The following is a 55,079-nucleotide window of genomic DNA, read 5'->3' on the forward strand; positions in this document are numbered from 1 at the left end:
CCCAACCCCTCCCGGTCCCCGCCTCGCACGACCCCACGCGCCGGAAGCCAGGCCACCCCCTTCGTCCAACAGAGGTGAAGACATGAACATGCTGCTGCAAGAACTCGCGAACGACGAGAAACAGATCACCGGCTGGCGCCATCACATGCATCGCCACCCCGAACTGGCCTTCGAGGAGCGCCACACCGCCGAATACATCACCGGCCTGCTGCGCTCCTGGGGCTACGAGGTCGCCACCGGTGTCGGCAAGACCGGCATCGTCGCCTCGCTCAGCGCCGGCGATGGCAAGAAAGCGATCGGCCTGCGCGCCGACATCGACGCGCTGCCGGTGACCGAAACGGCGGCCGGCGACCACCGCAGCACCGTCGAGGGCCGCTCGCACACCTGCGGCCACGACGGTCACAGCGCCATGCTGCTCGGCGCAGCGCAGCACCTGGCGCGCACGCGGAACTTCAACGGCACCGTGCGGCTGATCTTCCAGCCCGCCGAGGAAGTGATGGGCGGCGCGCTGGCGATGATCAACGACGGCCTGTTCGAGCGCTTCCCGATGGACGCCGTGTTCGGCATGCACAACATGCCCGGGCTCGAGCAGGGCAAGATCCACTTCACGACCGGCCCGGTGATGGCGGCGGTCGACAACTGGGAAATCGAGCTCGGCGGCAAGGGCAGCCACGGCTCGATGCCCGAGCGCAGCATCGATCCGGTCGTTGCCGGCGCCTCGCTGGTGATGGCCTTGCAGACGATCACGTCGCGCAACGTCGCGCCGCTCGATTCCGCCGTGGTGTCGGTCGGCGCGTTCCTCGCCGGCGACGCCGGCAACGTCATCCCGCAGTCGGCCCTGTTGCGCCTGAGCATCCGCACGAGCCGGCCCGAGACGCGCGACCTCGTGCTCGGCAAGGTGCGCTCGATCACCGCCGCGCAGGCCGAATGCTACGGCGTGACGTGGGAAATCCGCGAAGGCACGCCCGGCGCCGTGCTGGTGAACGATGCCGAACAGACCGCGTTCGCGGCCAAGGTCGCGAAGGACCTGCTCGGTGCCGACAACGTGGTCACCGACGGCCCCCGCTTCATGGGCAGCGAGGATTTCGCCTTCTTCGCGCAGCGCAGGCCGGGCACCTACTGCTTCATCGGCAACGGCGACACACCGATGGTGCACCATCCGCAGTACGACTTCGACGACCGCAACCTGCCGGTCGGCGCGGCATACTGGGTCGCACTCGCGGAATCCTTCCTGCGCTGAGCGCGCCAATTATCAGCTTTCGCTGTTGCGCGGGGGGCAACTCCGTCATAATCGGGGCGCCCCCTTTCACGCGCCGACGGAGTTTTCCGGACGACATGGTCGCCGGCAACGCATTCTGATGAACGACACCAACGCGCCCTACCTCACCTACAAGCTCGACCTGATCAAGACCATTTCGATCAAGGCGGGCAACGCGTATTACAAGAAGGCCTTCGGACTGGGCGTGCGCGAGCTGCGCGTGCTGCGCCTCGTGCATGACCACCCCGGCATCACGGCGAAGGATCTCGGTAACATGCTGGTCCTCGACAAGACGCTGCTATCGAAGAACATCGCGTTTCTCGAGGATCGCGGCTTGATCACGCGCAGCCCGAACGCCAACGACAACCGTCAGCAGTTCCTCGCCCTCACCGAGGTCGGCATGCGGGTGTGGCGCGAAGGCGAAGAGATCGGCCGCGGGCTGGAACGCGAGATGTTCGCGGACCTGAGCAGCGAGGACTGGAACCAGCTGCACACCCTGCTGGACAGGGTGCTGGTTTCGCTCGACAAATGGCAGGAGTCGCACCGCAAGTAATGCGCGGCGCTCAATACGCTGCGGTCGCGCCGGCTGCCCAGAGGTGGGCGGCCACCAGCGCACGCCACGGCGCGTAGCGGGCGAGCCACGCCTTCGCCTCGGCTTCGCCCACCCTGCCCTCCGTCCCGAGCAGCGCCTGCAGCCCCCTGCGCACGGCGACGTCGCCGTGCAGCGAGCCGTCGAGCCAGCCAAAGCCCCGCAGCAGCACGTAGTCGACGGTCCACGGCCCCACCCCGCGCACGGCGAGCAGGCTCGTGCGAATCTGCTCGACCGGGGCCGCCGCCGCCCACGCATCGAGCGGCAAATCCCCGTCGGCCACCAGCCGGGCGAGCGCCCGCAGCGTACGCGCCTTCGCCGACGAAAAACCGGCTGCGCGCAGGTCCTCCTCCGCCAGCAAGGCGAGCCGCGCCGCATCCGGGTAGCACAACAGCCCCGATGCATGACGCACGCCGGCGGCAATTATCAGCCGCCGCCGCAGCGACACGGCGGCCTTGAGGCTGATCTGCTGCCCGGTCACCGCCCAGGTGAGCGCCTCGAACGGCGTCGCGGTCAGCGGCACACGCAGGCCCGCGCGGACCGCGATCATCCGGCCGATGGCCGGATCGCCGCGGAAACGCTCCTCGAAGGCCTCGACCGCCTGCTCGAGCCCCAGCATGCGCCGCACCATCGGTTCGAATCGGGCGTCGAGATCGCGCCCCGCTTCCGCGTCGAGCGCGATTTCCGCAGTCGCCACCTCCGTATCGAAACGCACGCTCAGGCACGCGGGCGTTCCGTCCCACAGCATGCCCTTGCGCAGCGAATCGTCGGTCACGCGCTCGGCGACCTCTTCCGCATCACGACGATGGAAGGCGAGGATGTCGGCGGGGCGGAAACCGGCCGGCAGAGGAATCGAGACCGTGGTCCGCTGCGTCATCGCGCCGCTTCGCGCGCCAGCAGGCGCCGCTTGCGCTCCACGCCCCAGCGGTACCCCGACAGGCCGCCGTCGCTGCGCACCACCCGATGGCAGGGAATCGCCACGGCGAGGCGGTTCGCCGCGCAAGCGCCGGCCACCGCGCGCACCGCCTTCGGCGCGCCGATGCGATTGGCGATATCCGTGTACGTCACCGTCTCGCCGGCCGGAATCGCCTGCAGAGCCTGCCACACGCGCATCTGGAACGCGGTGCCGCGCACGTCGAGCGGCAGGTCCAGCCCGAGTCCGGGCGCCTCGACGAAGCCGACCACCGTCGCCACGACCCGCTCGTAATCGGCATCGCCGCCGATCAGGTCGGCGCGCGGGAAACGATCCTGGAGATCACGCACCAGCACGTCCGGATCGTCGTCGATGAGGATCGCGCACACGCCGCGCTCGGTGCTGGCGACGAGGATCGCGCCGAGCGAACACTCGCCGACGGCGAAGCGGATCTGCTGCCGCGCGCCGCCGGCGCGGTAGCTGCCGGCGCTCATCCCCAGGGTCCGGCCGGCCTCCTCGTAGAAGCGCCCGCTCGATCCATAGCCCGCCGCGTAGATCGCCCCGGTCACGGTTTCCTCTTCATTCAGTGTCGCCTTCATCCGCGCCGCACGGCACGCCCTGGCGTAGGCACGCGGCGTGGTGCCGGTCACGGCCTTGAACACCCGATGCACATGGAAGGGGCTCAGGTTCGCCGCGCGCGCGAGCTCCTCCAGCGTCGGCGGACGCTCCGCCAGCGCGATCTGTCGGCACAGGCCCGCCACCATCTCCGCCTGCTGTTGCGACGGCGCCTGCCCCGAAGGCGAGCACCGCCGGCACGGCCGGTACCCGGCCCCGGCCGCTTCCGCGGCAGTGGCGAAGAATTCGACGTTCTCGGGCCGCGGCAGGCGTGCCGCACAGGAAGGCCGGCAATACACGCCGGTCGTCCTCACCGCGTAGCAGAACTGGCCGTCCGCCCGCGCATCACGCGCCTGCACCGCCGCCCAGCGCGGATCGGCCGTCGTTGTCGCCGCGCGCATCTCGATCTGCCTCGACATCTTCATCGCCTTGTCCGATTCCGATGCATCACACTCTAGGCGTGCGTCGCGCCGGGCGCACTCCGCTCCTTGCTTTCGAATTCGACCGCGCGGCGGTCACTTTCTCAGCGGCTTCAGCAGGTCGGACAAGCCGTTGTGGTCGAGTTCGTGCATCAGCGCGAGCAACTGCCCCAGCCTGCCCGGCGGAAAACCTTCGCGCGCGAACCAGTTCAGATAATTCCCGGGCAGGTCGGCGATCAGGCGCCCCTTGTACTTGCCGAAGGGCATCGCGGTCGTCACGAGAGCTTCGAGGTGCTCGGAATTCATGCCGCGCTCTTCCCGGCAGTCGCGGCGAGGATCGCGCCCAGCAGATGCCACACGCGCCCCACCGAGGCGATCTCGACACGCTCGCCCGGCGCATGCGCGCCGCGTATCGTCGGACCGAAAGACACGATCTGCATGTCGGGGTACTTCGCCGCGATCAGGCCGCATTCGAGCCCGGCGTGGATCACCTGGACCTGCGACTCGGCCCCGAACTCGCGCCGATACACGTCCCGGCACAGTGCGAGCAGCGGCGAATCGGCCCGCGGCGCCCAGCCGGGGTAGTGGCCTGACGCCACCGCGGACGTCCCCGAGAGCCCGAACAGGCTCACGATTTCCTCGCCGAGCGCAACCGCGGCGCCGTCCAGCAGCGAGCGCACCATGAAACTGCACGAGCCGCCATCGGGTCGCAGCGCAACGATCCCGAGGTTGTTCGAGGTCTCGACCACGCCCGGCACGCTCAGGCTGCGGCGCCTTACCCCGTGCGGCGCCGCGTGCAGCGATCCGAGCCACGCCGCCTGTTCCGGCGCGGCCATCACCGGCCCCGCCTCCGCCACGGGGACCGCGCGCAGGCTCACGCCCTCGTCCACACCGCGCAACTCCTCGCGCAGCCGCGCCTGCCACGCCGCCAGCACGGCTTCCAGTTCGCCCCGGTATCCGCCCGGCAGCACCACCCTCGCCCACGCGTCGCGCGGCAAGGCATTGCGTGCGGAGCCCCCTTCGAGCGCCGCGAGGCGCATGCCGAATCGTCGCTCCAGGTCACGCAGCACGCGCACGAGCAGCTTGATCGCATTGCCCCGTTCCTCATGGATATCGACGCCCGAATGCCCGCCACGCAGGCCATGCACCGCCACCCGCCACTGCTCCATCCCGGTCGGGCACGCCTCCGCCCGCCCCGCGCGCTGCACATTCACGTCCAGCCCGCCGGCGCAGCCGATGAAGAACTCGCCCCACTCCTCCGTGTCTAGATTCAGCATCACCCGCCCCTGCAGCATGCCCGCCGCAAGCCCCTGCGCGCCGCCCATGCCGGCCTCCTCGTCCACGGTCAGCAAGGCCTCGAGCGGCCCGTGCACGAGCGCATCGTCTTCCAGCACCGCGAGGATCAGCGCCACGCCGATCCCGTTGTCGGCACCGAGCGTCGTCTCGGCGGCGGTGAGCCAGTCGCCGTCCCGCAGCACCCGGATCGGATCGCGCGAGAAGTCGTGCGGCGAATCCGCCGTCTTCTGGCACACCATGTCCAGATGCGCCTGCAGCACGACGCCCGGCGCGCCCTCGCAGCCACGGCTCGCGGGTTTGCGGATCAGCAGGTTCCCCGCGGCATCGACCGACACCGCCAGCCCCCGCGCACGGGCCCGCTCGCCCAGCAGGTCGCGCAGCGCGCCCTCTCCCTTGGACTGGCGCGGCGTGCCGCACAGCGTGGAAAAATGCGCCCACACGGCGGCAGGCTCGAGGGCGGAAAACACGGACGGGAGAGATTCGGACATGGCAGGGTGATCGGGGACAAGGGGCGGCAACCAGGGTGCCATGGTAAGCCACGCCGGGCGTGCGGTGTCCGCGCCGCACGCAACGTCGGCATCGAATCAACCTGCGTCGAGAATTCCATCGCCATCCACCTTTCCAAAGGCCATACTTGAAACGTGCGGAAAACCGTATCGGCTGCGCCAACAAGGGGACTGTCATGAGCGAAGAGTTCGAAAAGGTTGAACGCGACGTGGAAGCGGCGATCGACGGCGACCCCGCTTCGGTCGCCGAGCGCGTGCGGACGATCACGCTGGGCGCGCTATCGCACGGCAAGCTGGACGCCGACGCGCTGAAACAGGTCACCAACGCCGTCCTGAAAGGTGCGCAGCAAGGCATCGAGCGGCCGGACCGCGAGCGCATGGAAGCGATCCGCGAAGCCGTGCGCGGGCTGGACGAAGCGCTCGCCACGGCGGCCCAGGCGACGCTGCTCGCCGTCAAGGAGGCGGTCGGCCGCGGCAGCGAATACTCGCGCCAGGAGATCCGCGGCACACTCGATCAGCTCGGAGCGATGGAGTCCAACTTCCTGCGCACGCTGGCCGATGCCGGGCGCGGCGCCACGGGCCTCGTGCGCACGACCTTGCATGAGCTCACCGAGCATGCCCGCAACAGCGGCACCGCGATCGGCGGACGCGTGGCGAATGCCGGGGCCGACCTCGCCCGTGCCGTCGCGGATCTCACGCGCGAGCAGGTGCAGAGCGGTGCGCAGACCCTACGCAACGAAGCGGGGCTGCTTGCCGCACTCGCCTCCGGCATGCTCAGGGGAGTCGCCGACCGCTTGCATCCGGCGGGCGCCGACGAGGCCAAGGGCGAACCGCGCGATCCGCAGGCCTGATGCTGTGGAAAGCGCTCGGTGCCGCGCGTGAGCTGACGCGCGCCCACGACATCGCCGCAGTCCTCGTCCGTTACGGCTTCGGCGACCTCGTACGCCGCATAGGCATGGCCGACGCGCTCGAGCGCGCCGGACGGGCCCTGCACTGGCACGAACCGGAAGAGCTCGCGCGGCTGGAGCCGCCCGCCCGGGTGCGCCGGGCGTTCGAGGAACTCGGCCCGACCTTCATCAAGCTCGGCCAGATCCTCGCCACGCGGGTCGACCTGTTCCCGCCCGAATGGATCGTCGAGTTCGGCCGCCTGCAGGATGCCGCCCCGGCGGTCCCGTTCGAACAGGTGCGCGAACAGCTCACCGAGGATCTCGGCGAAGCGCCGGAAAGCGCGTTCGCCGAAATCGACACGCAGCCCGTCGCCGCCGCCTCGCTCGCCCAGGTTTACCGCGCGCGCCTGCACGACGGCCGCGCAGTCATCCTGAAGGTGCGCCGGCCGGGCATTCGCCCGACCGTGGAAGCCGACCTGCAGCTGCTCGCGCGCGTCGCGGAGATCATCGAAGCCGAGGCGCCGGACCTGCGCCGCTATCGGCCCTGCCAGATCGTGCACGAATTCACCCTGTCCTTGCGCCGCGAACTGGACTTCGCCGCCGAATGCCGCTATGCGGAACGCGTCGCGACGAGCTTCGTCGAGCGGCCGGACATCGTCATTCCGCGCGTGCACTGGCAGTGGTGCGGCGAACGCCTGAACGTCCAGGACTACATCGACGGCATCCCCGGACGCGACCTCGCCGCCGTCGATGCCGCGGGGCTGGAACGCAAGCTCCTCGCGCGCCGTGGCGCATCGGCGGTCCTGAAGATGATGCTGGAGGACGGCTTTTTCCATGCCGACCCGCACCCCGGCAATGTTTTCTACCTGCATGGAAACCGCATCGCCTTCATCGATTTCGGCATGGTCGGCCGGCTCTCCGAGGCGCGCCGCTACGAGCTCGCGGTCCTGCTCAACGGCCTCGTCTCGAACGACGCCGCCGCCGTTGCCGACGTGCTGCTCGAGTGGCGCGACGCGGAAGCCCCCGAAACCGAGCCGGAGCGCCTGCGCCACGAGATCGACACCTTCGTCGACCAGTACAAGGGCGTGCCGCTGAAACAGCTCGATATCGGCGCGATGCTGTCCGATCTCGTCATGATCCTGCGCGAACACGGCCTGTCGCTGCCGCCCGACCTGTCCCTGCTCATCAAGGCCTTCATCACCCTGGAAGGCATGGGCCGGCAGCTCGATCCCGATTTCGACATGGGCGCCGAGGCCGCGCCCTTCCTGCGGCGCGTGCTGCTCGCACACCATGCGCCCGGTGCGATCGCCCGCCGCAGCTGGCGCACGCTCGGCGACGCGGTCGACCTCGTCACCGGCCTGCCACGCGACCTCAGCCAGCTCTTCCGCTCGGCGCGGCGCGGGAAACTGCAGGTGCAGGTCGACATCGTCTCGCTCAAGCGTCTCGGCGATCAGCTCGACCGCGCCGCCACGCGCATGACCATCGGCATCGTCACCGCCGCACTGATCATCGGCTCGGCGATCGTCATGACCGTCGTGGGCGATCCGGGCTTCGCCGGCCTGAATACGCTCGGCCTGCTGGGCTTCTTCGGCGCGGTGGCCGGCGGCATCGCCGTGCTCCTGTCCATCTGGCGCGGCGGGCGGCACGATTGATTCTGCCGCGCCGCGGCCTGCCGGACGGAAGACTCACGCAGCGCGGCCCTCGCCCGCCTCCTCGTAGGTCCGCCCGTCGCGGATGCGATAGATCCGTCGGAACGTCGGAATGATCTTCTCGTCGTGCGTGACGACGATGATCGCCGTGCGGTACTGCTCGGCCATCCGGTTCAGGATGCGCACGACGTTCAGCGCACGTTCGCTGTCGAGCGGCGCCGTCGGCTCGTCGGCGAGCACGATCGGCGGGCGGTTGACGAGCGCCCGCGCGATCGCGACCCGCTGCTGCTCGCCGCCGGAGAGCTCCGCGGGCGACGCCTTCGCGCGGTGGCCGACGTCGAGCGCCTCGAGCAGCTCGACCGCCATCCGCCGCGCCTCGCGGTTGGGTTTCCCGGCGAGCATCGGCAGCAGCGCGATGTTGTCGGTGACGTCGAGAAACGGAATCAGGTAAGGCGCCTGGAACACGAAACCGATGCTGTCGCGCCGCAGGCCGCGCAGATCGCGTATCTTCCAGCCGCCATCGAACACCGGCACGCCGCCGAGCGCCATGAACCCCTTCGTCGGCTCGATCACCGCGCCGAGACACTTCAACAGCGTGCTCTTGCCCGAGCCGCTCGGCCCGATCAACCCCACCACCTCGCCCGGCGCGATCGTCATGTCGACGCCCTTCAACGCATCGACCGCGGCATCGCCCTCGCCGTAACGCTTGCCCAGCCCCCTGACCTCGATCGCCGGCGCATCCATCTCAGCCCCCGATCGCGGTCGCGGGATCGACCTTCAGCGCGACCCGGATCGCCACCAGGCTCGCGATCGCGCACACCACCATCGTCGCCGCCAGTCCACGCACCGCGTCGCCCGGCAGCAGCAGGACGTACTTCGGGAAATACGGCGCCCACAGCGTCGCGACGGTCTTGCCGATCACGAACCCGATCAGCCCGAGCCCCAGCGATTGCTGCAGGATCATCGCCGCGATCGTGCGATTGCGCGTGCCGATCAACTTCAGCACCGCGAGTTCGCGCACCTTGCCCAGCGTCATCGTGTAGATGATGAAGGACACGATCGCGGCGCTCACGATCGCGAGAATCACGAGGAAGGTCGCGATCTGCCGCGCCGACGTCTCGATCAGCTTCGACACGAGGATGTCCTCCATCTGCCGCCAGGTGTAGGCCTCCAGATGCTTCCAGCGGCGGATGTTCCCGGCCACACGCTCTGCGTCGTGCCCGCTCGCGACCTTGACCAGCACCGCATTCACGCTGCGGCTCGACGTCTGCGACGCGAGGAGCGCGTCGAGCAGCCCCGGCACGCCCGGCCGGTTCAGCCCCGGATTGGCCACCGTGCGTGCGCGCTCATTGACGATCGCATCGTTGTCCTTCAGGAACTGCGCCTCCTGCGCGTCCTTCAGCGGCAGGAACACCATCGGATCGCCGCTCGACGACACCATCCGCCGCGTCAGGCCCACGACCTCGTACTCCTGCCGCCGGATACGGATGCGCTCGCCGAGGCGGAAGCCGGTCCGCACGTCGGCGACCACTTCGTAATGGCTGCGCTCCACGCCGCGACCGGCCACGAGGAAAGGCGGCTCGCCCGAACGCCCCGGCTCGAAACCCACCGCCATCACGCGCACGTCGCGCTCGCCCTGACGGATCTGCATCGTCAGATACGTCACGTTGGCCGCATCCGCGACACCCGGCATGCCGAGCAGCGCCCGGTACGCGTCGTCGCGCACGCTCGACGGCTCCGCATAGGGCCCGAGCGTCTCCTGCTGCACCACCCAGATGTCCGCGGCGCTGCTGCGCAGGAGCACCTGCGCGTCATCGACCATGCCGCGGTAGATTCCCGCCATCGACAGCGTCACGCCGATCAGCAGTCCCAGGCCCACGCCGGTGAAGACGTATTTCGTCCAGTGGTGGAGGATGTCGCGGCCGGCGAGGCTGATCATCGGCGCATCCCTTCCAGCGACTCGACCACGGCCACCCGCTCGCCAGCGCGCAACTCGCGCTCGCTGTGCACGATGATGCGATCGCCCGCCTGCAGTCCTTCCAGCACCACGGTCCGCCCGTCGAGCGAGGCCTCGCCCGTGCGCACCGGCACGAAGGCCGTGGCCCCGTCCGCGACCGTCCATACGCCGCGCCGGCCGTCCTGCTCATGCACCGCGGCGCCCGGCACGGCGAGCACGTCCGCCCCCCGGCTCGTCGCGATCGTCACCTCGGCCAGCTCCCCGAACGCGAAATCCTTCGGCAGCTCGTCGAACACGACCTGCACGATGCGCTCCTCGGTCACCGCATCGCCATTGAGCTCGACACGCGAGACCTTGCCCGCCACGGCGAACCCCGGCCGCGAGCGCAGCACGATCGAGGCCGCCTGCCCCGCCCGCACGCCCCCCGAACGTCCCTGGTCGATCCGCGTGCGGACCCGCACGCTGGCAAGATCGACCATGCGCAGCACGCTCTGGCCCGCGACCAGCGTCGTTCCCGGCTCCGCGTCGCGCGCGGTCACCACGCCCGCGACCGGCGCCGCCAGCCGCACGTTCGCCCGCTGCCGCTCCACTGCCACGCGCTCCGCGTCCAGCCGCTGCAGATCCATCCGCGCCGCATCGAGCTGCGCGCGGGCTGCCTGCAGCTGCGCGCCCGCGGAATCCGCCTCCTGCCGCTTCGCCTCGACCGCCGCGTCGCTGAAGAAGGCCCGCTCGCCCAGCGACGCATAGCGCCGCGCGTTGCGCGCCGCGAGCTCCTGGCGGACCTCCGCATCACGTACCTGCGCACCGGCCGATGCCAGCGCATGCACGGCGCGCGCCGAAGCCGCCCGTGACGCCGCCAGCCGCGCATCGAGTTCCACCGGATCCATCTCGGCCAGCAACTGCCCCGCACGCACTTCGCTGCCGACATCGACATGCACCGCCAGGATGCGCCCCGGACTCGTCGGGCCGATCGCGTAAGCCCGCTCCGCCTCGACCGTGCCGATGCCGAAGACGGCATTCTCGAACGCCCCGCGCTCCAGCACCGCCGTCGTCACGCGCACCGGCGCCAGCGGGCCGCTTCGCACCATCAGCAGGACGAAGCCCGTCAGCAGGACCAGCCCGAGCACCGCCAGGCCGACCGCACGAACCACTCGCCGATTCATCGCTGCCCCCCCGCGATACCCGACAGGAAGACCCCGAACACGCCTTGCGCGGACTCCTCCACGCCACGCATTCCGCCCGCGAGCATCGACTGCATCACCAGCCCCTGGATCGCGCCGATGAAGAGCGTCGCGGCGTGCTCGACATCGACTTCGTGCGCGACCACCCCACGCTCCCGGGCGCCTTTCAGGATCTGCAGCAAAGTCCCGCGGTAACTCCCGAGCAATCCCCGGATGCGTCGCTTCACCGCGCTGTCGCCCGGTTGCTGCAGCTCATGGAAAATCAGGCGGGGCGCCCCGGGGTAAGCGACGGCGAACCCGACGTGCGCGCGGAACATCGCCTGCAGCTGCTCCAGCGGCGCGCCGCTCGAGAGCGACGCCTCCTCGATCGCGCCGAGCAGCGTCTCCTCGATCCATTCGGCCACCGCCAGCCAGATCGCCTCCTTGGTCGGGAAATGGCGAAAGATCGCGCCCTGGGTCAACGCCATCGCGCCGGCGATGCGCGCCGTCGTGATGTCCGCGGGACTGCATTCGGCCGCCAGCGCGACGACGGCCTGAACGATCTCGGCCTGCCTGAATTCTGACGAGCGCCGGACGCGCGCGGTTTCCATCGCGATGCCTCGCATGTAAGTAATTGCTTACTATCTTATTATAAGCAAAAAACGATGTACACCTGAAAACGCATTCACTACCTCATCGTCCCGCGGCTTGCGGCCTCAGGCTTCCAGCTCGCGCGCCTGCTCGATCGCTTCCTCAATCCGATCCACCGCGATCACCCGCATGCCGGCGATCGCCTGCTTGGGCGCGTTGGCCTTCGGAATGATCGCGACCGTGAAGCCGAGCTTCGCCGCTTCCTTCAGGCGCTCCTGGCCGCGCGGCGCCGGACGGATCTCGCCCGCGAGCCCCACTTCCCCGAACACCACCAGCTCGCGCGGCAGCGGCCGGCAGCGCAGCGAGGACACGATCGCCAGCAGCACCGCGAGGTCCGCCGCCGGCTCGGCGATCTTCACGCCCCCCACCGCATTCACGAACACGTCCTGGTCGAAGCACACCACGCCCGCGTGGCGGTGCAGCACCGCGAGCAGCATCGCCAGCCGGTTCTGCTCCAGACCAACCGACAGGCGGCGCGGATTCGGGCTGTGCGCGCTGTCGACCAGCGCCTGGATCTCCACCAGCAGCGGCCGCGTGCCCTCCTGGGTCACGAGCACGCAGCTGCCGGCCACTTGCTGGCTATGCTGCGACAGGAAGATCGCCGACGGATTGCTCACGCCGCGCAGTCCGCGCTCCGTCATCGCGAACACGCCCAGCTCGTTCACCGCCCCGAAACGGTTCTTGAACGCCCGCACCAGGCGGAAGCTCGAATGCGTATCGCCCTCGAAATACAGCACGGTGTCGACGATGTGCTCCAGCACGCGCGGTCCCGCCAGCGTGCCGTCCTTCGTCACGTGGCCGACCATGATCAGGCTCGTGCCGCTCTGCTTGGCGAAGCGCGTGAGCTGCGCCGCGCACTCGCGCACCTGCGCCACCGAACCGGGCGCGGACTGCAGCGCTTCCGAATACACCGTCTGGATCGAGTCGATCACCGCGATGCGCGGCTTTGCTTCCTTCAGCGTCGCGAGGATGCGCTCGAGGTTGATCTCCGGCAGCAATTTCACCCCCGCGGGGTCCAGCTGCAGGCGCTGCGCCCGCAGGGCCACCTGCTCGCCCGACTCCTCGCCGCTCACGTAGACCGCCGCCTGCCGCGCCGCAAGCGCCGACAGCGCCTGCAACAGCAGCGTCGACTTGCCGATGCCCGGATCGCCACCGATCAGCACGACGCCGCCCGCCACCAGCCCGCCGCCGAGCACCCGGTCGAACTCCTCGATCCCGGTCGGCGTCCTCGGTTCCTCGCGCGGCTCCAGTTCCGCCAGCGACTGCAGCTTGCCGGTCGTGCCGGCCAGCGCCGCGAACCGGCTGCTACCCGGCCCCGGCGCCTCGATCACCGTCTCGACCAGCGTGTTCCAGCCCTTGCACTGCGGGCACTGCCCCTGCCAGCGCGGCGCCTGCCCGCCGCATTCACTGCAGACGAAGCTCGTCTTCGCCTTCGCCATCACGCGGCCGCGTCGGCCGTGGCCATCTGCTTGAGTTCGGAAACCGCGTATTCCGCGAAAGTCGTGATGAGGCGCGAACGGAACTTGTCGCGCGGCACGATCACCTCGAGCGGCGTGAATTGACGCGGTTCGAGCGGAATGCCGACGAGGCGGCCGTCACGCAGGTCGCGCTGGATCGCCGCCCGCGACGCGATCGCAAACCCCATCCCCTGCGCCGCGAGATGCTTCACGGTCGCCAGGCTGCCCAGCTCGGCACACACCGTCAGCTCGTCGATCCCGATGCCATCCGCCGCGAAGAACTCCTCCGCCAGCACGCGGATCGCATTGCCGGGGTCGCGCGTGATCAGCGGGTGATCCTTCAGCACCTTCGCGCTGACGCTCTGGTGCTTCGCCAGTGCGTGCCCGGGGGCGCAGATCACGTAGAGCTCGTCGCGCGTCGCCGTCATGCGTTCGATCGCCGGCTGCTCGGACACGATCTCGATCAGGCCGAGGTCCAGTTCGCGCGACGCGACGCGATCCTCGGTCAGCTGCGAATTGCCCACCACGACGCGCGGCACCACGCGCGGATACTTGCGCTTGAATCCTTCGAGCAGCTGGGGCAGCCAGTACGCCGCGATGGTCGTGCTCGCGCCGATGTTGAGCGCGCCGCCGAGTTCGTCGGTCAGCTCGGACACACGCGATTCCAGCTCGTCCGAAAGGTCGAGGATCCGCTCGGCGTAGGCCAGCACCACCTCGCCCGCCGGCGTCAGGCCGACCCGCCCGTGCCCGCGTTCGAGCAGGCGCGTGTTGAAGTGCTCTTCCAGCTGCTTGATCTGGAAGGTGACGGCGGGTTGAGTCATGAACAGATGTTCCGCGGCCCGTGTGAACGAACCGTACTTGGCCACGGCGCTGAATACCTGAAGTCTGCGATCAGCCACGGCTGCTCCATAAGTCTGGTTTATAACGATAATTAAATCACAGCCGGACCGATACGCGAAATGTCTGACAACTTACTGACAACCCCGCGCAGGCACCCGCAATGAGCCAAATCACAACAAACGCACAGTTGTCGTGATATAAACCGCGCTTCACCCTTTCAGACGGCCGTCTCCCACCGATGCCGCTCGGCTTCTACATCATCATGGCGGCGCAGTTCTTCTCTGCGCTGGCCGACAATGCGCTGTTGATCATTGCCATCGCGCTGCTGCGCGAGATGTCCGCCCCGCCGACGTACGAGCCGCTCCTGAAACTGTTCTTCACCGTGTCCTACGTCGCGCTGGCCGCCTTCGTCGGCGCGTTCGCCGACTCGATGCCCAAGTGGCGCGTGATGTTCATCAGCAACACCATCAAGATCGGCGGCTGCCTCATGCTGCTGCTCGGCGCGCACCCGCTTTTCGCCTACGCCGTCATCGGTCTCGGTGCCGCCGCCTATTCTCCCGCCAAGTACGGCATCCTCACCGAGTACCTGCCCCACCGCCAACTGGTGGTCGCCAACGGCTGGATCGAAGGCCTCACGGTCGGTGCCATCATCCTCGGGACGGTCATCGGCGGCGTCCTGATCCGCCCCGACATCGGCAACTGGATCGTCGACCTCGGCCTGCCCATGGTGCAATCCAGCCCCCTGCACGCCACCATCGCCATCGTCGGACTCCTCTATCTCGCCGCCGCGGCGTTCAATCTGCGCATCCCCGACACCGGCGTCGACCACAAGCCGCTCAAGAACAACCCCGTCTACCTGATCCACGACTTCACGCACTGCATGAAGCTGCTGTGGCGGGACAAGCTCGGCCAGATCTCCCTCGCCGTCACGACGCTCTTCTGGGGCGCCGGCGCCACGCTCCAGTTCATCGTGATCAAGTGGGCGGAACACAACCTGGGCTTCGACCTTTCGAAGGCATCGATGATGCAGGGAGTGGTCGCGCTCGGTGTCGCGCTCGGCGCAGTCCTTGCCGCGCGCATGGTCAGCCTGCGCCGCTCCGTTCAGGTCATTCCGCTGGGCATCGCGATGGGGCTCGTCGTCCTGGTGATGGTCGCCGTCACCCAGCCGCCGCTCGCGATGGTGCTGATGGTGGTGGTCGGCGGACTGGCAGGCTTCTTTGTCGTCCCGATGAACGCCCTGCTGCAGCATCGCGGCCACATCCTCATGGGGGCGGGCCACTCGATCGCCGTGCAGAACTTCAACGAGAACCTGTCGATCCTGATCATGACCGGCGTCTATGCGCTGCTGATCACGTCCAACCTGTCGATCAATGTCGTCATCATCATGTTCGGCCTGTTCGTCGCCGGCACGATGTATCTCGTGCTGCGCCGGCACAACATGAATCAGCGCGAAGTGGACTCCGTCGCACTGCTCGACGAGCACGCGCACTGAACGCCGGCGGCCTCACCGCGCCGGCGCACCCGGGACCCGCTCAAGCCCGGCTCAAGCCTTTTCTCCGGCCTCGCGCATCACGCGGCGCGCGAAGCACAGGTCCTCCCACGCCTTGGCCTTGTCGGCCTGATTCCTGAGCAGATAGGCGGGATGATAAGTCACGACCACCGGCGTTTCGCCGCGATGGAAGACGCGTCCGCGCGACGCCCCGATGCTGATTTCGGCATCCAGCAGTGCAAGCGCGGCCGGGCGGCCGAGCGCGATCAGCACACGCGGCTGCACCAGCTCGATCTGGCGTGCGAGATACGGATGGCAGGTCGCGATCTCGTCCGCCTGCGGCGTGCGGTTGTGCGGCGGCCGGCACTTCACCGCGTTCGCGATATACACGTTCTCGCCCCGCTTCAGGCCGATCGCACCCAGCATCGCGTCGAGCAGCTTGCCGGCGGCGCCGACGAAGGGCTCCCCGCGCTGATCCTCCTCGGAACCCGGCCCCTCCCCCACGAACATCCAGTCCGCGCGCCGATCCCCGACGCCCGGAACGGCCTGCCTGCGCTTCTCGCACAAGCGGCACGCCCCGCACGCGCGGATATCGGCTTCCAGCTCGTCCCAATCCATCCGGGCGATGCGCCCGGCCCGCCCCGCATCGCCCCCCGCTAGGGGGGCAGATACCGCGGGCGGATTCGCCGGCGCCCTGGCAACGGGAAGTCGATCGGCGGCGGGCACGGCGGCGCGCGCAGCACGCGCTTCGGGGGCGGCAGGTGCCGGCAAGGGCGGCGGCGCAACGGTTGCCGCGGCCACATCCACCGCTTCCTCGCCCGGTGTCATGCCGGCGAGGTCGTCGACGGCACCGGCCGTACGCAGGCGCCAGATGGGGGCGAGCCCCATCTCGCGCAGCACGGCATCCCGCCGTACCCGGCTCACAACTCGCGCCTCATCACGATCGCATCCTCGCGCTGCCCTTCCGGCGCAGGATAGTAGTTCTTCCGCCGCCCCACGGCCGCAAAACCGTGCCCTTCATACAAGGCCAGCGCCGGCGCATTCGTCGGCCGTACCTCGAGGAAGAACTGCTTCGCCCCCACTCGCCGGGCCTCGGCGAAGAGGTAATCCAGCAGCACGCTGCCGATGCCGCGGCGCTGCGCCGCACGCGCGACGCTGATGTTGAGCAGGTGGGCCTCGTCGATCACCGTCAGCATCACGGCATAGGCAACGGGTCCCGTGCCGTTCCGCATGACCCAGCAGCTGTAGCCGGCGCGCAGCGAATCGGTGAAGTTTCCCGCGCTCCACGGGAAGGCATGCAGTTCGCGTTCGTTCTCGACGACCCAGGGCAGATCGGCCTCCGACATGGGCGCAAAACTGAATCCCGTCACGCCCGCCCTCCGCGCGCCAGGCGTTCCGCTGTCGTGAGGGCCACCTTGTCGCGCACATACAGCGGGGCGGCCAGTTCGGCCGCCACCAGCCCGCCGTCGCGCGCCAGACGCGCGCCCAGCAGTGCGACGTCCGCCGCGCGCGGCACCGCATCGCGTTCCGCGGCCTCGAGCCCCTCGAGCACGGCAGGCGGGATACGATCCCCATAGGCGGCAAACGCCGAACCGATTCCGAACCACTTGCCTTCCGCGGGCAGCGTCATCAGTTCCGGCGCACAGCATCCCGGCGGCACCACTTCCAACGGAAAGCCGTCCCGCATGCGATACGCAGCGGAATACACTTCCCCCATGCGCGCGTCGGTGGCGACATAGATCGAATCCCCCGCTCCCTGCAGCGCCAGGGCTTCCAGGCTGCACACCGGCGCCACGCCCAGGTCGGCGCCCATCGCCAGCCCCTGGGTCACGCCGCATGCGAGGCGCAGGCCGGTGAATGCCCCGGGGCCCGCACCGAACGCGATCGCGTCCAGCGCAACGAGCGCAAGGCCGGCCTCGGCAAGCAGGGTCTTCAGGGTGGGCAGCAGGCGCTCGGAATGGTTCGAATGCCCTTCAAGGCGACGTTCGACGGTCTCGCCGTCGATCAGCAGGGCGACACTCGCGTGCTCGCACGAGGTCTCGATCGAGAGGATTTTCATAAGCCGCCCATTTTACCGGCAGCGGCCCGCGTGCGCAGCGAATCGAGAATCCGGCCGCGGCTGGCGCGCCCTCAGCGTTCCGTCACGCTGCGGGGTCGTTCCGCGTCGCGCATTGCCTCGCGCAACTCGCGGTGCAGCGTTTCACGCTGCTCGCGCGAAAGCCGCCGGCGCTCCTGCGCTGCCGGACGCGAAACCTCGGAACTGTTCATGAGCGCACGGCGGAGTTCGGCCCGCCGCTGGTCCCTGGCATTCCCGTACGCAGGCGCCGTCACGCTTTCATTGGACGCCGGCACGGACAAGGCGCTCTCGCGCGCGAACCCGCTACCCGCTGCGAGTGTCGACGCACACACAAACAGCATCGCCAGGACGGTCCCCGCGGACCGCCGCCGGGGCGGACAGTCCCGCCGCTCCCCGTCGTGCGGGCAACCTGCCGTGAAGAAGAACGAATCGCGATTTGCCATGATCACTGCGGGCGGAATCAACCCAAGGTTCGGACGATGAGAACATACCTTCATATTGGCAATTTCGACACTGACAGGCGAAGATTTAGATGGCAACGTGTAAGGGCGTGTTGCGTATATCCCAAGCCCTTACGAAACGTTACCCGTTGCGCGCGAATGAACGAATGCGGTGCTGGCAGGCCAAAATGTAACCGGATAGGATTCGCCCCATGAACACAAAAATCCGATATCGAGTATTGCTGGTCGACGACGATGCGCGGCTGCGCGAATTGTTGTCGCGTTACCTGCAGGAGCAGGGGTTCACCGTCAAGGCGGTCGTGGATGCCCCGTCCATGGATCGCGCCCTCCACCGCGAACATTACGACGTGATGGTGCTCGACCTGATGCTGCCGGGCGAAGACGGCCTTGCCATCTGCCGCCGCCTGCGTGCCGACCAGAATGCCATCCCCATCATCATGCTCACCGCCAAGGGCGACGACGTCGACCGCATCATCGGTCTCGAGATGGGTGCCGACGACTACCTCGCCAAACCCTTCAACCCCCGCGAACTGGTTGCCCGCATCCATGCAGTGATGCGCCGCCAGCCGCCCACCCTGCCCGGCGCCCCGACCATCGAGGACGAGGTCGTCAAGTTCGGCAACGTGCAGGTGAATCTCGGCGTGCGTTCGCTCACCCGCGACGGCGAAGAGATCTCGCTCACCACCGGCGAGTTTTCCCTTCTGAAGGTCCTCCTCCAGCATCCGCGCCAACCCCTGTCGCGCGACAAGCTGATGGAGCTGGCACGGGGTCGCGAGTACGGGGTCTTCGATCGCGCCATCGACGTGCAGGTGAGCCGACTGCGCAAGCTGGTCGAAGAGGATCCCGCGAAGCCACGCTACATCCAGACCGTGTGGGGCTTCGGTTACGTGTTCGTCCCGGATGAATCGAAGCCCGCCAGTGAAGGCTGAGTTGTCCGCGGCACTCGCCGAGGAGCCGGCGCCACGCCCCTCGGCGTGGCGCGTAGCAAGCCTGTCGCACTTCCTGCCGCGGACGCTTCTGTGGCAGACCTTCTTCCTCATTGCGCTGCTCCTCACGCTCGCACTCGCGACGTGGTCACAGATCTTCCGCCACTTCGAGGAGCCGGCCCGCGCCCGCAACCTCGCCCAGATGGTCGCAAGCGTCGTGAACCTCACGCGCACCGCCCTCATCAACTCGGAAACGGAACGGCGCACCGAGCTGCTGATCGAGCTGGCGGCGCTGGAGGGCATGCGCATCTATCCGGCCGAGGCCAGCGACGAGCTGGAACCGTTGCCCGACACGCGCGCGATGAAGCTGCTGACCGACGAAGTGCGCCGCCAGCTCGGAACGCATACCCGCTTCGCCTCGCGCTGGAAGACCCTCGACGGTTTCTGGGTGAGCTTCAGGCTCGATCCCGACGACGAGCAGGATTTCTGGCTCATGCTGCCGTCCGAACGCATCGAACAGACGGGCGCGCTGGAATGGCTCGTCTGGGGAGGCGGCGCGCTTCTCGCAGCGCTGATCGGCGCCTACATGATCGTGTCGCGGATCGGCGTGCCGCTGCACAACCTCGCTCGGGCCGCGCGCGTCGTCGGCAGCGGACGAACCCCGCCGCATCTGCCGGAAAAAGGACCACTGGAAATCGCGACCGTTGCCAAGGCCTTCAACCAGATGGCCGGCGATCTTGCACGCACCGACGCCGACCGTGCGCTCATTCTCGCCGGCGTGTCGCACGACCTGCGCACGCCGCTCGCGCGCCTGCGGCTCGGAATCGAGATGTCCGGGGCCCCCGACACGGACGTTCGCGCGATGGTCGCCGACGTGGAGGAGATGGACCGCATCATCGGCCAGTTCCTCGATTTCGGCCGCGGCGAGCCGCAGGAGCCCCTCCAGATGGAAGACCTGCCAGCCCTCCTCGCCGACATCGCGGAACCCTACCGCCTGCGCGGAATCAAGGTGCGCATGGACGCCCCGAAAAATCTCGAGGTACCGGTCCGCACCCTGCCGCTGCGCCGCGCGATCCGCAATCTCATGGACAATGCCGTGCGCTACGCCGGCGAGGACAGCCCGATCAGCCTCATCGTGTCGGCCCGCGAGGGCGAAGCGCTGATCGAAGTCGCGGACCGCGGCCCCGGCATTCCCGAAGCCGACATGGACCGCATGCGCCACCCCTTCACCCGCCTCGAAGAGGCGCGCTCCAACACGAAGGGAGCGGGCCTGGGCCTTGCAATCGTCGAACGCATCGTCGCCTCGCACAAGGGGCGGCTCGAGCTGCGTTCCCGCAACGGCGGCGGCCTGCGCGCAATCATCCACCTGCCGATCCAGGATGCGAGGCGCGGACGCGCGCGCCTGCTGGCGTCGGACGATCCTGCCGGCGAGTAGCGCAGAACCGATCGCTGCGCCGAATGGCTATAATCCCGACGCATGAAGATTCTTTTCGACCTGCTTCCCGTCATCCTTTTCTTCGTCGCCTACAAGTTCGCCGGACACGACCCCTCCGCGGCCCACGAACTTGCCACCCGGATTCTCGGCGGCGGCATCGAAGCCACCCAGGCTCCCATCCTCATCGCCACGGCGGTCGCGATTGTTGCCACCGCGGGCCAGATCGCATGGGTGTGGCTGCGGCACCGCAAGGTCGACACGATGCTGTGGGTCAGCCTCGGGATCATCGTCGTATTCGGAGGCGCGACGCTCTTCTTCCACAATCCCACGTTCATCAAGTGGAAGCCGACCGCGCTGTACTGGCTGTTCGGCATCACCCTCGCCGGCTCGGAGCTGCTCTTCCGCCGCAACCTGATCCGCAAGATGCTCGAAGCCCAGGTTCGGCTCCCCGAACCCGTGTGGACGCGCCTCAACCACGCGTGGGCCGCGTTCTTCCTGGGCATGGGCGCGCTCAACCTGTACGTGGCCTACAACTTTTCCGAAGAAGCCTGGGTCAATTTCAAGCTCTTCGGCGGCATGGGCCTGATGCTGCTGTTCGCGCTGGCACAGGGCCTCTACCTCTCCAAATACATCCAGGAGGAAACCAGCTGATGTTATACGTGCTGATGGGCGAGGACGCCCCCGGCAAGCTCGACGCGCGCATGGCCGTCCGCCCCGCGCACCTCGCACGCCTCGAAGCGCTCCGCGACGAGGGCCGACTGCTGGTGGCGGGACCGATGCCCGCGATCGATTCGCCCGATCCGGGTCCGGCCGGCTTCTTCGGCAGCCTCGTCATCGCCGAATTCGCGTCCCAGGCGGACGCGGAAACCTGGCTCGCGGCCGACCCCTACGTCATCAACGGCGTGTTCGCCCGCACGAGCGTGCGCCCGTACAAGAAGGTCCTGCCGTGACGGTGATCGACGAAATCAGGAACCGCGTCGCGGTTCTCGACCCGCTTTCACTCGAAATCGAGGACGACAGCGCCCTGCACGCCGGCCACGCCGGCGCGAAAGGCGGCGGGCACTACCGCATGACGATGGTGTCGGACGCATTTATCGGCAAGAATACGGTGGCACGCCACCGACTCATATATGGCGCACTGGGCGAGCTGATGCGCACCCGCATCCATGCTCTCGCCATTCTCGCCCTGACGGCCGAAGAGGCCAAAACTCAACCCACCAGGAAGGAACTTTGATGATCCGTTTTCCCAGCCGTCTTGCCCTTTGTCTCATGGCCGGACTGATCGGCCAGGCGGCCCATGCCGCTGGGGCCGCGCCGACCGCCACCGTGAACGGCACCGCAATCCCGGCTGCGCGAGCCGAGGTGATGTTCAACGAGCAGCGCGCCCAGGGTGCGCCCGACAGCCAGCAGCTGCGTGACGCCGTCCGCGAGGAGCTGATCCGCCGCGAGATCCTCGCCCAGGAAGCTTCCAAGAAAGGCCTCGACAAGAAGGGCGAAATCCAGGCACAAATGGATCTCGCCCGCCAGGCGGTGCTGCTGCGCGCCTATATCCAGGACTTCGTGAAGGCAAACCCGATCAGCGAGGCGGATCTCAAGAAGGAATACGACAGCGTCAAGAGCAAGATGGGCGCGAAGGAATACAAGCCCCGTCACGTGCTGGTCGAAACCGAGGATGAAGCCAAGGCGATCATCGCCAAGCTGAAGGCCGGCGAGAAGTTCGACGTGCTGGCCAAGCAGTCCAAGGATCCGGGCTCGAAGGACAATGGCGGCGACCTCGGCTGGAGCAACCCGGGCATGTTCGTGAAGCCGTTCTCCGAAGCGATGGTGAAGCTCGAGAAGGGCAAGTACAGCGACACGCCGGTCAAGAGCGATTTCGGCTACCACGTCATCCAGCTCGACGACGTGCGCGACCTGAAGGCGCCGGACTTCGCCGAAGTGAAACCGCAACTCGAGCAGCGCCTGCAGCAGCAGAAGATCGAGAAGCACATCGCCGACCTGCGCGCGAAAGCGACCGTCAAGTAAGCGTCTCGGACCACGCAAAATGAAAGGGCCGCCCCGCATCGGGGCGGCCCTTTTGCTTTCCAAAGCGCTGGAGAGACGGGGCAGCGAGCCGCCCCGTCGTGGTGGTCAGAACTGCGCTTCGTCGAGCTCCAGCGCGCCGGCGGCACCGTTCACGACTGCGTAGGACAGCCCCGGGGCCTGCGACAGGATGTGGTCGGCATAGAAGCGTGCCGTGACGAGCTTCGTCTTGTAGAACTCGTCATCGGAACCCTCGGCGAGCCGCCTGGCCGACACCAGCGCCGCGCGCGCCATGAGCCAGCCGCCGGAAACGATGCCCAGCAGCTTCAGGAACGGCACCGAGCCGACCGAAGCCGCCTTGATGTCCTTGCCGTAGGTGGCAACGATGTACTCGACCGCCGATTCGAGGGCGGCGATGCCGGACTCGAGGGACTTGCGGATCGCCACGAAGGCGTCGCCCTGCTGCTCCGCCAGCTGCGCCAGGACGCCACGCATCTCGGCAGCCAGCGCCTTCACCGTGACGCCGCCCTCGCGGGCGATCTTGCGTCCGATCAGGTCGTTGGCCTGGATGGCCGTCGTGCCCTCGTAGATCGTCGTGATGCGCGCATCGCGCAGATGCTGGGCCGCGCCGGTTTCCTCGATGAAACCCATGCCACCATGCACCTGCACGCCGGTGGAGGCGACATCGATCGAGTTCTCGGTCGACCAGCCCTTGACCACGGGAATCATGAGGTCGACGAACGCCTGGTTCTCGGCGCGCACCGCGGCGTCCGCGGAGCGGTGGGCAGCGTCGTTCGCGGCCGCCACGACATAGGCCAGCGCACGCATGGCCTCGGTCTGCGACTTCATCGACATCAGCATGCGGCGCACATCCGGGTGACGGATGATCGAGACCTTCGGACCGCCGCGCACGCCCATCTCGGTGCCCTGGATGCGGTCCTTCGCGTAGGCCAGCGCGTGCTGGTAGGCGCGCTCGGCAAGCGCCACGCCTTCCATGCCGACCGCGAAGCGGGCCTCGTTCATCATGATGAACATGTACTCGAGGCCACGGTTGGGTTCGCCGACGAGGGTGCCGATCGCGCCGCCATTGTCACCGAACGCGAGCACGCAGGTCGGGCTCGCGTGGATGCCGAGCTTGTGCTCGATGGACACGCAGTGGACGTCGTTGCGCGCGCCGGGCGTGCCGTCGGCGTTGAGCAGGAACTTGGGCACGACGAAGAGCGAGATGCCCTTCACGCCTTCCGGTGCATCCGGCAGGCGCGCCAGCACGAGGTGGACGATGTTGTCCGTCATGTCGTGCTCGCCGTAGGTGATGAAGATCTTCTGGCCGAAAATCCTGTACGTGCCGTCACCCTGCGGTTCGGCACGCGTGCGCACGGCGGCCAGATCGGAGCCCGCCTGCGGCTCGGTCAGGTTCATGGTGCCGGTCCATTCGCCGCTCACCATCTTGGGCAGGTAGGCCGCTTTCTGTTCGTCGGTGCCGCTAAGGGTGATCGCCTCGATCGCCCCGTTCGTCAGCATCGGGCACAGGGAGAAGGCCATGTTGGCCGCTTTCCACATTTCCATCACTGCGGTCGCGATCAGCTTCGGCAGACCCTGGCCGCCGAATTCGGGTTCGCAGGCGACCGCGGTCCAGCCGGCTTCGGTGAACTGCTTGTAGGCGTCCCTCCAGCCCGGAGCAGTCGTGACCTTGCCGTTGTCCCACTTGGCGCCTTCCTGATCGCCCGTCCGGTTCAGCGGGGCGAGGACCTCGCTCGCGAACTTGTTCGCCTCGTCGAGGATCGCGTCGACCAGATCCGGAGAAACTTCCTCGCATCCGGGCAGCTTCGCGACTTCGTCCAGTCCCGCCAGTTCGCGCATGACGAACTGCATGTCCCGGATCGGCGCAGTGTAATGGCTCATGTGTTCTTCTCCCGATACCTGTTTATATTGTGAAACTGCGCCCGGGTGGGCGCAGTTTTCCGTACAGCTTTTTTATATTTTTATAGCATTCAGCCGACAGCTTTGGCCAACTCCGGCACGACCTCGAACAGGTCGCCGACCAGGCCGTAATCCGCCACCTGGAAGATCGGCGCTTCCGGATCCTTGTTGATCGCGACGATCACCTTGGAGTCCTTCATGCCGGCGAGGTGCTGGATCGCGCCCGAGATACCGACCGCGATGTAGAGCTGCGGCGCGACGATCTTGCCGGTCTGGCCGACCTGGTAGTCGTTCGGCACGTAGCCCGCATCGACCGCGGCACGCGACGCACCCAGCGCCGCACCGAGGGCATCGGCGAGCGGCTCGAGGAGCTTGTGGTAGTTCTCGCTGTTGCCCAGACCACGGCCACCCGAAACGATGATCTTCGCGGCACCGAGTTCCGGACGGGCGCTCTTCGTGAGCTCGCGGCCCTTGACGGAGGTCAGGCCCAGATCGGCGCCGGCGGCGACCGCTTCCACGGCGGCCGCGCCGCCCTGACCGGCCGCCTCGAAGGCGGTCGTGCGCACGGTCAGCACCTTCACGGCGTCGGCCGACTTCACGGTCGCCATCGCGTTGCCGGCGTAGATCGGACGCACGAAGGTGTCGGCCGACTCCACCGCGACGATGTCGGAGATCTGCGCGACGTCGAGCAGCGCGGCGACGCGCGGGGCGACGTTCTTGCCGATGGCGGTGCTCGGCGCGAGGATGTGCGTGTAGCCAGCAGCGTTGGCGACGACCAGCGCCGCGAGGTTCTCGGCGGTCTGCGACTCGTAGTGGGCGGCATCGGCCACGCGCACCTTGGCGACGCCGGCGACTTTGGCCGCTTCCGCGGCCGCGGCGGCGCAGTTGGCGCCGGCGACCAGCACGTGGATCTCGCCGCCGAGCTTGGCGGCGGCCGAGACGGTGTTGAGGGTGGCGGCCTTCAGGCTCGCGTTGTCGTGTTCTGCAATAACCAGGATCGCCATGTTCAGATCACCTTCGCTTCGTTCTTGAGCTTGTCGACGAGTTGCGCGACGTCCGCGACGCGCACGCCGGCGCTGCGCTTGGGCGGCTCGGCGACTTTCAGCGTCGCCAGGCGCGGCGCGACATCGACGCCGAGGTCCGCGGGCTTCACGGTGTCGAGCGGCTTCTTCTTCGCCTTCATGATGTTCGGGAGCGTCGCGTAGCGCGGCTCGTTGAGGCGCAGGTCGGTGGTCACGACCGCCGGCAGCTTCGTCTCGACGGTCTCGAGGCCGCCGTCGATCTCGCGCGTGACGGTCGCAACGCCGTCGCCGAGCTGGACCTTCGACGCGAAGGTGGCCTGCGGCCAGCCCATCAGCGCCGCCAGCATCTGGCCGGTCTGGTTCGAATCGTCGTCGATCGCCTGCTTGCCGCAGATCACGACGGTCGGTTGTTCCTTGTCGCACAGCGCCTTCAGCAGCTTCGCCACGGCGAGCGGCTGCAGCTCGGCATCGCTCTCGACCAGGATGCCGCGGTCGGCACCGATCGCCATCGCGGCGCGGATCGTCTCCTGGCAGGCCGCGACACCGCAGCTCACCGCGACGACTTCGCTCGCCACGCCCGCTTCCTTCAGGCGCACGGCCTCTTCCACTGCAATCTCGTCGAAGGGGTTCATCGACATCTTCACGTTCGCAATATCAACGCCCGTGCCGTCTGCCTTCACTCGCACCTTGACGTTGTAATCGACTACGCGTTTGACGGGTACCAGGATCTTCAATGCCGCGCTCCTTTGCGTGTTTGGGTCGGTCGAATTGTGGGAAGGGAATTATCTCACCGCCGCACCGCGAAAAATACGCTGATACGATGGACACTTGACCGCCGACCAAAAAAATCGTTCCATACGCTCCGGTATGGAGTGCATACGGTACCGTATGGTCACCCTTTAGTCAATACTAGGTCGTATGGAAAACAAGCTCTCAAAACCGCGCGTCCAGCTCGACCGCAATGCCTGGGTGAGTGCCGCCACGGAGGTCCTCGCCGAGGAAGGGATTGCCGGCCTGCGGGTCGAAGTGCTCGCAAAACGCCTGAAAGTCACCAAGGGCAGTTTCTATTGGCATTTTCAGGATCGCCGCGACCTGCTGCTGGCCGTCCTCCAGGTGTGGAAGGACGGGCGCATCCGCGACATCGTCAAGCAGACGCGCGCCCAGCCGGGCCGCGAGCTGGAGCAGATCTATCACGTCATCGACGTCTACAGCACCAGCCGCAGCCGGCGCGGTGCGCTGATCGAACTCGCGGTGCGCGACTGGGCACGGCGCGACCCCGATGCGGCGGCGATCGTCGCCGAAGTGGACGACATCCGCCTGCGTTGCGCGCGTGATCTCTTCCTCGCCTGCGGCGTGCCGATGGAGGAGGCGTCGAGCCGCTGCATGCTGCTCTACGCCTACGTGTTCGGGATCTCGCTGATGATCTACGACAAGTTCGACAGCGACGTCGCGCGCCTGAAGCGGGATATCGCAGACCTCATCGCGCAGTCGGCCAGCATGAAGCTGAAGGCTGCGACAGCCGCCTCCTGAGACGGATCGCGCGACGCGCCGGTCATCCCGGCGGCAGCGCGGGAAAGATCGCGCGGGCGTTGCGGCTGGTCGCGGCGACGATCTCCGGATAAGGCGTGGCACGGAGCTCGGCCAGGACGTGCGCAAAGCGTGCGATGTTCGCCGGCTCGTTGCGCCCGCCCTGTGCCCAGGCCGGCGGGATGTCCGGCGCGTCCGTTTCGAGCACGATCGACTCCAGCGGCAGGGTGGCTGCGAGCGTGCGGATGCGGCGGGAGCCGTCGAACGTCATCGCTCCGCCGAATCCCAGCTTGAACCCCAGCGCGGCGAAGACGTCGGCCTGCTGACGGCTGCCGTTGAAGGCATGCGCGATGCCGCCCGGAACTTCGATGCGGCGCAAGTGCTTGAGGATGTCGTCCACGGCGCGACGGACGTGCAGGATCACGGGCAGTCCGGATCGGCGGGCGAGCTTCAGCTGTTCGACGAAGAACAGTTCCTGCCGGGCCCGGTCGAGATCGGGCACGAAGAAGTCGAGGCCGATCTCTCCCACGGCAATCGCACGCCCGTTTGCGAGGCGCTCTTCGAGGATGCCGAGATCGTCCAGGTCGGCATTGTCGACGTACAGCGGATGGATCCCGAAGGCATGGACGATGTCCGGATTGGCAGCCGACAGCGCGGCCACCCGGTCGAAGCCGGCAGCGTCGACGGCCGGCACGACGAAGCCGCCAACGCCCGCCGTACGCGCGGCCGCCAGGACCGCGGCGCGGTCGCCATCGAACTCGGCGGCATCCAGGTGGATGTGCGTATCGACGAGCATCGTCCGGGCACCGGCTGGTCGGGCAGGGCTCACCGGCCCCGCCCCGATGCGCTCAGCGGCCGCGCCACTCCGGCTTGCGCTTGGCGATGAAGGCGTCGATGCCCTCGGCGGCGTCCTCGCTCATCATGTTGCACGCCATGGTTTCCGCGGCCATCTGGTACGCGGCCTCCATGCCCATCTCGAGTTGGCGGTAGAACATCTGCTTGCCCATGCGGATCGCGAGTGGCGACTTGGCGCAGATCGCGGCGGCGAGCTTCGCGATTTCGGCGTCGAGCTCATCGAGCGGCACGACCCGATTCACGAGCCCGCGGCGCTGCGCTTCCGCGGCGTCGATGAAATCGCCGGTGACGAGCATCTCGAACGCTTCCTTGCGTCCCATGTTGCGCGACAGCCCCACGCTCGGGGTCGCGCAGAAGAGGCCGACGTTGATGCCGGAAACCGCAAAACGCGCAACGTCCGCGGCGACGGCGAGGTCGCACATCGACACCAGCTGGCAGCCGGCCGCGGTCGCGATACCGTGGACACGGGCGATGACGGGCTGCGGCAGCTCGGTGAGCTTGACCATGAACTTGCCACAGAGGCGGAAGAGGTCCTGCTGGAACTGCAGGGTGTGGTTGCCGCGCATTTCCTTCAGGTCGTGCCCGGCGCAGAAGGCCTTGCCCTCGCCCGCCAGCACGACGACGCGCACGCTGCCGTCCCGGGCGATCGCGTCGACCTCGGCGATCAGTGCTTCGAGCATCGCGCGCGAGAGGGAGTTGAACTGTCCGGGACGATTGAGGGTGAGCCAGGCCACGCCCCCTTCATCGCGGCGCAGCAGGAGCGGTGCGTGGTCGGATTGCTGCGGCAATGCGCTCATGGTCATTTCTCCCGAGATCGTTTTGTATGTGCTGAAAATCCGATTTTGCCCCATCCGCGGGGCGAGCGGACTGCCGGAAGCGGCGCGACGGCCTAGCGGCGGCAGGCCGCGTGAACCTCCGCCGTGCTCGAATCGGCGCTTGCGAGCCAGTTCGCGATTTCCCTCGTCAGCCGGTCCCCCGCCTTGCGGAAGGCGACGACACCGCCCCTCGCATCGGGGCTGGGCGCAGGCTCGCGCAGGTCGAACGCCCGCCTCGCCAGCACGTTCTCGCCGCGCGGCGACAGGAGCTCGGCGCGTGCGACGATGACCGCCCTGCTCCCTTCCGCCGAGTCGAACACCTGCGCAAACTCGTCGAGATCCAGGCGCAGGCGACATCCGGCGGCGGCCGACGGCGGCATGGAAAAAGCCTGCAGCAGGCGCCGCTCGAGAAGCTCCGCAGGTGCCGCCGCCCAGCGGCTTTCGGCATAAGCCTGGCGCCGGGCCGGCTGGCGGTAGTCCAGCCGATACTGCATCGCCGAGGTCGCGAGCCAGGACGGCGCGCGCACTTCGAGCTTCGCCGGCACGACGGCCGGACCCGGCGCAACCGCTTCGGCAAGCCCGAGGTCGTACGAGGCGGGAGTTTCCGGTCGCGTCGGAAAATTGCCGCACCCGCCCAGCGCAAAGCCGAGTCCGAGGATGAAAACGGTTCCTGCTGCCCGCGTCCAGGCGCGAAGTTTCATGTGGCTCTCGTGAAGGTTCATTTTGCCCGACGTGCCGTTTCCTCGAACCCGGCTTCGCCAGGGCCGGGGGGTGCAGGCTCACGCCCGAGCAGCAGCATTTGCGGGGAGGCATCGACATCCGCGGCAAGGAGCCCGATGCGCTGCGACGTTCCCCGCAGTTCCTTGAGCAGGGCTTCGAGTTGCGGCAGCGTCTGGTCGGTCAGCCGTTCGCCGGTCGCGCCCGCGGCGGCATCGACACGCTCGGCCAGCCCCTGCAGCCTCGCCATCAGGACCTTGAGCTCGCCGATGGCCGGCCCGGCATCGGCGCTCGCGCGCTCGAGGCTCTGCATCGTGCTCGAAAGCCGCGCGAGGTTTTCGCTGTTCAGTGCCGCCCGGATGGACGCCAGCGTCCTGGGCGCATCGGCGAAGGTCTGGTCGGCGCCTGCTGCCGCCGACTCGATTCTCTGCAGCGCGTTGCCGACCCGCCGGATGTTGTCATCGGTGGCCAGTTCGCCGAGCTTGTCGGCCACCAGCTTGAGCTGGCGCGCAGCGTCGAGCGCCGTATCGGTGAGCCGTTCCATGGTCCCGGGGTCGAGCTTCAGCCGCGGCGGCGCGTTGCCTTCGCCGACCAGCGGCGCCGGATCCTCGCCGCGATCGTTGAGTTGAACGTAAGCCAGTCCGGTGACTCCCTGATAGGCGAGCGTCGCCCGGGTTCCCCGCGTCAGGGGGATGTCGTTTCGCAAGCGGATCACGACGAGGATCTTGCGTGGATCGTCGGGGTCGATCGTGATATCGGACACCTTTCCCGCCGGGATGCCGCGGAAGCGCACCCTGGCCTCGAGGTTGAGGCCGGTGACATTTCCCGTGGATTCCAGGATGTAGGTACGCTGCGAATCACTGTCGTCCGAGAACCACCACAGGGACGCGAACAGCGCGGTGCCGAGGACAATGGCGAAGAGTCCGGCCGCGAGGGCGTGCGCGCGATTTTCCATCAGTGCGCGCCTCCGCTCCGGGCAAGCGGCCGAAGCCCCAGTGGCTTGCGGAAGAAACTCTCGACAAAGGGGTGGTCCAGTTCCATCGTTTCCTCGAGCGAGGCGCAGCTGACGATACGTCGATCGGAAAGTATGGCGATTTTCGTCGCCAGCGCGACGAGCGTGTCGACATCATGACTCACGAGCACCACGGTCAATCCCAGTTGCCGCTGCAGGCTGCGGACAAGCTCCACGAACGCCAGGCTGCGGTCCGGGTCGAGACCCGCCGTGGGTTCGTCGAGCAGGAGCAGTTCGGGCTCCAGCGCGAGGGCGCGCGCCAGGGCGACGCGCTTCACCATGCCGCCGGAGAGTTCCGCCGGCATCAGCAGGGCTGTCGAAGGCTCGAGTTCGACCATGGCAAGCTTGAGGGCGACCAGATTGGCGATTTCGGCGTGGGTTGCGAGGCGCAGTTCCCGCAGCGGAAAGCCGACATTCTCGGCGACATTCAGCGCCGAGAAGAGCGCGCCGTGCTGGAACAGGACCCCAAAGCGGCGGCGGCGCGTGCGCTGTTCCTTGACGCTGCCGGAAAACAGCGGAGCGCCGAAGACCGACACTTCCCCCGCAGCCGGACGCGTGAGGCCGATGATGTGGCGCAAGAGCGTCGTCTTGCCGCTGCCGGAGCCGCCGACCAGCGCGACGACCTCGCCCCGCATCACGGTGAGATCGACGCCCTCGTGCACCAGCTTCGTGCCGAAACGCGTGACGATGCCGCGCAGTTCGATGACCGGCTTGGCGTTCACCGCGGCACCCCGATCGAGCGCGTGGCGATCGCGAACAGGGCATCGACGAGGATCACGACGGTGATCGACGAGACGACCGAAGCGGTCGTATTCGCCGACAGGCTCTCGGTGTTCGGACTGGTGCGCAGTCCGAAATGGCACGCGACGAGCGCGATCATCAGGCCGAACACGGCGCCCTTGCCGAAGCCGATGAAGAGGTTGGCGAGCGGCACCACCTGCGGCAGGCGCTCGATGAAGAAGGCCATGCCGAGATCCAGCTGGAGCCACGCCGACAGCATGCCGCCGAGGAGCGCAACCGCCGACGTCCACAGCACCAGCAGCGGCATCGCCAGGGTCAGCGCAATCACTTTCGGCAGCACGAGCCGGATCGTGCGCGAGATGCCCATCGCGGACAGCGCGTCGATCTCCTCCGTCACCCGCATCACGCCCAGTTGCGCGGTCATGGCCGACCCGGAGCGTCCGGCGACCAATACCGACACGAGCACCGGCCCCAGCTCGCGGATGATGCCCAGCCCGAGGATGTTGACGATGTAGAGATCCGCCCCGAAGGCGCGCAGCTGGAGGGCCGACAGGTAGGACAGCACGACGCCGATGAGGAAGCCCACCAGCGCTGCGACCGGCATCGCCTTGAGGCCGACCTTGTAGACGTTGGCCGAGATCTCGCGCAATGGCCATTCGCGCGGGTGGCGCGCCAGGTAGGCGAGGTCGAGGGAGAGCTGCCCGAACAGGCGGATGAAGCCGAGCGCATGGCTCCGGAACGCCAGCAGGGCACTGCCGAGCGCGATGATCGCACCGAGCGCGCTGAATCCCGGCGATCGCGGCAGGCTTGTCTCCGCGTTTTCGGCGATTCGGGCGATGATCGCGCGCAGTTCGTCGCCGATCTCGACAGACGCGGGCCAGCGCTTTCCCCACGCGTGCCACAGCAGCGCGGCGCCGAAGCTGTCGAGCCGCGAGATGTCCTGCAGCGACCACGCGACTTCGTCGCGCCTGCCCGCCAGTTCCACGCGGAAGGCGTCGAGATGCGGCGTCAGGGCCCGCAGGGTCCAGTCTCCCTGCAGCCGCACCAGCCTCATCGCCGGATCGGCGGCGATCGTGGGGCTGCGCATGGCGTCCTCAGGCCGCGAGCGTACGGCCGGTGTGCATGTGCAGGACGAGGCTGCGGCCGACCGAGAACCACTGCCGCTGCTCTTCGTCGATCGCCGCCGCCGTGAGCGGCAATTGCTTGAGCCAGCCTTCGCGGGCGGTCACGACAAAACCGCGGCCATCGCGCCGGATCTCGACCGGGGGAATACCGCGGCCATCGCGCGCGCGATGGAGGACGGCGGCCAGGCGCAGGCACAGGATCAGCTGCCAGTCGGGGCTGTCCGGATCGAGCGCCGCGACCCGCTCGAGCTTGCCGCGGTGCGCAAGCACGAGGCGTGCGAGACGCCCCTGGTCCATGCGCGAGAAGCCCGGCATGTCGGCATTCGCGAGGATGTAGGCGCTGTGCTTGTGGTAGCTGGAGTGGGCGACGGAAATGCCGATCTCGTGCAGTGAAGCGGCCCAGCGCAGGAAGCGCAGGTCGGGATGCTGGCCGTTGCTGCTCGCGCTTTCGGGAATGAGGCCCGCGAACAGGTGGGCCGCCGTGTTCGCGACTTCGTCGGCCTGCCGGCGATCGACGCTGTAACGCGCGACGAATGCCGATACGGTCGCATCGCGCAGGTCGTGATGGTGGTACCGCCCCAGGAGGTCGTACAGGACGCCGAGCCGCAACGCCCCCTCCGAGAACACCATGCGCTCGATGCCGAATTCCTTGAATACGGCGGACATGATCGCAAATCCGCCCAGGAGCACGGGCAGGCGGTCCGCCCTGAGTCCGGCGAGTTGCAGCCGGTCGAGGCTGCCCGCGCGCAACAGGACGACTTTCAGGCGCTCCAGGCCCTCGCGAGTGATGCCGCCCTCCGACAGGCCGTTCTGCTCCAGGATCTCGATCAGCGCCTTGGCCGAGCCGCTGGAGCCCACAGCCACTTCCCAGCCGGTCTCGCGGTAGGCGTGCGCGATCGTCTGCAGTTCCCGGCTGGCCGCCATCTCGGCGTCCTTGAGGCCACGCTTGTCGATCTTTCCGTCGGGAAAGTACTGGAGGCTGTAGCTGACGCAGCCCATGTACAGCGATTCGAGAAGAATGGGCTCGAAGCTCTTGCCGATGATGAACTCCGTCGAGCCGCCCCCGATGTCGACCACCAGCTGCTGGCGGTGCGGATCCGGCAAGGTATGCGCGACACCGACGTAGATGAGGCGCGCTTCCTCGCGTCCGGCGATGACTTCGATCGGAACGCCGAGCGCGGTCTCGGCCTGCACCAGGAACTCGGGCGCGTTCTTCGCGACCCGCAAGGTGTTCGTCGCCACGGCACGTACCGAATCGTTGTCGAACCCGCTCAGGCGCTCGTTGAAGCGGCGCAGCGCCACGAGTCCGCGCTGTTGCGATGCAACATCAAGCATCTTGTTGGGAGACAAGCCTGCTGCCAGGCGCACCGCCTCCTTCAGCCCGTCGAGCGGATAGATCTGGTCGTTCACGATCCTTCCGACCTGCAGCCGGAAACTGTTGGAACCGAGATCGATCGCAGCGATCAGCTCTTGCATCATGATGTTGGGGGTCGGGACGACAGCCGGGGCGCAATGGGCGGCATTCTATCACCCCGCCGGAGGATGGTTTCGGCGGAGGCCGATTGCGCCCATGTTGCATCGCGCTCGGCCGCCGCAGGCACTCCACGCTGTCATGCTTTCGCAACACAAATGTCACATAATCTTGAGAATAATCCCGTCCCGCGCCCCTTCCAATGCACAGGCCAGTCCGTCAGCAGCAATTCCCGACCGATCACTTCATCAATCGCGAGCTGTCCCTGCTGCAGTTCCAGCGCAGGGTATTGGCGCAGGCTGCCGACAGATCGGTTCCGCTGCTGGAGCGGCTCCGTTTCCTGTGCATCGTGTCCAGCAACCTCGACGAGTTCTTCGAGATCCGTGTTTCCGGCATCAAGGAGCAGATCCGGCTCGGCAGCCGCAGCCCGGGCACCGACGGGCTGACGCCGGGCGATCTCCTTGACCGTGTCAGCCAGGAAGTCCATGCGCTGATCGCCGAGCAGTACGCCCTGCTGAACGAGGATATCCTGCCGGCGCTGGAAGCCGAAGGCATCGTCTTCCTGCGCCGCAGCGTGTGGAACGACGCCCAGCGCGCCTGGGTGCGCGACTATTTCCTGCGCGAGGTAATGCCGGTGCTGACGCCGATCGGGCTGGACCAGGCGCATCCGTTTCCGCGCGTCCTGAACAAGAGCCTGAACTTCGCCGTCGAACTCGAAGGCCTGGACGCCTTCGGGCGCGATTCCGGGGCTGCCATCGTGCAGGCGCCGCGCGCCCTGCCCCGCGTGATCCGCCTGCCGCGGGAAATCTGCGAGCACGAGTACAGCTTCGTGTTCCTGTCCTCGGTCCTGCACTGCCACGTCGGCGAGCTCTTCTCCGGCATGCACGTCCACGGCTGCTACCAGTTCCGCGTGACCCGGAACTCGGATCTGTTCGTGGACGAGGAAGAGGTGAAGGATCTGCGCGCCTCGCTGAAGGGCGAATTGCAGCAGCGCCATTTCGGCGACGCCGTGCGCCTCGAAGTCGCCGACAACTGCTCGGAGGAAATGGCCGGCTTCCTCGTGCAGCACTTCCGCCTGACCCCGAAGGATCTGTACCGCACGCCGGGTATCGTGAACCTGGTTCGCCTGATGCAGGTGACGGATTGGGCGAATCGCCCCGACCTGAACTACCCGCCCTTCCAGCCGCGCCTGCCGAGAACGCTCGAGCAGCGCGTCGAGATCTTCGATGCCATCCGGCGCCAGGACATCCTGCTGCACCACCCGTTCCAGAGCTTCAGCCCGGTGATCGAACTGCTGCGCGCCGCGGCCGACGACCCGCAGGTGCTGGCGATCAAGATGACCGTGTATCGGACGGGTACCGACTCCGTGCTCATGGACCACCTCGTGCGGGCGGCGCAAAAGGGCAAGGAAGTGACCGTCGTGCTCGAACTGCGCGCGCGCTTCGACGAGGAAGCCAACATCACCTGGGCGAACAAGCTCGAGGAGGTCGGCGCCCACGTCGTGTACGGCGTGTTCGGCTACAAGACCCATGCGAAGCTGCTGATGCTGGTGCGGCGCGAGGACGGGGAGTTGCGCCGCTACGTGCATATGGGCACGGGCAACTATCATCCGCGCACGACGCGCTTCTACACCGATTTCGGCCTCCTCACCTGCAACGAGGAAATCGGCCAGGACGTTGCCGAAGTGTTCAAGCAGCTGACCGGCCTCGGGAAGGCATCCACGCTCAAGCACCTCTGGCAGGCGCCCTTCTCGCTCCAGGGCAACGTGGTCGCCGCCATCGAGGCCGAAACGGCGATCGCGCGCAGCGGCGGACGCGCCCAGATCATCGTGAAGATGAACGCGCTCCTCGAACCGGAAACCATCGAAGCCCTCTATGCGGCTTCCCAGGCGGGCGTCGAGGTCGAACTCATCGTGCGCGGACCGTGCGCGCTGCGACCGGGCGTGCCCGGCCTGTCGGAGAACATCCGCGTCCGGTCCATCGTCGGCCGCTTCCTCGAGCACCATCGCATCTTCTATTTCCGCGCGGGCGGCGAGGACAAGGTCTATCTGTCGAGTGCGGACTGGATGGACCGCAACTTCTTCGGCCGGATCGAGATCGCCTTCCCCGTGCTCGACCAGCGGCTGAAGCGGCGCGTGATCAAGGAAGGCCTGCGCGCCTACCTCGGCGACAACTGCCAGGCGTGGGAGATGCTGGAGGACGGCCGCTACCGGCGCAAGGTGCCGCGTGGCGTGCACCGCTCGGCACAGACCGTCCTGCTTGCCGAGCTGGCCCGGGGATGAAAGGCGGCCTGCGCCCTCGGGCGCGCGCAATCGCCTCGACAGCCGGCGGCCCGCCGTCAGGGGCGCGGACTACTTGCGCTGCACATCCAGCACGTCCCGCACCTCGCGAATCAGCGTGATCGCGCGCTGCACCTGCGCGACGCCGCTCACTTCCATCGTGAAGCGCATGAACGCCGTGCCCTTCTTCGTCAGCGTATTCACGGCGACGACGTTGAGCTTCTCGCGCGACAGGACCTCGGAGATGTCGCGCAGCAGGCCCTGGCGGTCCGCCGCCTGGACCGCGATGTCGACCGGAAAGACCGATTCGCGATTGTTGAAGGCCTTCTCGCCCCACTCGGCCTGGATCACCCGCTCGGGGTGACTCTGCACGAGGCGCTGGAAGTCCGGGCAGTCGATGCGGTGGATCGACACGCCACGCCCGCGGGTGACGAAACCTTCGATGGCGTCGGGCGGAGCCGGCTTGCAGCAGCGTCCGAGCGAGGTCATCAGCTTTCCGACACCGACGACGAGCACCTTGTCGTTGGAATCGTCCGCGTGGCGGCGGCCGATGACGATCTCCGGTTCCGCGACCGGGGCCTCCGGGGCCTCGCCTTCGCGCAGGGCCATCTGCATCGCGCGCACGCCGACTTCGCCCCGGCCTGCCGCGAGGAACATCGATTCCGCGTTCTTGAAGCCCAGCTTGCCCGCCAGTTCGTCGATGTTCGCGCGCGACTGGCGCTCGCGCTGCAGTTCGCGCGTGACGAAGCTGCGCCCGCGCGCCAGGAGCTCTTCCTCTTCCCGCTGGCTGAAGTATTGCCTGATCTTGTTGCGCGCACGGCTGGTGGCGACGTAGCTCTGCGCCGGGTTCAGCCAGTCGCGCGACGGACCGCCCTCCTTCACGACGTTGATTTCGACCGTCTGCCCGTTTTCGAGCTGCGTATTGAGCGGCACGAGATGGCCGTCGACCTTGGCGCCGCGGCAGCGGTGGCCGAGATCGGTGTGCAGACGGTAGGCGAAGTCGATCGGCGTCGCGCCGCGCGGCAGATCGACGACCTTGCCCTGCGGCGTCAGCACGTAGATGGCGTCGTCGAGCGAGGCGCGCTTGAACTTCTCGACCCAGTCCGCGGAGTCGGTGACTTCGTCGCGCCACGACAGCAGGCTGCGCAGCAGGGCGATCTTCTCGTCGTAGTCGCTGCCGTGGCCCTTGGCGCCTTCCTTGTAGCGCCAGTGCGCGGCCACGCCGAGTTCCGCGTGGCGGTGCATCTCGTGCGTGCGGATCTGCACTTCGAGGGCGCGCCCGTCCCCCGCCAGCACCGCGGTGTGCAGGGACTGGTAGTTGTTGCCCTTGGGATTCGTGATGTAGTCGTCGAATTCCTGGCCGATCGGCTGCCATAGCTGGTTCACGATGCCCAGCACCGTGTAGCAGTCGCGCACGTTGTCGACGAGCACCCGCAACGCGCGGATGTCGTACACCTGCGAGAAGTCGAGCCGCTTGGCGCGCATCTTGTTGTAGATGCTGTAGATGTGCTTCGGCCGCCCGTAGACCTCGGCCTCGATGCCGACCGCCGCGATCTCCTTCTGCAGCCGCTCGATCGAGGCCTGGATGAACTCCTCGCGCTCGACGCGGCGCTCGTCGAGCATCTTCGCGATGCGCTTGTAGGTGTCCGGCTCGAGGAAGCGGAAGGACAGGTCCTCGAGTTCCCACTTGAGCTGCCACACCCCCAGGCGATTCGCCAGCGGCGCGTAGATGTCCAGGCTCTCGCGCGCGACATCGACGCGCACATCGACTTTCTGCTCGGTGAAATAGCGCAGCGTCTGGGTGCGCGACGCGAGCCGCAGCAGCACGACGCGGATGTCCTCGACCATCGCGAGCAGCATCTTGCGCAGGACTTCGGTCTGGGCACGGATTTCGGGCGCCGTGGCGGTCGCGGTCATGCGCGTGAGCAGGCGCAGGCCGTTGAGGCGGCACAATCCGTCGACGAGCTTCGCCGCGGGATCGCCGAATTTTTCGGCGATCCTGTCCGTGGCTTCCTTGATGTAGTCCCCGACCGCGAACAGGATCGCCGCGACCCGCGTCTCGACGTCCAGGCGCAGCGAAGCGACGATCAGTGCCATGCCGATCGCGTGGGTCCAGACCGATTCGCCGGTGCCGAGGAAGTGCCCTTCATAGACCCCCTCGGCAAGCGCAACGGCTTCGACGATGGCCGCGCGCTCTTCGGCGCTGAGCCCTTCGGCGAGCAGGTCGATGGGAGCCGCGGATTCGGACTGGGAGATGGCGTGGGTGACGGAAACCATGTGCGGATTATCCCATACGGCCAGCCGAACACGGCATGCAGCACGCCACAATCGCGCCTTGTGAGATCATCGGGCCCGACAGCTGCGTCCGTCCGCACCGATGATGAAAGAAACCCACCCCACCCCCTGCTGCCTCCTCGCCCTCGCGGTGCTCTTCGGCATCGGCGGCAACAACACCTTCGCCGCCATCGCGCTTGCGACGCCCCCCGATTCCTTCACCCCGATCGCGACGATCGGGCCGGTGTTCGCAGGCACCGCGTCGGCCCCCCGCGGGCCCCGGCGCTGACGGCATGTTCGGCATACTCGAACGTTTTCGCCGGTGGCGCCGGGAGCGTCGCACCAACGCGGTGTCGATTTCGGACGAGATGTGGGATCGCGCCGAAGCACGCCTGCCCTTTCTGGACTATCTCGAACCCGAGCAGCGCCGGCGCCTGCGCCAACTGGCGCGCGCCTTCATCGCCGAGAAGCAGTTCTACGGCGCCCACGACTTCGCGCTCAGCGACGAGGTCATCGTCACGATCGCCCTGCAGGCCTGCCTGCCGGTGCTGCGCATCGGGCTGCACGCGTATCGCGGCTGGGTCGGCGTGATCGTCTATCCGGGCGATTTCGTCATCCCGCGCAAAGTGATGGACGAGACCGGCGTCGTGCATGAGTACGACGACGAGGTCCTCGGCGAGGCCTGGGAGGGCGGGCCGGTGCTCGTTTCCTGGCATGACGAGGCCGACGCGCCGGAAGGCGTGAACGTCGTGGTCCACGAATTCGCCCACAAGCTGGACATGGAAAACGGCGAGGTCGACGGTCTGCCCCTCCTCCCTCCGGGCATGTCGCGCAAGGCTTGGGCCGAAGCCTTCTCGACCGCCTACGAGCGCTTCTGTGCACAGGTCGATGCGGGCGTGGAAACGGTCCTCGACCCTTACGGGTCCGAAAGCCCGGGCGAGTTCTTCGCCGTGGCGTCCGAGGCGTTCTTCGAGGCGCCCTGCCTGCTCGAGGAGGATTTTCCGGCGATCTACGATCAGCTTCGGGCCTTCTACGGCGCCGATCCGGCCGAAGGCGAGCGGCGCCTCTACGGTGAACCGCCGCGCGGTGCGAACACCGGATCGCCCTGAGCCAACACAAGCGGATTCGCGCGCGGCCCTGTGCCGGCGGAGTTTTCCGAACGGCCGGGCCGTTTCCCAATTTTCCCCAACAGGGAAATTGTTTTGCACGAAAATGCCATTAGGATTAAACGGCGTATGCTGAACAAGCAGAATTCCTTTGAATCCGCGCCAGGCAAGGCTTTCGTCGATCGTTGAAAAACCTGCAGACGAAATCCGATTGCGATTCCCGGGTGGCCGGTCTAAGCTGGAATCGCTGCATCGGAAGGCGCAGCCTGCTGTTCGTTCGACTCAAATCCCGGAGGACGATTCAATGGCGATTACCTGGATTCTGGTTGCCAATGCCAGCCTGGCCAAACTTTACGCGAATCTCGGTCCCAACAAGGGCCTGACGCTGGTTAAGGAGCTGATCCACCCCGAAAGTCGACAGAAAAATTCCGACCTCGTAACCGATCGCGCCGGCGCCTCGCCCTCGGCAGGCAACGGTTCCGGCTCGAAACAGCCCCAGACGGTGCCGAAGACGCACGAGGCCAAGGTATTTGCCCAGGAGATTGCACAAGAGCTGTACAAAGGACGAGCCACGAACGCGTTCGGGCGGGCCATTGTCATTGCGCCGCCCTCATTCATGGGGATGCTCAACGCAGTGCTCGACAGTCCGACCGCACAGTTGATTACGGACCGCTTCGAAAAGGACTACACGAAGGAACCCGAGCCGGTGCTGCGAGAACGTCTCGCGTCGTGCCTGTTCGTCTGATACCGACCGATTCTTCGAGCGTCTCTCTTCAGGAGACGATGGGGCCGCGATAAGCGGCCCCGAAGAGCAGCGGGGCGCTTGGCGCCCCGCTTTTTTTGCCTGCACTGCCGCGCAGAACCGGTTCAGTGATGCCACTGACCTCCACTGAAATGCATCCGCTGGGCGTTCTCCATTTCCATCATGGTCATGAAGTCGCTGCGGCTCATCTGGAAGATCTTCTCGTGGTCGCCTGACTCGAAATAGATTTCTTCCTGATCGGCAAGATTCTCCTCGACGATCATGCGCATGCCATAGGCAGCGCCCAGCGGCGGAACAGCGCCGGCTTCGCAATCGATGAACAGTCTGGACAGTTCCGGCTCGCTCGCGAGACGCAACTCGCGATGCATCGCCTTGCTCAGGATGCCCAGCTGCACGTGCTGGGTCGACGGCAACACCGCCATCAGGTAGCCGTGGTCGTCTTCGAGCACGACCGACTTGGCGAGGCTGCCCGCCGGGATGCGCGCGAGGTGCGCGGTATCCAGGCTATTCCGGGAGTGGGGATGCGTGAGCACGTCGTAGCGCAAGCCGTGCTCCATCATGAATTCGTGGACCTTCGACGGGATTGCCATGGCAGCTTCTCCTGATGTGACGTGCGGGCAATTCTTCTTGCGATCGCCCTTCAGCGGAATAACGGAATCCGGAAATCCTCCCCGCGGCGCCCCTTCGCATTCGCCGACATTTCATTTTAGGCCGTGGCCCTCGACCTTGCAGGCTCTGGGGTCTGCCGCCCCCATGCGGCGCTTTCCGTGCGCCGCCTCAGTGTCCGGTCGTTCCGGCAGCGGGCCAGAATTTCAGCACCGTGTAGTGCGCGCCATCCTGCGCGAGGTCGGACTCGATGAGGGCGAACGTCCGCACGGACCATTCGATGGGGGGATCGATGTCCGACGCGGGCAGTTCGCCGCGCGCGTTGCGCAGCAGGGTGACGTGCGCGGAAAACTTGCGCCGCTCGACCGGAAAACCGGCATCGGCCAGGGCGGCGTTGAGCTGTGACACCAGCGACTCCAGTTCGGGTGGCTGCACGCTCGCGCCGGCCCACACGATATGGTTGTGCCGCCAGGCCGCAATACGATCGACCACCAGCGCAAACGGAGCGAAGTCGACCTTGTCCGCACACGCGAGCAAGTCTTCGAGCCGCTCGCGCGGCATGTCGCCGATGAAGGCGAGTGTCAGGTGCAGGGTGTCGCGGCGCATGCGGCGGCCGCCCGTCGTGGCGTGGGCGCGCTCGCCTTCCCGGTGCAGCCGGCGCGCGATCGCGGGCGCGGGCCACAGGGCGAAGAACACCCGCGTGCGCCGGGACGCGGACGACGGGTCAGGCGGCCGCGTCATCCCGCACGAGCAGCGCCACGACCTGGGCCGCGATGCCTTCGCCGCGCCCCGTGAAGCCGAGCTTCTCGGTGGTCTTGCCCTTGATGTTGACCGCCGATTCCTCGATGCCGAGATCGGCCGCGATGTTCGCCACCATCGCCGGCGCGTGCGGCAGGATCCTGGGTGCGCGGCAGATCACCGTGGCGTCGACATTCACGACCGCGAAGCCGGCGCGCCGTACAGCGGCAAAAGCCTCGCGCAGCAGCACGCGGCTGTCTGCGCCGGCATGCTGCGGGTCGGTGTCGGGAAACAGCCGGCCGATGTCGCCGAGGCCCGCCGCACCGAGCAGTGCATCGGTCAGCGCATGCAACAGCACGTCGGCGTCCGAATGTCCGAGCAGGCCGCGCTCGTAGGGAATGGTGACGCCGCCGACGATGAGCGGGCGGCCCGGCACCAGGGCATGTACGTCGAAACCCTGGCCGATGCGGAACGGAATCTTCATGTCAGCACGAGCCCCTGTTCTCGAGTATCCATTCGGCCAGATGCAGATCGAGCGGATAGGTCACCTTCAGGTTGGTGGCATCCCCCTCGACCAGACGGGGCCGCAGGCCGGCGGCTTCGATCGCGCTGGCCTCATCGGTGACGTTGGTGGCCGCCTCGAGCGCACGGCGCAGCATCACGTAGCGGAACATCTGCGGCGTCTGCGCCTGCCACAGGCTGTCGCGCGGGACGGTCTCGAGCACATGGCGGTGCGCGTCGGCGCGCTTGAGCGTGTCCGCAACCGGAACCGCGAGCAGGCCGCCGACTTCGTCGTGCGCAAGCTCGCGGACGAGCTTCTCGATGTGCCAGCGCGCCAGGCACGGCCGCGCTGCATCGTGCACCAGCACCCAGTCCGACTGCTCCGCCTCGTGCACGATCGCGCGCAGGCCGCCGAGCACGCTGTCCGCCCGCGTCGCGCCGCCGCAGAACAGCGGCACCAGTTTCGGGCCGAGATCGGACCAGTCGTAACGCTTCCACTCGGCATCCCCGATGGAGAGCACCACGAAGACCTTGTCGATCTCGGGCGTCGCGCACAGGACTTCGAGCGAATGGCGGATGAGCGGTTTGCCGAGCAGGTCGAGGTACTGCTTGGGCTGCGCTGCACCCATGCGGCTGCCGCTGCCGGCGGCCGGGACGATGGCGAAATGGCGGGGACGAAAATTCTGCATGGCGCGGATTCTAACCGCGCGACGCGACGCCTGGCGACGCGCGGCGCGCCACGTGCACCGCGATGGCGATTGGAATACAGTGTGAAGCGGAAGGAAGGCGTGAAGCCGCGCCCCTGAAACCCGCGCGGCGCGCCCCGAAAGGAATGCACGACATGCCTTTTGCAAAACCGGTCGATCTCGCCCAGATCGAGGCTTTCCTGATCGCGCTCGGCATCGGCCTCCTGATCGGGCTCGAGCGCGAGCGGGTGGCGTCGGCCCGGGCCGGTGTGCGCACCTTCGGTCTGGTTGGCCTTTTTGGCGCCCTGGTCGGCATGCTCGGCGAGCACCTCGGCTCCATCATGCCCATCGTGGTCGGCATGGCCATTGTCGGGGTGATGCTCATCGGCGCCTATCTGCGCCATCCCGATCCCGTCGACCCCGGCACGACCTCGGTCGCAGCGATGCTGGTGTGCTACTGCCTGGGCGTCGCCGTGTGGCTCGGCCATGCGATGGTCGCCGTCATCCTGGCGGTCACGACGACCATCGTGCTCTATTTCAAGACCGAGCTGCGCGGCGTGGCCACCCGCCTGGAAGCGAAGGAATGGATCTCGATCTTCCAGTTTGCGGTGCTGTCGCTCGTCATCCTGCCCTTCCTGCCCGACGAGACCTTTGACCCCTTCAACGCCATCAACCCGCGGCAGGTGTGGTGGATGGTGGTCCTGATCTCGGGCCTGAGCCTCGCCGGCTATGCCACCCTGCGCCTGATCGGGGCACGCTACGGCGCTGCCTTCGTCGGCATCGCCGGCGGGCTCGCCTCCAGCACCGCGACAACCCTCGTCTATGCGCGCGAGGCGCGCGAGGATCCCCGCTCCGCCCCGATGGCCGCGCTCGTCATCGTGCTGGCCAATCTGGTGATGATGGTCCGCGTCGCGATGATCGCGGCCGTGGTCGCTCCCGGCGTGGTCAAGTCGCTGGCCATGACGATCGCGCCCGCCCTGCTCCTCGGCGCGATCAGCCTCTTCTGGTACTGGCGCGAACAGTCCAACGGCCAGGCCTTCATGCCCGAAACCCGTAACCCGACCGAATTGCGGGCGGCGCTGGGATTCGGCGCGGTCTATGCGGCGGTGCTGTTCATCTCGGCGTGGCTGTCAGAGATCGCCGGATCGCAGGGGATCTACGTCCTCGCGCTCGTCTCGGGCCTGACCGACATGGATGCCATCGCGCTGTCGAGCATGCGGCTCTTCACCCTCGGGAAACTGGCGCTCGACGTCACGGTGGTTGCCATCGGGCTGACCATGATCTCGAACCTCGTGTTCAAGACCGGCGTTGCCGTGGTCGTCGGGGGACGCCCGCTCGGGCTGAAGATTCTCGGTGGCATGGGCGCGGTCGCGGTGGGGCTCGGCGGCGGGATCGCCTGGTACGCATTGTCCGCCGGGCGCCTATAATTTATCAGCATCAGTAAGCGCTGAACCACGAGTTCGGCCCGCCACCTTGCCCGAAAGGAATTCCATGGCCACTGCTTCGATTCGCCCGGCTGCGGTCGCCGGTTATTTCTACCCCGACGACCCGCATGTGCTGCAAGCTCAGATCGGCGAGATGCTGTCGACCGCCGTGCCACTGGAAGCGGTATCCGCCCCCAAGGCGCTCATCGTGCCGCACGCGGGCTACGTGTATTCCGGCCCCGTCGCCGCCAACGCCTACGCCACGGCGGCGGCGCTGCGCGACGTGGTGCGGCGCGTGGTGCTGCTGGGGCCGGCCCATCGCGTGCCGGTCGCGTCCTTCGCGCTGCCGGCGGCGCAGGTGTTTTCGACGCCGCTCGGACCCGTGCCGATCAGTCGCAAGGATTGGCTCGCCCTGCAGCAACGCGTCGACGTCGTCGTCGACGACCGCCCACATGCGCTCGAGCATTGTCTGGAAGTTCAGTTGCCCTTCCTCCAGACCATCCTCGACGCCTTCGAACTCGTTCCGCTGCTGGTGGGCGGCGCGAGCGGCGAACAGGTCGCGGAGATCCTCGACGACCTGTGGGGCGGACCGGAGACGCTGATCGTCATCAGCTCGGATCTTTCGCACTATCACCCGTACGCGCAGGCGTGCTGCACGGATCGCAGCTCGGTGGACCAGATCCTCAAGCTGCGCACCGGCCTCGACCACAATCAGGCGTGCGGCGCGACACCGATCAACGGGCTGCTACGCGTCGCCGCCCGTCATGGCGTCGAGCCGCATCTGCTCGACCTGCGCAATTCCGGCGATACGGCGGGCGACCGCGTGAGGGTCGTCGGCTATACCAGCATCGCCTTCTGCGAATCGTCCAGCCATGCCGCTTCCGCCCGCCACTGAGCTCGGAGAGATCCTGCTCGCACGCGCACGCCACGCGATCGCCCACGAACTCGGCACCGAGGCCGCCGCACCGGCGGACGATCCGCGACTCGCCGAGCGCGGCGCGACCTTCGTGACCATCAAGCGCAATGGCGAACTGCGCGGCTGCATCGGCAGCGTGCGCCCGCAACGATCGCTCGGCGAAGATGTCGTAATCAATGCAGTGGCTGCCGCAACGAAGGACCCGCGATTTCCCCCGATGTCGGGCAGCGAACTCGGCAAGGTCGCGATCGAGGTGTCGCTGCTGTCGCCGGCGGAATTCGTCGAGTTCTCCGCGGAAGATGAGTTGATGGGCAAGCTGCGGCCCGGCATCGACGGCTTGGTGCTGTTCTCCGGCTGTCGCAGCGCGACCTTCCTGCCACAGGTGTGGGATCAGCTCCCCGAGCCGCGAAGGTTTCTCGCAGCCCTCAAGCAGAAAGCCGGACTTGCGCCGGACCGTCCCGCTCCGAACCTGATGGCGGCGACCTACACGGTGCAGAAGTGGAAGGAGCCGTGAGATGAACTACCCCGGGCGCTACTGGCATCGGCTCGACGACGGGCGCATCCAGTGCGACCTGTGTCCGCGCTATTGTCGGCTGCACGCGGACCAGCGTGGCGCCTGCTTCGTGCGCATGCGCGAGGGCGACGCGATCGTCCTCACGACCTACGGCAGGAGCTCGGGATTCTGCATCGACCCGATCGAGAAGAAGCCGCTCAACCACTTCTACCCCGGCACCAGCGTGTTCTCGTTCGGCACGGCGGGTTGCAACCTCGCGTGCAAGTTCTGCCAGAACTGGGACATCTCCAAGTCCCGCGACATGGACCGCCTGATGGACGCGGCCGCGCCCGGCGAGATCGCGCGCACCGCCGCGGACTGGGGCTGCACCAGCGTCGCCTTCACCTACAACGACCCGGTGATCTTTGCCGAATACGCGATCGACACCGCGAAAGCCTGCCACGAGCGCGGGCTGAAGGCCGTCGCCGTCACCGCCGGCTACATCACCGAAGTGGCCCGCCCCGACTTCTACGCGCACATGGACGCGGCGAACGTCGATCTCAAGGGATTCACCGACGAGTTCTACGTCAAGGAATGCGGCGCCCACCTGCAACCGGTGCTCGACACGCTGAAGTGGCTGGTGCACGAGAGCAAGGTGTGGGTCGAGATCACGACGCTGCTGATCCCCGGGCTCAACGACTCCGAGGACGAAGTCCGCGCGCTGTCGCAGTGGGTGGCGAAGGAACTCGGCACCGAGGTGCCCTTGCACTTCACGGCCTTCCATCCCGACTTCAAGCTCACCGACGTCCCGCCGACCCCGCCCGCGACGCTGACGCGCTCGCGCCGCATCGCGCTCGCCGAAGGGCTGAAGCACGTCTACACCGGCAACGTGCATGACCGCGAAGGCGGCGTGACCCGCTGCACGAACTGTGGCGCGGCACTCATCCAACGCGACTGGTACGAGATCCTCGACTACGCCCTCGACGACCACGGCGCATGCCGCAACTGCGGCACGCCCCTCGCCGGCCGCTTCGGCCGCTTCTCGTCAGGCTTCGGTGCGCGCCGCGTACCGGTGGCGATCCATCGTCAGCCGGTGCGTGCAAGACCCTGATCCGGAAAAAGAAAACGTGAAACTGCGGACAACCGACATCAGCATTCCCTTCGAACGCATCTGGTTGAACGGCGAGCTGGTGCACGCGCCGGACGTATCAGGGCTGGCCGTGGTCCTGCGGCCGGCGGGCAGTCCGTTCGCGCACTCCCGTGACCTGAGGGTCGCGCACGGACTGCAGGGCGCGGGGTTTGCGACGCTGCTGATCAACCTCCTCACCACGTACGAGGAAGCGCGCGACCCCGATGCCCGCTTCAACGTACCCCAGATGGCCAATCGCGTCGTTGCGGTGCTCGACTGGATCGGCCACCAGCCGCCGCTCGCCGGGCTCGGGATCGGCCTGATCGCGTCCGATACGGCGAGCGGCGCCGCGATCCGTGCCGGCGGGAAGGCCGGCGACCGGGTCGCGGCCATCGTCTGCCGGGCCGGACGCCCCGACCTCGCCGGCCTCACGCCGCTCAACACGCTCGCCGTTCCGCTGCGGATGGTCGTGGGCAGCGACGACCCGCATGCCGGGATGATCCGCCAGGCCTGCGATCATCTTCGCAGTGCGCACGACTGGCACGTGCTGGCAGGCGTGTCGGAGGAATTCCGCGAAGCGGGGGCCATCGAACGTTTCGGCGAGCTGGCCGCCGCATGGCTGCGCGACAGGTTGCCGCCGCCGGGGCCCGTCGAGCAACGCATCCACGCCCCCGCCTTCGGCGCGGAGGGGCAATCCGAAGGGCCTGCGGACCAATCCGCCGAGCCGCATCCCCTATAATTCGCCTCCTGATTCCGCCTCTTTGTCCACGTCCGTTCGATGTCCCGACCGCTCGACGCCCTGATCCCGCAGCTCGCCTCCCTGACCTTCCCGAAACCCGGCGTACGCCTCGACCTCCCCGCCCTTGCAGGTTCGGCCGACGCCCTCGCCGTCGCCCAGCTTGCCGCGCGCGGGCGCTGCCTGCTGCTCGTGACCGCGAACCCGCTCGACGCGCAGCGCCTGCAGGACGAGATCGCGTGGCTCGCGCCCGGCCTGCGCACGCACCTGCTGCCGGACTGGGAGACATTGCCGTACGAGAGCTTCTCGCCGCACCAGGACCTGATTTCCGAGCGCCTCTCGACCCTCTACGCGGTGAGCCGCGGCGAGGCCGACATCGTGCTCGTGCCGGCCTCGACGGCGCTCTACCGCATGGCGCCGCCCGCCTTCCTCGCGGCCTACACCTTCTTCCTGAAGCAGGGCGCGAAACTCGACGTCGACCAGCTGCGCAACCAGATGGCGGTCGCCGGCTACACCCACGTCACGCAGGTCGTCAGCCCCGGCGAATTCTCCGTGCGCGGCGGGCTGGTCGACCTCTACCCGATGGGCGCGGCGCTGCCCTTCCGCATCGACCTCTTCGACGACGAAGTCGAGAGCATCAAGACCTTCGATCCGGACACCCAGCGCACGGTCTATCCGGTGCCGGAAATCCGCATGCTGCCCGCGCGCGAATTCCCGATGGACGAGAAGGGGCGCACGCACTTCCGCAGCCGCTTCCGCGAAACCTTCGAGGGCGACCCCTCGCGCGTATCGCTGTACAAGGATGTGTCGAACGGCATCGCGCCGGCCGGCATCGAGTACTTCCTGCCGCTGTTCTTCGACGACACCGCGACGCTGTTCGACTACCTGCCGGCCGATGCCGCAGTGGTGCTGCATCGTGACGTGCCTGCCGCGATCGAGGAATTCTGGCGCGACACGCGCTCGCGCTACGACTTCCTCAAGGGCGACCGCACGCGTCCGGTGCTGCCGCCGGAAGCGTTGTTCCTCGGCCAGGAATCCTTCTACACCGCGCTCAAGGATCGTCCGCGCATCCAGATCGCCGCACCGGACGCGAGCGTCGAGGCCGCCGCGGCTTCGCCCCTGCCCGACCTTTCGGTCGAGCGCAAGGCAACGGATCCGCTGCACCGCTTCAAGGCCTTCCTCGAAGGCGACTGGGCCCGGGCCGGCGGGCGCGTGCTGGTGCTGGCCGACGCGCCGGGCCGGCGCGAGACGATGTCGGAATTCTTCGCCGAGTACGGCCTGAAGCCCGCCGCAAGCGCGGACTTCGCGGGCTTTCTCGCGTCCGCCGAGCCGCTCGCGCTGGGCGTCGGCCCGCTCGCGACCGGCTTCCTGCTGCCGGACGCGAAGCTCGCGGTCATTACAGAATCGGAGCTCTACGCAGCCACCACCCGCACGCGCGCGCGCCGCGACACACGCAAGGCGGCGACGATGGAGGGCTGGCTGCGCGACCTCTCCGAACTGAAGCCGGGCGACCCCGTCGTGCATGAATCGCACGGCATCGGCCGCTACCTCGGCCTGCTCCACATGGATCTCGGCGAAGGGCAGACCGAGTTCCTGCACCTCGAATACGCCAACGGCGACAAGCTCTACGTGCCGGTCGCGCAGCTGCACGTGATCTCGCGCTACGCGGGCGCAGACCCGGAAGCGGTCGAGCTGCACCGCCTCGGCTCCGGCCAGTGGGACAAGGCCAAGAAGAAGGCCGCGATGCAGGTGCGCGACACCGCGGCCGAGTTGCTCGCCCTGTACGCGCAGCGCGCGGCGCGCCCCGGCCACCGCTTCGACTTCAAGCAGCACGACCTCGACGCCTTCGCCGAAGGCTTCGGCTTCGAGACCACGCCGGACCAGCAAGGCGCGATCGACGCCGTCATCGCCGACATGCAGTCCGGCCGCCCGATGGACCGCCTCGTGTGCGGCGACGTCGGCTTCGGCAAGACCGAAGTCGCGCTGCGTGCCGCCTTCATCGCGGTCGCCGACGGCAAGCAGGTCGTCGTGCTCACGCCCACCACGCTGCTCGCCGAACAGCACTACCAGACCTTCGCCGACCGCTTCGCCGACTTCCCGATCCGCATCGCCGAACTGTCGCGCTTCAAGAGCGCCAAGGAGCAGGCCGAAGCGTTGAAGCTGCTCGGCGAAGGCAAGGTCGACATCATCATCGGCACCCACCGCCTGCTGCAGAAGGACGTCCAGTTCAAGCGCCTCGGCCTCGTCATCATCGACGAGGAACACCGCTTCGGCGTGCGCCAGAAGGAGGCCCTGAAGGCGCTGCGCAGCGAGATCGACATCCTGACCCTCACGGCGACGCCGATCCCGCGCACGCTTGGCCTTGCGCTCGAAGGCCTGCGCGAGTTCTCGGTGATCGCCACGGCACCGCAGAAGCGCCTCGCGATCAAGACCTTCGTGCAGCGCCACAGCAAGGGCATCGTGCGCGAAGCGGTGCTGCGCGAATTCAAGCGCGGCGGGCAGGTGTATTTCCTGCACAACGAAGTCGAGACGATCGAGAATGTGCGCAACGACCTCGCCGAACTGCTGCCCGAAGCGCGCATCGTCGTCGGCCACGGCCAGCTGCCCGAGCGCGAGCTCGAACGCGTGATGCGCGACTTCACCGCGCAACGCGCGAACCTGCTGCTGTGCACGACCATCATCGAGACCGGCATCAACATCCCGACCGCCAACACCATCATCATCAACCGTGCCGACCGCTTCGGCCTCGCCCAGCTGCACCAGCTGCGCGGCCGCGTCGGGCGCAGCCACCACCAGGCCTACGCCTACCTGCTGACCGACGCCCACGCGAAGCCCACCGCGCAGGCGCAGAAGCGCCTCGAGGCGATCACGATGATGGAGGAGCTGGGTTCCGGCTTCTACCTCGCGATGCACGACCTGGAGATCCGCGGCGCCGGCGAGGTGCTGGGCGAAAACCAGTCCGGCGAGATCCAGCAGGTCGGGTTCAGCCTGTACACCGAAATGCTCAAGCGCGCGGTGCGCGACCTGCAGGCCGGCAAGGAACCCGACCTCAGCCAGCCGCTGGAAGTCGTCTCCGAGATCAACCTGCACACCCCCGCACTGCTGCCCAACGACTACTGCCCCGACGTGCAGGAGCGCCTGACGCTCTACAAGCGCCTCGCGAACTGCGAAGCGGACGACGAGCTGCGTAGCCTGCAGGAAGAGCTCATCGACCGCTTCGGCGAAGTGCCGCCGCAGACCCAGGCGCTGATCGAATCGCACCGCCTGCGCCTGCTCGTGAAGCCCTTCGGCGTCGCCAAGCTCGACGCCAGCGACGCGCAGATCAGCGTCCAGTTCGGCCCCAATCCGCCCATCGACCCTGCGAAGGTGATCTTCCTGATCCAGAAGGATCGCAACACGAAGATGTCCGGCCCCGACCGCCTGATCCGCAAGGCCGCCCTGCCGAACCTGAAGCAGCGCGTGCAGGGTGTACGGGAGTTGCTGGAGGCGGTCAGGGCGTAAAGCTTCGCCCCCTTCTTCGCCGGCGCCCCGCTCGTGTGACGCCCGTTTCCCCGGTCCGGGGTTCGCGCAACGCTCGTCGCCGAACCACCCGACGACGTGTGATAATTTCATGAACTGACGATTGGACTCCTATCAATGAAGCACCCCACCTTCGAGTGTCTGGGCGAACAATATCCTTCCCATCTCGAAGAGAAATTCGATCGCATCCTCACGCGCATCGAATTCCTGTGGGACACGCCCGAGATCCACGACTACTTCAGCGATCTCCTGATCGACAAACGCGGCGGCCGGCAGGGCTTTCCGCCCCAAGTGCTCGCCGACATCATCAGGCTGCGGGAATTCCGCGAGCTGGAGACGTTCCGCCAGGCCGAGCGCCGCGAACATGCGGTCCGCGAACTGGCTGATCGCGGCGTCCTTGTCGACCGCGAGGCCTTCCTGAGCGCACTGCGCGCCGGCGACCGCGAACTCATCGATCTCCTCGTACGAGCCGGCTTCAACATCCACGGCATCGAGGTCGACGGCACGCCGCCACTGCTCTTTGCACTGAAGAAGGGCTTCACGGTCATCGCCAGCATCCTCGTGAACGCCGGCGCGGACGTGAACGCCCGCGACCGTCTGGGCCTCACGCCGCTGCTGGTCGCCTGCGGCAAACCGACCCAGGGTTACCGCAGCATCGCCGAGGCGCTCATCCTCCGCGGCGCACAGGTGAACGTGCGCGACCCGCTGGGCAACACGCCCTTCCTCCTGTCCCTGTCGGGCGGGGTCGTCGACATCGCGGAGCTGCTGGCCGAACGCGGGGCGGACATCTTCGCGAGCACGCGCAAGGGCGAAACCGCGCTCGCGCTGGCACGCAGGCTCGACACCCCGGAGGGCACGCGCGTTGCCGAACTGATCCGCGAAAAAGGCGCCACGCGCTAAGCTGTCAATACGGGGACCGAATACGTAGCGTCCGGTTCGTTGCTCACCCGGGCATCTCCCCGTTACGCCGCGAAGCCACAGGAGGGCATCATGAAACCCAGGCTGACGCTCATCACCCTCGCGGTCGACGATCTCGAACGCGCCCTGCACTTCTACCGCGACGGACTCGGCCTCGCGACCGAGGGGATCATCGGCACCGAGTTCGAATACGGCGCCGTGGCCTTCTTCGACCTCCAGCCGGGCCTGAAGCTCGCCGTCTGGCCGCGGACCAGCCTCGCCCGCGATACCGGAATCGCCGTCGGGAAGCCCTCCTCGACCGAATTCTCGCTCGCGCACAATGTCACCAACAAACAGGAGGTGGACGCCGTCATGGAGGAGGCGCGGCGTGCCGGTGCGCGAATCGTCAAGCCGGGCGGCGACACCTTCTGGGGCGGCTACGCCGGGTATTTCGCCGATCCGGACGGCCACCTGTGGGAAATCGCCTGGAACCCGCAGCTCGAAGTCGCGGAATAGATCCGGCGCATCAAGTCCTGCCGGACGGACGTGCCGGCCCCGGCGGAATCAGAACAGGAACGGTTGCCGTGCCGTCGGGCCGGCCGCCTCGGCCGCGAAGACCTTGGCCTGGCGCGGCTTGATCCACACCGTCTTGCCGACCGACAGATCCAGGCTGGCGGCGCGCTCGCGCGTCAGCTCCACCTCGATCGTCTCGCCGTCGTGCTCGAGTTCGACGCGCACGACCGGCCCGATGCGGTGCACATGGAGCACGCCCGCGGTCATCCCGCCCTTCAGGGGCGCGACGTCGAGTTCGATGTCATGCGGGCGCACGAAGGCGATCGAAGCCGAGCCGGGCTCCTCCCCTTCGCGCTCGACCTCCGCCCAGGCGCCGTGCAGGCGGCTGTGGAAGACGTTTACGTTGCCGAGGAACTGGTAGACGAAGGGCGACGCCGGGCTCGAATAGACTTCGTCGGGCGAGCCGATCTGCTCGATGTGGCCGCGGTTCATCACGACGACGCGGTCGGCGACTTCGAGCGCCTCCTCCTGGTCGTGCGTCACGAACACCGACGAGATGTGCATCTCGTCGTGCAGGCGGCGCAGCCAGCGGCGCAGCTCCTTGCGCACCTTGGTGTCGAGCGCGCCGAACGGCTCGTCGAGCAGCAGCACCTTCGGTTCGACCGCGAGTGCACGGGCGAGCGCGATGCGCTGGCGCTGACCGCCCGACAGCTGCGACGGATAGCGCGGCGCCAGCCAGTCGAGCTGCACGAGCTTCAGCAGGCCCATCACGCGCTCGCGGATCTCGGCTTCGCTCGGCCGGTCCTTGCGCGGCCGCACCCGCAGCCCGAAGGCGACGTTCTCGAACACCGACATGTGGCGGAACAGTGCGTAATGCTGGAACACGAAGCCGACCTGGCGCTCGCGCGCGTGGATGTGCGTCGCCTCCTGCCCACCGAACAGCACGGAGCCGGCATCCGGCGTTTCCATGCCCGCAATGATGCGCAGCAGGGTCGTCTTGCCGCAGCCCGAGGGGCCCAGCAAGGCGACCAGTTCGCCGGTCGGGATGTCGAGGGACAGGTTGTCGAGCGCGACGAAGTTGCCGAAGCGCTTGCTGATGTTGCGGATTTCGATGCTCATGGGTGTTCCGTGGCCGCAATCGGCGGCAGTTCGGTCTTTTCCGGCGGCAGGTCGGCCGTCAGCATTTCGGTTTCCTTGCGCATGCGCCATTCGACGACGGTCTTGGCGACCAGCGTCACGAGGCCCAGGAAGGCGAGCACGGTCGCCGCGGCGAAGGCGCCGATCTGGTTGTATTCGTTGTAGAGGATCTCGACGTGCAGCGGCAGCGTGTTGGTCTCGCCGCGGATGTGGCCCGAGACGACGCTCACCGCGCCGAACTCGCCCATTGCGCGCGCGTTCGCGAGGATCACGCCGTACATCAGGCCCCACTTGATGTTCGGCAGCGTCACGCGCCAGAACATCTGCCAGCCCGACGCGCCGAGCGAGATCGCGGCCTCCTCCTCGTCGCGGCCCTGGGCCTGCATCAGCGGAATCAGCTCGCGCGCGACGAAGGGGAAGGTCACGAACAGGGTCGCGAGCAGCATGCCCGGCAGCGCGAAGATGATCTTGATATCGTTGGCGGCGAGCCACGAGCCGAAGAAGCCCTGTGCACCGAACAGGATGATGAAGATCAGGCCGGCAACGACGGGAGACACCGCGAACGGCAGGTCGATCAGCGTCGTCAGCAGGCTCTTGCCACGGAATTCGAACTTCGCGATCGCCCACGCCGCGGCGACGCCGAAAGCGATGTTGAACGGCAGCACGAGGGCCGCGATCGTCAGCGTCAGCAGCATCGCCGAGCGCGCCTCGCTGTCCTTCAGCGCCTCCCAGTACGCCTGCGCGCCCTGCGCGAAGGCTTCCCAGAACACCGCGATCAGTGGCAGCACGAGGAACAGGAACAGGAAGCCGAGGGCGACGGCAGTCAGCAGCAGGCGGACCCAGCGCGGTTCCGCGGTGGCACGGCGGGCGGTCATGGACGGGCCTCCACCAATGCGCCGGGCGCGAGCGCCGCGGCCGGTGTTTCACCGCCTTTCGCATGGCGGTTCGCGGCCCACCATTGCAGCAGGTTGATCACCAGCAGCATGACGAAGGAGATGACCAGCATCACGACCGCAAGCGAGGTCGCGCCCAGCAGGTCGTATTGCTCGAGCTTGGAGATGATCAGCAGCGGCGTGATCTCGGAGATCAGCGGCATGTTGCCCGCGATGAAGATCACCGACCCGAACTCGCCGATCGCGCGCGAGAACGCGAGCGTGAAGCCGGTCAGCCACGCCGGGAAGATCCCAGGCAACAGCACGCGCGTGAAGGTCTGCCAGCGCGTCGCGCCGAGCGAGGCGGCGGCCTCCTCGACCTCCGCTTCGATATCCTCGATCACCGGCTGCAGGGTGCGGACGACAAAGGGCAGCGTGACGAAGATCAGCGCGACGACGATGCCCAGCGGCGTGAAGGCGACCTTGATGCCGGGCCTGGCGAGAAACTGTCCGACCCAGCCGTTCTCTGCGTACAGCGTCGCCAGCGTGATGCCGGCGACCGCGGTCGGCAGCGCAAAGGGCAGGTCGACCAGCGCATCGACGAAGCGTTTGCCCGGGAAGGAATAGCGCACCAGCACCCAGGCCACGATCAGTCCGAACACGGCGTTGACGATCGCCGCGAA

The 55,079-nt window shown here is 67.5% G+C and carries 56 protein-coding genes (1 of these 56 running past the window's edge); 24 read left to right on the top strand and 32 right to left on the bottom strand.

Annotated elements, in window-relative coordinates:
* The first annotated feature begins 82 nt into the window (after positions 1–82).
* Positions 83–1,240, top strand: coding sequence for a M20 aminoacylase family protein (locus tag GPA22_RS17895; RefSeq protein WP_169257422.1), 1,158 nt, complete (start codon positions 83–85; stop codon positions 1,238–1,240).
* 118 nt (positions 1,241–1,358) lie between these two features.
* Positions 1,359–1,811, top strand: coding sequence for a MarR family winged helix-turn-helix transcriptional regulator (locus GPA22_RS17900; protein ID WP_169257423.1), 453 nt, complete (start codon positions 1,359–1,361; stop codon positions 1,809–1,811).
* A 10-nt stretch (positions 1,812–1,821) separates the two neighbouring features.
* On the opposite strand, the gene GPA22_RS17905 is transcribed toward GPA22_RS17900, so the two are convergent.
* The 4 genes from GPA22_RS17905 to GPA22_RS17920 form a co-directional block, all read right to left on the bottom strand.
* Positions 1,822–2,724, bottom strand: coding sequence for a DNA-3-methyladenine glycosylase family protein (locus GPA22_RS17905; protein WP_169257424.1), 903 nt, complete (start codon positions 2,722–2,724; stop codon positions 1,822–1,824).
* On the bottom strand, positions 2,721–3,800 hold the full coding sequence (ada, locus tag GPA22_RS17910) for a bifunctional DNA-binding transcriptional regulator/O6-methylguanine-DNA methyltransferase Ada (protein WP_211169206.1): 1,080 nt from the start codon (positions 3,798–3,800) through the stop codon (positions 2,721–2,723). Before ada ends, GPA22_RS17905 begins: the two co-directional genes overlap by 4 nt.
* A gap of 90 nt (positions 3,801–3,890) precedes the next feature.
* On the bottom strand, positions 3,891–4,100 hold the full coding sequence (locus GPA22_RS17915; RefSeq protein ID WP_121429028.1) for a DUF3820 family protein: 210 nt from the start codon (positions 4,098–4,100) through the stop codon (positions 3,891–3,893).
* Entirely contained in the window at positions 4,097–5,578 is a 1,482-nt protein-coding gene (locus GPA22_RS17920; protein ID WP_169257425.1) for an aminoacyl-histidine dipeptidase, read from the bottom strand. The genes GPA22_RS17915 and GPA22_RS17920 overlap by 4 nt, the downstream gene beginning before the upstream one ends.
* 194 nt (positions 5,579–5,772) lie before the next feature.
* On the opposite strand from GPA22_RS17920, the gene GPA22_RS17925 reads away from it, so the two are divergent.
* Both GPA22_RS17925 and GPA22_RS17930 read left to right on the top strand, forming a co-directional pair.
* Entirely contained in the window at positions 5,773–6,447 is a 675-nt protein-coding gene (locus GPA22_RS17925; protein ID WP_169257426.1) for a DUF6781 family protein, read from the top strand.
* Positions 6,447–8,135: an ABC1 kinase family protein gene (locus tag GPA22_RS17930; RefSeq protein ID WP_169257427.1), complete on the top strand. Its 1,689-nt coding sequence runs from the start codon at positions 6,447–6,449 to the stop codon at positions 8,133–8,135. Before GPA22_RS17925 ends, GPA22_RS17930 begins: the two co-directional genes overlap by 1 nt.
* Before the next feature lie 33 nt (positions 8,136–8,168).
* On the opposite strand, the gene GPA22_RS17935 is transcribed toward GPA22_RS17930, so the two are convergent.
* The 6 genes from GPA22_RS17935 to GPA22_RS17960 all read right to left on the bottom strand — a co-directional run bounded on the left by GPA22_RS17935 (position 8,169) and on the right by GPA22_RS17960 (position 14,256).
* Entirely contained in the window at positions 8,169–8,876 is a 708-nt protein-coding gene (locus GPA22_RS17935) for an ABC transporter ATP-binding protein (protein ID WP_169257428.1), read from the bottom strand.
* Position 8,877: 1 nt separating this feature from the next.
* The gene (locus GPA22_RS17940; RefSeq protein WP_169257429.1) at positions 8,878–10,071 is read right to left on the bottom strand and encodes an ABC transporter permease; all 1,194 of its coding nucleotides are present in this window, start codon (positions 10,069–10,071) and stop codon (positions 8,878–8,880) included.
* Complete coding sequence (locus tag GPA22_RS17945) at positions 10,068–11,252, bottom strand: efflux RND transporter periplasmic adaptor subunit (protein ID WP_169257430.1); 1,185 nt, start codon at positions 11,250–11,252, stop codon at positions 10,068–10,070. Before GPA22_RS17945 ends, GPA22_RS17940 begins: the two co-directional genes overlap by 4 nt.
* A complete protein-coding gene (locus tag GPA22_RS17950; RefSeq protein WP_246264498.1) occupies positions 11,249–11,875 on the bottom strand; it encodes a TetR/AcrR family transcriptional regulator in 627 nt (208 codons plus the stop codon). The genes GPA22_RS17945 and GPA22_RS17950 overlap by 4 nt, the downstream gene beginning before the upstream one ends.
* Before the next feature lie 90 nt (positions 11,876–11,965).
* Positions 11,966–13,339 carry a DNA repair protein RadA gene (gene radA / locus GPA22_RS17955; RefSeq protein ID WP_169257431.1) on the bottom strand — a complete coding sequence of 458 codons (1,374 nt, stop codon included), beginning with the start codon at positions 13,337–13,339 and terminating at the stop codon, positions 11,966–11,968.
* A complete protein-coding gene (locus GPA22_RS17960; RefSeq protein WP_169257432.1) occupies positions 13,339–14,256 on the bottom strand; it encodes a LysR substrate-binding domain-containing protein in 918 nt (305 codons plus the stop codon). The genes radA and GPA22_RS17960 overlap by 1 nt, the downstream gene beginning before the upstream one ends.
* A 179-nt stretch (positions 14,257–14,435) precedes the next feature.
* Here GPA22_RS17960 and lplT point away from each other — a divergent pair, with 179 nt between their 5' ends.
* A complete protein-coding gene (gene lplT / locus GPA22_RS17965) occupies positions 14,436–15,689 on the top strand; it encodes a lysophospholipid transporter LplT (protein WP_169257433.1) in 1,254 nt (417 codons plus the stop codon).
* Between the two features lie 51 nt (positions 15,690–15,740).
* On the opposite strand, the gene GPA22_RS17970 is transcribed toward lplT, so the two are convergent.
* From GPA22_RS17970 to GPA22_RS17985, 4 genes are all read right to left on the bottom strand, one after another.
* A complete protein-coding gene (locus GPA22_RS17970; protein ID WP_169257471.1) occupies positions 15,741–16,574 on the bottom strand; it encodes a uracil-DNA glycosylase in 834 nt (277 codons plus the stop codon).
* 32 nt (positions 16,575–16,606) lie between these two features.
* Positions 16,607–17,032, bottom strand: a complete 426-nt coding sequence (gene rimI / locus GPA22_RS17975) for a ribosomal protein S18-alanine N-acetyltransferase (RefSeq protein WP_211169208.1) — start codon at positions 17,030–17,032, stop codon at positions 16,607–16,609.
* Between the two features lie 20 nt (positions 17,033–17,052).
* Positions 17,053–17,745: a tRNA (adenosine(37)-N6)-threonylcarbamoyltransferase complex dimerization subunit type 1 TsaB gene (tsaB, locus tag GPA22_RS17980; RefSeq protein ID WP_169257435.1), complete on the bottom strand. Its 693-nt coding sequence runs from the start codon at positions 17,743–17,745 to the stop codon at positions 17,053–17,055.
* Between the two features lie 71 nt (positions 17,746–17,816).
* On the bottom strand, positions 17,817–18,206 hold the full coding sequence (locus GPA22_RS17985) for a hypothetical protein (RefSeq protein WP_169257436.1): 390 nt from the start codon (positions 18,204–18,206) through the stop codon (positions 17,817–17,819).
* 209 nt (positions 18,207–18,415) lie between these two features.
* Here GPA22_RS17985 and ompR point away from each other — a divergent pair, with 209 nt between their 5' ends.
* The 6 genes from ompR to GPA22_RS18015 all read left to right on the top strand — a co-directional run bounded on the left by ompR (position 18,416) and on the right by GPA22_RS18015 (position 22,607).
* Positions 18,416–19,153 (top strand): osmolarity response regulator transcription factor OmpR, encoded by a 738-nt coding sequence (ompR, locus tag GPA22_RS17990; RefSeq protein ID WP_121429041.1) that lies wholly within the window; start codon positions 18,416–18,418, stop codon positions 19,151–19,153.
* Between the two features lie 61 nt (positions 19,154–19,214).
* Positions 19,215–20,585 carry an ATP-binding protein gene (locus tag GPA22_RS17995; RefSeq protein WP_246264500.1) on the top strand — a complete coding sequence of 457 codons (1,371 nt, stop codon included), beginning with the start codon at positions 19,215–19,217 and terminating at the stop codon, positions 20,583–20,585.
* 42 nt (positions 20,586–20,627) lie between these two features.
* Positions 20,628–21,236 (top strand): septation protein A, encoded by a 609-nt coding sequence (locus tag GPA22_RS18000; protein WP_169257438.1) that lies wholly within the window; start codon positions 20,628–20,630, stop codon positions 21,234–21,236.
* Positions 21,236–21,535, top strand: coding sequence for a YciI family protein (locus GPA22_RS18005; RefSeq protein ID WP_169257439.1), 300 nt, complete (start codon positions 21,236–21,238; stop codon positions 21,533–21,535). The genes GPA22_RS18000 and GPA22_RS18005 overlap by 1 nt, the downstream gene beginning before the upstream one ends.
* Positions 21,532–21,819 carry a BolA/IbaG family iron-sulfur metabolism protein gene (locus tag GPA22_RS18010; protein ID WP_169257440.1) on the top strand — a complete coding sequence of 96 codons (288 nt, stop codon included), beginning with the start codon at positions 21,532–21,534 and terminating at the stop codon, positions 21,817–21,819. Before GPA22_RS18005 ends, GPA22_RS18010 begins: the two co-directional genes overlap by 4 nt.
* Positions 21,819–22,607 (top strand): peptidylprolyl isomerase, encoded by a 789-nt coding sequence (locus GPA22_RS18015; protein WP_169257441.1) that lies wholly within the window; start codon positions 21,819–21,821, stop codon positions 22,605–22,607. Before GPA22_RS18010 ends, GPA22_RS18015 begins: the two co-directional genes overlap by 1 nt.
* 105 nt (positions 22,608–22,712) lie before the next feature.
* Here the strand turns inward: GPA22_RS18015 and GPA22_RS18020 are convergent, their stop codons facing one another.
* From GPA22_RS18020 to GPA22_RS18030, 3 genes are all read right to left on the bottom strand, one after another.
* Positions 22,713–24,506, bottom strand: a complete 1,794-nt coding sequence (locus GPA22_RS18020) for an acyl-CoA dehydrogenase (protein WP_169257442.1) — start codon at positions 24,504–24,506, stop codon at positions 22,713–22,715.
* 89 nt (positions 24,507–24,595) lie between these two features.
* Complete coding sequence (locus GPA22_RS18025) at positions 24,596–25,528, bottom strand: electron transfer flavoprotein subunit alpha/FixB family protein (protein WP_169257443.1); 933 nt, start codon at positions 25,526–25,528, stop codon at positions 24,596–24,598.
* 2 nt (positions 25,529–25,530) lie between these two features.
* Entirely contained in the window at positions 25,531–26,280 is a 750-nt protein-coding gene (locus tag GPA22_RS18030; protein ID WP_169257444.1) for an electron transfer flavoprotein subunit beta/FixA family protein, read from the bottom strand.
* Positions 26,281–26,464: 184 nt separating this feature from the next.
* Here GPA22_RS18030 and GPA22_RS18035 point away from each other — a divergent pair, with 184 nt between their 5' ends.
* Positions 26,465–27,076, top strand: a complete 612-nt coding sequence (locus GPA22_RS18035; RefSeq protein ID WP_121429050.1) for a TetR/AcrR family transcriptional regulator — start codon at positions 26,465–26,467, stop codon at positions 27,074–27,076.
* Between the two features lie 22 nt (positions 27,077–27,098).
* Here GPA22_RS18035 and GPA22_RS18040 read toward each other — a convergent pair whose 3' ends face one another.
* The 7 genes from GPA22_RS18040 to ppx form a co-directional block, all read right to left on the bottom strand.
* On the bottom strand, positions 27,099–27,869 hold the full coding sequence (locus tag GPA22_RS18040) for a TatD family hydrolase (protein ID WP_169257445.1): 771 nt from the start codon (positions 27,867–27,869) through the stop codon (positions 27,099–27,101).
* A 52-nt stretch (positions 27,870–27,921) separates the two neighbouring features.
* Complete coding sequence (locus tag GPA22_RS18045) at positions 27,922–28,725, bottom strand: enoyl-CoA hydratase (protein WP_169257446.1); 804 nt, start codon at positions 28,723–28,725, stop codon at positions 27,922–27,924.
* Between the two features lie 92 nt (positions 28,726–28,817).
* On the bottom strand, positions 28,818–29,444 hold the full coding sequence (locus tag GPA22_RS18050; protein ID WP_169257447.1) for an ABC-type transport auxiliary lipoprotein family protein: 627 nt from the start codon (positions 29,442–29,444) through the stop codon (positions 28,818–28,820).
* 17 nt (positions 29,445–29,461) lie between these two features.
* Positions 29,462–30,415 carry an MlaD family protein gene (locus GPA22_RS18055; RefSeq protein ID WP_169257448.1) on the bottom strand — a complete coding sequence of 318 codons (954 nt, stop codon included), beginning with the start codon at positions 30,413–30,415 and terminating at the stop codon, positions 29,462–29,464.
* Positions 30,415–31,194, bottom strand: a complete 780-nt coding sequence (locus GPA22_RS18060; RefSeq protein WP_169257449.1) for an ATP-binding cassette domain-containing protein — start codon at positions 31,192–31,194, stop codon at positions 30,415–30,417. Before GPA22_RS18060 ends, GPA22_RS18055 begins: the two co-directional genes overlap by 1 nt.
* A complete protein-coding gene (locus GPA22_RS18065; RefSeq protein WP_169257450.1) occupies positions 31,191–32,300 on the bottom strand; it encodes an ABC transporter permease in 1,110 nt (369 codons plus the stop codon). The genes GPA22_RS18060 and GPA22_RS18065 overlap by 4 nt, the downstream gene beginning before the upstream one ends.
* Before the next feature lie 7 nt (positions 32,301–32,307).
* Positions 32,308–33,816 (bottom strand): exopolyphosphatase, encoded by a 1,509-nt coding sequence (gene ppx / locus GPA22_RS18070; protein ID WP_169257451.1) that lies wholly within the window; start codon positions 33,814–33,816, stop codon positions 32,308–32,310.
* 194 nt (positions 33,817–34,010) lie between these two features.
* On the opposite strand from ppx, the gene ppk1 reads away from it, so the two are divergent.
* Positions 34,011–36,089 (top strand): polyphosphate kinase 1, encoded by a 2,079-nt coding sequence (gene ppk1 / locus GPA22_RS18075; protein WP_169257452.1) that lies wholly within the window; start codon positions 34,011–34,013, stop codon positions 36,087–36,089.
* Positions 36,090–36,158: 69 nt separating this feature from the next.
* Here the strand turns inward: ppk1 and GPA22_RS18080 are convergent, their stop codons facing one another.
* Positions 36,159–38,363, bottom strand: a complete 2,205-nt coding sequence (locus GPA22_RS18080; RefSeq protein WP_169257453.1) for a RelA/SpoT family protein — start codon at positions 38,361–38,363, stop codon at positions 36,159–36,161.
* Positions 38,364–38,466: 103 nt separating this feature from the next.
* On the opposite strand from GPA22_RS18080, the gene GPA22_RS18085 reads away from it, so the two are divergent.
* The 3 genes from GPA22_RS18085 (at position 38,467) to GPA22_RS18095 (ending at position 40,211) form a co-directional block, all read left to right on the top strand.
* Positions 38,467–38,649, top strand: a complete 183-nt coding sequence (locus GPA22_RS18085; protein WP_169257454.1) for a hypothetical protein — start codon at positions 38,467–38,469, stop codon at positions 38,647–38,649.
* Between the two features lie 4 nt (positions 38,650–38,653).
* Positions 38,654–39,469, top strand: coding sequence for a M90 family metallopeptidase (locus GPA22_RS18090; protein WP_169257455.1), 816 nt, complete (start codon positions 38,654–38,656; stop codon positions 39,467–39,469).
* 301 nt (positions 39,470–39,770) lie between these two features.
* Positions 39,771–40,211: a host attachment protein gene (locus GPA22_RS18095; RefSeq protein ID WP_169257472.1), complete on the top strand. Its 441-nt coding sequence runs from the start codon at positions 39,771–39,773 to the stop codon at positions 40,209–40,211.
* A 122-nt stretch (positions 40,212–40,333) separates the two neighbouring features.
* On the opposite strand, the gene GPA22_RS18100 is transcribed toward GPA22_RS18095, so the two are convergent.
* From GPA22_RS18100 to ispD, 4 genes are all read right to left on the bottom strand, one after another.
* Entirely contained in the window at positions 40,334–40,819 is a 486-nt protein-coding gene (locus GPA22_RS18100) for an aminoacyl-tRNA deacylase (RefSeq protein WP_169257456.1), read from the bottom strand.
* A gap of 187 nt (positions 40,820–41,006) precedes the next feature.
* Positions 41,007–41,531, bottom strand: a complete 525-nt coding sequence (thpR, locus tag GPA22_RS18105) for an RNA 2',3'-cyclic phosphodiesterase (RefSeq protein ID WP_343036091.1) — start codon at positions 41,529–41,531, stop codon at positions 41,007–41,009.
* A gap of 28 nt (positions 41,532–41,559) precedes the next feature.
* Positions 41,560–42,057, bottom strand: coding sequence for a 2-C-methyl-D-erythritol 2,4-cyclodiphosphate synthase (ispF, locus tag GPA22_RS18110; protein ID WP_169257458.1), 498 nt, complete (start codon positions 42,055–42,057; stop codon positions 41,560–41,562).
* 1 nt (position 42,058) lies between these two features.
* Positions 42,059–42,763 (bottom strand): 2-C-methyl-D-erythritol 4-phosphate cytidylyltransferase, encoded by a 705-nt coding sequence (gene ispD / locus GPA22_RS18115; protein ID WP_211169207.1) that lies wholly within the window; start codon positions 42,761–42,763, stop codon positions 42,059–42,061.
* Between the two features lie 152 nt (positions 42,764–42,915).
* Between ispD and GPA22_RS18120 the strand changes: the two genes are divergently transcribed.
* From GPA22_RS18120 to GPA22_RS18155, 8 genes are all read left to right on the top strand, one after another.
* On the top strand, positions 42,916–44,187 hold the full coding sequence (locus tag GPA22_RS18120) for an MgtC/SapB family protein (protein WP_169257459.1): 1,272 nt from the start codon (positions 42,916–42,918) through the stop codon (positions 44,185–44,187).
* 64 nt (positions 44,188–44,251) lie between these two features.
* Positions 44,252–45,079, top strand: a complete 828-nt coding sequence (amrB, locus tag GPA22_RS18125) for an AmmeMemoRadiSam system protein B (RefSeq protein WP_169257460.1) — start codon at positions 44,252–44,254, stop codon at positions 45,077–45,079.
* Positions 45,057–45,614 carry an AmmeMemoRadiSam system protein A gene (amrA, locus tag GPA22_RS18130; protein WP_169257461.1) on the top strand — a complete coding sequence of 186 codons (558 nt, stop codon included), beginning with the start codon at positions 45,057–45,059 and terminating at the stop codon, positions 45,612–45,614. The genes amrB and amrA overlap by 23 nt, the downstream gene beginning before the upstream one ends.
* Before the next feature lies 1 nt (position 45,615).
* A complete protein-coding gene (gene amrS, locus GPA22_RS18135) occupies positions 45,616–46,704 on the top strand; it encodes an AmmeMemoRadiSam system radical SAM enzyme (RefSeq protein WP_169257462.1) in 1,089 nt (362 codons plus the stop codon).
* Positions 46,705–46,720: 16 nt separating this feature from the next.
* Positions 46,721–47,461: a dienelactone hydrolase family protein gene (locus tag GPA22_RS18140; RefSeq protein WP_343036092.1), complete on the top strand. Its 741-nt coding sequence runs from the start codon at positions 46,721–46,723 to the stop codon at positions 47,459–47,461.
* Positions 47,462–47,500: 39 nt separating this feature from the next.
* On the top strand, positions 47,501–50,959 hold the full coding sequence (gene mfd / locus GPA22_RS18145) for a transcription-repair coupling factor (protein WP_169257463.1): 3,459 nt from the start codon (positions 47,501–47,503) through the stop codon (positions 50,957–50,959).
* Between the two features lie 135 nt (positions 50,960–51,094).
* On the top strand, positions 51,095–51,877 hold the full coding sequence (locus tag GPA22_RS18150; protein WP_169257464.1) for an ankyrin repeat domain-containing protein: 783 nt from the start codon (positions 51,095–51,097) through the stop codon (positions 51,875–51,877).
* A 90-nt stretch (positions 51,878–51,967) separates the two neighbouring features.
* Positions 51,968–52,390 (top strand): VOC family protein, encoded by a 423-nt coding sequence (locus GPA22_RS18155; RefSeq protein WP_169257465.1) that lies wholly within the window; start codon positions 51,968–51,970, stop codon positions 52,388–52,390.
* Between the two features lie 48 nt (positions 52,391–52,438).
* On the opposite strand, the gene GPA22_RS18160 is transcribed toward GPA22_RS18155, so the two are convergent.
* The 3 genes in view from GPA22_RS18160 to cysT are tightly spaced (each overlapping or abutting the next) and all read right to left on the bottom strand, a layout consistent with a single transcriptional unit that may run on beyond the window.
* Positions 52,439–53,506, bottom strand: coding sequence for a sulfate/molybdate ABC transporter ATP-binding protein (locus GPA22_RS18160; RefSeq protein WP_169257466.1), 1,068 nt, complete (start codon positions 53,504–53,506; stop codon positions 52,439–52,441).
* Complete coding sequence (gene cysW / locus GPA22_RS18165; protein WP_169257467.1) at positions 53,503–54,399, bottom strand: sulfate ABC transporter permease subunit CysW; 897 nt, start codon at positions 54,397–54,399, stop codon at positions 53,503–53,505. The genes GPA22_RS18160 and cysW overlap by 4 nt, the downstream gene beginning before the upstream one ends.
* Positions 54,396–55,079 carry the 3' portion of a sulfate ABC transporter permease subunit CysT gene (cysT, locus tag GPA22_RS18170; protein WP_169257468.1) on the bottom strand. Its footprint extends 210 nt past the window's final position, so the window shows 684 of its 894 coding nt (coding positions 211–894); its start codon lies off the right edge, out of view — the gene reads right to left on this strand; it ends in the stop codon at positions 54,396–54,398. The genes cysW and cysT overlap by 4 nt, the downstream gene beginning before the upstream one ends.

The sequence above is a fragment of the Aromatoleum toluvorans genome, from assembly GCF_012910905.1.
GTDB classification, from domain to species: domain Bacteria; phylum Pseudomonadota; class Gammaproteobacteria; order Burkholderiales; family Rhodocyclaceae; genus Aromatoleum; species Aromatoleum toluvorans.

Coding starts and splice junctions, on each gene's coding strand:
- GPA22_RS17895 (WP_169257422.1), top strand. CDS start 83: ATGAACATGCTGCTGCAAGAACTCGCGAACGACGAGAAACAGATCACC.
- GPA22_RS17900 (WP_169257423.1), top strand. CDS start 1,359: ATGAACGACACCAACGCGCCCTACCTCACCTACAAGCTCGACCTGATC.
- GPA22_RS17905 (WP_169257424.1), bottom strand. CDS start 2,724: ATGACGCAGCGGACCACGGTCTCGATTCCTCTGCCGGCCGGTTTCCGC.
- ada (WP_211169206.1), bottom strand. CDS start 3,800: ATGAAGATGTCGAGGCAGATCGAGATGCGCGCGGCGACAACGACGGCC.
- GPA22_RS17915 (WP_121429028.1), bottom strand. CDS start 4,100: ATGAATTCCGAGCACCTCGAAGCTCTCGTGACGACCGCGATGCCCTTC.
- GPA22_RS17920 (WP_169257425.1), bottom strand. CDS start 5,578: ATGTCCGAATCTCTCCCGTCCGTGTTTTCCGCCCTCGAGCCTGCCGCC.
- GPA22_RS17925 (WP_169257426.1), top strand. CDS start 5,773: ATGAGCGAAGAGTTCGAAAAGGTTGAACGCGACGTGGAAGCGGCGATC.
- GPA22_RS17930 (WP_169257427.1), top strand. CDS start 6,447: ATGCTGTGGAAAGCGCTCGGTGCCGCGCGTGAGCTGACGCGCGCCCAC.
- GPA22_RS17935 (WP_169257428.1), bottom strand. CDS start 8,876: ATGGATGCGCCGGCGATCGAGGTCAGGGGGCTGGGCAAGCGTTACGGC.
- GPA22_RS17940 (WP_169257429.1), bottom strand. CDS start 10,071: ATGATCAGCCTCGCCGGCCGCGACATCCTCCACCACTGGACGAAATAC.
- GPA22_RS17945 (WP_169257430.1), bottom strand. CDS start 11,252: ATGAATCGGCGAGTGGTTCGTGCGGTCGGCCTGGCGGTGCTCGGGCTG.
- GPA22_RS17950 (WP_246264498.1), bottom strand. CDS start 11,875: ATGCGAGGCATCGCGATGGAAACCGCGCGCGTCCGGCGCTCGTCAGAA.
- radA (WP_169257431.1), bottom strand. CDS start 13,339: ATGGCGAAGGCGAAGACGAGCTTCGTCTGCAGTGAATGCGGCGGGCAG.
- lplT (WP_169257433.1), top strand. CDS start 14,436: ATGCCGCTCGGCTTCTACATCATCATGGCGGCGCAGTTCTTCTCTGCG.
- GPA22_RS17970 (WP_169257471.1), bottom strand. CDS start 16,574: ATGGGGCTCGCCCCCATCTGGCGCCTGCGTACGGCCGGTGCCGTCGAC.
- rimI (WP_211169208.1), bottom strand. CDS start 17,032: ATGTCGGAGGCCGATCTGCCCTGGGTCGTCGAGAACGAACGCGAACTG.
- tsaB (WP_169257435.1), bottom strand. CDS start 17,745: ATGAAAATCCTCTCGATCGAGACCTCGTGCGAGCACGCGAGTGTCGCC.
- GPA22_RS17985 (WP_169257436.1), bottom strand. CDS start 18,206: ATGGCAAATCGCGATTCGTTCTTCTTCACGGCAGGTTGCCCGCACGAC.
- ompR (WP_121429041.1), top strand. CDS start 18,416: ATGAACACAAAAATCCGATATCGAGTATTGCTGGTCGACGACGATGCG.
- GPA22_RS18000 (WP_169257438.1), top strand. CDS start 20,628: ATGAAGATTCTTTTCGACCTGCTTCCCGTCATCCTTTTCTTCGTCGCC.
- GPA22_RS18005 (WP_169257439.1), top strand. CDS start 21,236: ATGTTATACGTGCTGATGGGCGAGGACGCCCCCGGCAAGCTCGACGCG.
- GPA22_RS18015 (WP_169257441.1), top strand. CDS start 21,819: ATGATCCGTTTTCCCAGCCGTCTTGCCCTTTGTCTCATGGCCGGACTG.
- GPA22_RS18020 (WP_169257442.1), bottom strand. CDS start 24,506: ATGAGCCATTACACTGCGCCGATCCGGGACATGCAGTTCGTCATGCGC.
- GPA22_RS18025 (WP_169257443.1), bottom strand. CDS start 25,528: ATGGCGATCCTGGTTATTGCAGAACACGACAACGCGAGCCTGAAGGCC.
- GPA22_RS18035 (WP_121429050.1), top strand. CDS start 26,465: ATGGAAAACAAGCTCTCAAAACCGCGCGTCCAGCTCGACCGCAATGCC.
- GPA22_RS18040 (WP_169257445.1), bottom strand. CDS start 27,869: ATGCTCGTCGATACGCACATCCACCTGGATGCCGCCGAGTTCGATGGC.
- GPA22_RS18045 (WP_169257446.1), bottom strand. CDS start 28,725: ATGAGCGCATTGCCGCAGCAATCCGACCACGCACCGCTCCTGCTGCGC.
- GPA22_RS18050 (WP_169257447.1), bottom strand. CDS start 29,444: ATGAAACTTCGCGCCTGGACGCGGGCAGCAGGAACCGTTTTCATCCTC.
- GPA22_RS18055 (WP_169257448.1), bottom strand. CDS start 30,415: ATGGAAAATCGCGCGCACGCCCTCGCGGCCGGACTCTTCGCCATTGTC.
- GPA22_RS18065 (WP_169257450.1), bottom strand. CDS start 32,300: ATGCGCAGCCCCACGATCGCCGCCGATCCGGCGATGAGGCTGGTGCGG.
- ppx (WP_169257451.1), bottom strand. CDS start 33,816: ATGATGCAAGAGCTGATCGCTGCGATCGATCTCGGTTCCAACAGTTTC.
- ppk1 (WP_169257452.1), top strand. CDS start 34,011: ATGCACAGGCCAGTCCGTCAGCAGCAATTCCCGACCGATCACTTCATC.
- GPA22_RS18080 (WP_169257453.1), bottom strand. CDS start 38,363: ATGGTTTCCGTCACCCACGCCATCTCCCAGTCCGAATCCGCGGCTCCC.
- GPA22_RS18085 (WP_169257454.1), top strand. CDS start 38,467: ATGAAAGAAACCCACCCCACCCCCTGCTGCCTCCTCGCCCTCGCGGTG.
- GPA22_RS18090 (WP_169257455.1), top strand. CDS start 38,654: ATGTTCGGCATACTCGAACGTTTTCGCCGGTGGCGCCGGGAGCGTCGC.
- GPA22_RS18095 (WP_169257472.1), top strand. CDS start 39,771: ATGGCGATTACCTGGATTCTGGTTGCCAATGCCAGCCTGGCCAAACTT.
- GPA22_RS18100 (WP_169257456.1), bottom strand. CDS start 40,819: ATGGCAATCCCGTCGAAGGTCCACGAATTCATGATGGAGCACGGCTTG.
- ispF (WP_169257458.1), bottom strand. CDS start 42,057: ATGAAGATTCCGTTCCGCATCGGCCAGGGTTTCGACGTACATGCCCTG.
- ispD (WP_211169207.1), bottom strand. CDS start 42,763: ATGCAGAATTTTCGTCCCCGCCATTTCGCCATCGTCCCGGCCGCCGGC.
- GPA22_RS18120 (WP_169257459.1), top strand. CDS start 42,916: ATGCCTTTTGCAAAACCGGTCGATCTCGCCCAGATCGAGGCTTTCCTG.
- amrB (WP_169257460.1), top strand. CDS start 44,252: ATGGCCACTGCTTCGATTCGCCCGGCTGCGGTCGCCGGTTATTTCTAC.
- amrA (WP_169257461.1), top strand. CDS start 45,057: ATGCCGCTTCCGCCCGCCACTGAGCTCGGAGAGATCCTGCTCGCACGC.
- amrS (WP_169257462.1), top strand. CDS start 45,616: ATGAACTACCCCGGGCGCTACTGGCATCGGCTCGACGACGGGCGCATC.
- mfd (WP_169257463.1), top strand. CDS start 47,501: ATGTCCCGACCGCTCGACGCCCTGATCCCGCAGCTCGCCTCCCTGACC.
- GPA22_RS18150 (WP_169257464.1), top strand. CDS start 51,095: ATGAAGCACCCCACCTTCGAGTGTCTGGGCGAACAATATCCTTCCCAT.
- GPA22_RS18155 (WP_169257465.1), top strand. CDS start 51,968: ATGAAACCCAGGCTGACGCTCATCACCCTCGCGGTCGACGATCTCGAA.
- GPA22_RS18160 (WP_169257466.1), bottom strand. CDS start 53,506: ATGAGCATCGAAATCCGCAACATCAGCAAGCGCTTCGGCAACTTCGTC.
- cysW (WP_169257467.1), bottom strand. CDS start 54,399: ATGACCGCCCGCCGTGCCACCGCGGAACCGCGCTGGGTCCGCCTGCTG.